The organism is Pseudomonas sp. MIL9, assembly GCF_016887925.1.
GTDB lineage: Bacteria > Pseudomonadota > Gammaproteobacteria > Pseudomonadales > Pseudomonadaceae > Aquipseudomonas > Aquipseudomonas mohnii.
Genome location: NZ_JAFEHE010000003.1, coordinates 166,461 through 222,697 on the forward strand (window position 1 = coordinate 166,461; position 56,237 = coordinate 222,697).

The following is a 56,237-nucleotide window of genomic DNA, read 5'->3' on the forward strand; positions in this document are numbered from 1 at the left end:
AAGGGGATAGCCACTGGTCGATCATTTTCGGGTACGACCCAAACTCATCGATCAAGTCGTCGGGTGTTCGCCCGTTTTCCAGAATACAAATCCGCAATGGCTGCTGAGACATATTTCACCTCATGAATCGTGGGGCTGCACATGACGAAGGTGATTCAAGCAGCGCCGTGAAGGCGCTGGTTCACGAAGTCGTCGTTGTGCCGGTCGTAGCGTTCACAGTCCTGATAGAACCGCTTTGGCCCAAGGCATTGCAATGTCACCGGGAAGTTGTCCTGCGCTGGCGTCATGCACCCCTCGTTCCCCCACCTGTTCGGCTCCCAGCCGAGTCAATGTCTGTGCAACGATCTCGCTGCCGCGATTGAAGGTTTCGTAGAAGCTGTCACCCAGGCCAAACAGCGCGAACTTGAGACCGCAGAGGTTGGGTTGTTCACGGTCCAGCGCTTCGAAGAAAGGCTGAGCGGAATGCGGAAGTTCGCCGTCGCCATAGGTCGAGCACACGATGAAATAAAACACGTCTGGCGACAGATCGGTGACTGAGAATTTAGACATGTCGGTGCTTTCGATGCTCACGTCTGCGCTGAGTGCGTCGACGATGTCGTCGGCGACCATTTCAGCGTTGCCGGTTTCTGTGCCGTAGAGGACTTGAATGTTCATTTATTGTTTTCTCCTGCTTGATGGGACTGGGCTGCGCCCAACATGGCAACCTTGTTGCGGAATTTTCGGCGCGCGCGGCCATAAGGGGCATTTTTGAGTTCGGCCGTATCGATGCGCTTCCAGTCTTCGTAGCAAACAGTCGTGCTTTTGATCGCCTCTGCTATCGCCGGGTAACCTGGTTTCCCAAGACCCAGGGCGCCCGACTTAACGGCCTGTACGATGTTGTCGGCCACGTGTTTGGCATCCGCTCGATTGTCCGGGATCGTGCCCGTGGGGCCTCGGCGGAACCAGCCGGTGCAATACAGGCCGTCATCCAGAAAGCCGTTAGACAAATCGGAGTCCGGGCGTGATAAATCCGTGCGGCAGAGATCGAGTTCCGGGCGCTCTTCAAATCCAATCGCAGTGATGATGCTTGTCGCGGGAATGCTTTGCTGGTGCTCAGGGTTTTGCGTGCCTTTAAGCACCAGGCCTGCAACATGGTCGACACCGGCCACGCGAACGGGCGCCCAGCCAAAATGGAATGTCACCGATTTTTTGCTGGTGTACGGTTCGGCTTCTGATCTGGCCAGCGCGAGCAGTGTTTCTATCTTGGCCCTGGCAAGCCCGAGCAGGGCCTCAATTTTGGCCTTGGCAAGCGGATCCTCAATCGATTCAAGATCGAGCTCGTCGTTAAACTCGAATTGCACATTGGCAAGTTTGGCGAGTTCTTTGATCATCACCGTGTCGAATTTTGCCAATGCAGCTGGCGATCGACCTACGACATCGATGTGTTCTATCGGGCTGCTCGCCAGATGTGTCAGTGCTTCGTGGGACAAGTCAGAGCCATGAAACTCTTCGCCCTTTTTGACCAGCAGCCGCAGCACGTCAATGGCAACGTTGCCATTGCCCACGATGATTGGGCGAGTGCCAAAGCGTGGCAAAAACGCTTCTTCGTCCGGGTGGTCGTTCAGGAAGCGAGTGACCTGTCCGGCGCCGTAGATGTGATTCAACGCATCCCCCGGTACGCCCAGTTTCCGATCGCCATACAGGCCCGTCGCAACCACCACGATGTCGTAAGCGGCGCGCAGATCTGCCAGTGGTAGTTCGGTGCCAACATGAACGTTACCCAGAAACCGGATTTTCTCGCGTTCAAACATTCTTTCGAATTGCCGGGTCACTGCCTTCGTGCCCGGGTGGTCGGGCGCAACACCGTAGCGGACCAAACCGTATGGAACGGGCAGTCGTTCAAGCAGCGTGATTTCTGCGTCCGGCCATTCACGTCGAAGTGCTTGAGCCATGAAGCAGCCCGAGGGGCCCGACCCGATTATCGCAATGGTTGGAGTGCTCATGATCAGACCTCTGGATCGAACGCCATGGGCATCGCAATAGGGCCCGTGTTTCCGCTGTCCGGCAGCCACTGCACTTCGCCATTGAAGCGAGGGTTTTTGATGCGTTGTGCAAGAAGCGCCAAGGCTTCTGTCATGTCGCCGCGAGCGATGAAGTGACCGATGCAGTGGTGAGCGCCGGCACCAAAACCGAAGTGCGCCTGGCGTTTGGCCGTGATATCGAACCCGGGATTTTCGAAGACGGTCGGATCGGTGCCGGCCGCCTGACTGAACAGGTGAACCGTCGTGCCCTTTTTGATCTCCAGCCCTTGATAGTTGAAATCCTCCAGCGCTTCTCGGGTCACCCATGTCACGGTCGGGCGCACGCGCATGACTTCTTCGACAGCAGCCCTTGCCAGCTCAGGATCTTCACCCAGCAGTTTCCACTGGTCCGGGTGCTGGACGAACATGTCCATGGCCAAGGCGATCTGGTTACGCGTGGTGTCGATGCCGCCGAAAATGGCGAGAACGATCATGTCGTACAGTTCTTGATCGCTCAGCGCGGTTTTGTCTTCTTCGTTGGCTTTAACCAGCATGCTGAGAAAGTCATCGCCCAGGCCGTTCTTCTTCAGGGCTTCAACCGCCATGGCGGCATAACCGAACAGTTTGTCGGTCGCGGCGTTGATCTTTGCTTCGTCCTGCTTGAACGTCACGCCCAGCGCCAGCCCCATGTCCACCGCCAACTGAGCCAGCCCTCGCCACTCACTGCGCGGTAAGCCGAGGAGGGCGCAGATGACTTGAGTGGCGTATGGCTCAGAAAAATCGGCGACGAATTCACAGGTGCCTTTCTTCGAGAATCCATCAATGATTTCGTTGGCCATGTCCTGAAATACAGGTGTGAGCTTGCGTACGAGCTTCGGTGCAAAAGCGGGGTTCGCAAGGCGGCGAAGGCGGGAGTGATCGGCGCCTTCGCGACTCAGCAGCATCCGAATCCACCAGTCGGCAAAACTCCCTGTCGCCTTATTGTGCGCAGGCCATGCGTAGCTCCCCTGGCGAAGACGCTGGTCCCGAATCAGCGCGTTGACTTCGTCGTAGCGAAGCACTGCGATGCCATAAGGCGTCCGTGCAAACCAGCTTTTTTCTCGCGCATCAATCACTTCCTTCGAGCGCATTGAAAAGGAAGGGTTGGCCACATCCAGGTAGGGCGCAGCTTCGAGCGTAGTAGGGAGACTGGAAGACATTTGGACACCTTCGATCGTTATTAGAAGAAGCGAGCCGCTCGCGATTCGCACGGGTCAACTGCGACGGTTGACGGGCGGTGCGGGCCATTACCTGCGTGGGCCTGGTATCTCGCCGGAGTCGCATTACGAATTCAATTTAAAATATGGTTTCATATCTTTCAAGAGGAATTTTTGTTTTTTGGGGCGCTATTGGGCCCGTTTTTGCCATTGCATGGCATGAATCGCATAAGAAATTGGCTATTTAGAGAGGAAAACCAGCTGGAGAGGACGTGAAAAAGCTGCTTGGCATCTAATTTACTTTAAGATATGGTTTCATAAGTATTAAGATTCGATCAGGATTTGCTCATGAAGTCGCCGCGCGCCATTGCAATTGTTCATTCCGATACTGATGTCCCTGGCAGCCTGCCCGAGCTCTTCAGCGAGCAGGGTCTGGATCTGGAAATCGTATCCATCAGCCAGGCCCTGCCAGCGCCTGAAGCGCTCGACATCGTTGTTGTGATGGGCAGCCCTGAATCGGCCTATGACCATCGATTGCCCTGGTTGGATGCCGAGCTCAAATGGCTGAAGTCTGTTCAGGAGCGAGGCGTGCCGACGCTTGGCATTTGCTTTGGCAGCCAGTTGCTTGCCCGCGCGCTGGGCGGTCAGGTCTATCGAAACTCCACCGCAGAGATCGGTTGGACTGAAGTTCAAACACTTCAGGCGCAGTGGGCGCACAAGGGCCCCTGGCTCAATTTCCACTTTGACGCCTTCACGCCGCCCCCCGGCTCAACCTTGTTGGCGAAAACCGATCTGGCTCCCCAGGCCTACCGCAAAGGCAAGTCCATGGGGGTGCAGTTCCATCCGGAAATTGACGCACAGATGTTCGATACCTGGACGGACTACTGGCGCAATACCGAGGAAGGGCAGCGCTTTCTAGCCACCGCCGGAGATCTGCCAGAGCGCATGCGCGCGGAAATTCAGGTGAAGGAGGCCGGTAATCGAGCCAACTGTCGCCTGCTGCTTCAGGATTTTTTAGCCGCTATCTGAAACACCCATTCAACCCTGACCCAGCCTGCGAATTCAGCGAGCTCGACCTGGGCCATCAATCGTGAAACCTGAGGACAACCATGCAACCGTTAACTTTGAGCGATTGGGAAACCAAATCTGCACAGCTGAAGATTGAAGGGCGCGCGTTCGTGAATGGCGCGTATGTGAGCGCTGCGGCAGAAGCTGTTTTTGAGTGCGTCAGTCCGGTCGACGGGCGCTTTCTCGCCCACGTTGCCAGCTGCGATGCCGCCGATGCGGATCACGCAGTAAAAGTCGCCCGCGGCACATTTGACTCCGGTGTCTGGTCTCGTCTGTCGCCCGTTTCCAGGAAGCAGGCGATGCTCCGTTTTGCTGATCTGTTGGATCAGAACGCCGAGGAGCTGGCGCTCCTGGAAACACTCGACATGGGCAAGCCCATCTCGGATGCACTGAATGTCGATCTACCTTGCTCAGCGGATGCCATCCGTTGGAGTGGTGAGGCGATTGACAAGATTTATGACGAAGTCGCGGCGACCCCCCACGACCAGTTAGGCCTGGTCACTCGCGAGCCGATCGGCGTTGTCGCCGCGATCGTGCCGTGGAACTTCCCGTTGATGATGGCGTGCTGGAAGTTGGGCCCTGCACTTGCAGCGGGCAACTCGGTGATTCTCAAACCATCGGAGAAGTCGCCTCTCACCGCCATTCGGATTGCCCAACTGGCAATCGATGCCGGCATTCCTGCGGGCGTCCTGAACGTACTGCCGGGCTATGGCCACACCGTAGGCAAGGCGCTCGCCCTGCATATGGACGTCGACACCATCGTCTTCACCGGCTCGACCAGGGTCGCCAAGCAACTCTTGATCTACTCCGGCGAATCCAACATGAAGCGCGTATGGCTGGAGGCTGGCGGCAAGAGTCCCAACATCGTTTTCGCCGACGCTGCCGATCTTCAAACCGCAGCGGAATCCGCAGCGGGTGCGATCGCCTTCAATCAGGGAGAGGTTTGTACCGCCGGTTCCCGTCTTCTCGTCGAGCGTTCGATAAAAGACACATTCCTTCCGATGGTCATCGAAGCACTGAAAGGTTGGACGCCCGGCAATCCGCTTGATCCTGAAACAAACGTGGGAGCCCTGGTCGACACGCAGCAGATGAACAACGTGTTGTCCTACATCGAGGCCGGTCACAAGGACGGTGCCAAATTGGTCATCGGTGGCGAGCGCGTGCTTCAGGAAACGGGTGGGACCTATGTACAGCCCACCATTTTCGATGGTGTCAGCAACGCGATGAGAATCGCCCGGGAAGAAATCTTCGGGCCGGTTCTGTCGGTCATCACGTTCGATTCGGTCGAGGAAGCGATCTCGATCGCGAACGACTCCCCATACGGTTTGGCCGCTGCGATCTGGACCGCGGATATTTCCAAGGCACACCTCACGGCCAAAGCCCTGCGGGCGGGCAGTGTATGGATCAATCAATACGATGGCGGCGACATGACCGCCCCCTTTGGTGGGTTCAAACAGTCGGGCAACGGTCGCGACAAATCGCTCCACGCGTTTGACAAGTACACCGAACTGAAAGCCACCTGGATCAAGCTGTAATGGGGCGCGAGATGTCCGTTCAAAACACGCTGCTTTTCCGTCAGCAAGCCTGATTGGGATTGAAGCGGCGGCTCTCCGGCAGAGAGCCGCCCGGCACATTGATTGATGCACGGCCCCCTGGGCCGATGCTCAGTCGCAGCAAGGCCTGAACATCATCGGCGAATGCTTCGACGAGCTGGCATAACGCTCTCTTCCAGACTGTGGGCTCATACCATGAACAAGACAAACCTCACGCTTGAACAGAAAGACGTTAAATACCACATGCATCCTTACACGGATGCCCGCCTTCATGAGTCGGCTGGCCCATTGATCATCGAGCGTGGCGAAGGTGTTCACGTCTTCGATAATCAAGGCAAGCCGTACATCGAGGCAATGTCGGGGTTGTGGAGTGTCGCGCTGGGCTTCAGCAATCAGCGTTTGATAGAGGCTGCAGAAAAGCAGCTGCGAACACTGCCGTTCTATCACTTGTTCACCAGCAAGGCGCATGCGCCGAGTATCGAGCTGGCAGAAAAGCTGATTGAACTATCGCCAGTGCCAATGAGTAAGGTGTTTTTCACCAACTCCGGCTCTGAAGCCAATGACACGGTTGTGAAGCTCCTGTGGTACCGCAATAACGCTTTGGGCAAACCGGCCAAAAAGAAATTCATCAGTCGGATGAATGCATACCATGGCATCACCGCCGTCAGCGCAAGCCTTACCGGGATACCTGCGAATCAGCGAGGTTTTGACGTGCCTCTTCCCGGTTTTCTCCATGTCAGCTGTCCTCACTTCTACCGGTTCGCAAAGCCGGGTGAAACCGAGGAGCAATTTGCGGATCGTCTGGCCCAGGAGCTGGATGACCTGATTCAAAAGGAGGGCCCGGAAACCATCGCGGCCTTCTACGGGGAACCGTTGATGGGAGCGGGTGGTGTGATTGTGCCGCCTGAAACCTATTGGGAAAAAATCCAGAAAGTGTGCCGCAAGCACGACATCCTCATTGTGGCTGATGAGGTGATCTGCGGTTTTGGTCGTACCGGCAACCTGTTCGGAAGTGAGACGTTCGGGATCCAACCAGACGTTATGGTGTTGTCCAAGCAACTGTCTTCGTCCTACCAGCCGATTGCAGCCATTTTGATCAACGACCTGGTGTATCAAGGCATCGCTGATCAGAGCCACGCACTGGGCACCCTGGGTCACGGCTTCACCGGAGGCGGACACCCCGTCGCAACGGCGGTCGCGCTCGAAAACCTGAAGATCATTCAGGAAGACCATCTGGTCGAGCATGCTGCCACTATGGGAGAAGTGCTTCGCCGTGGGCTTCGGCGCTTTATCGGACATCCGCTGGTGGGGGAAGTCCGTGGTGTGGGGCTTATAGCGGCAGTCGAGCTGGTCGCCGACAGGGATACCAAAGCACCGTTTGAGACTGTGGGTCGGCTGGGTCGCTACTTGGCGTCACGTGCGCAGGATCTCGGGATGATCGTTCGCAGCATGGGCGACTCGATCGCTTTTTGCCCTCCGCTCATTTCAACCGAGAAGGACATCCAGGCCATTCTGGATTGCTTTGAGCAATCTCTCGAAGATACCTGGCAGTGGTTTGAGCGCAGTCGAGGCCAATAAATAACGCGGCTCACTACACCGGCTGTAGCTGCTCACAAAAGGGGGGGATCGGCCGACAGGATGCGGCGCTGATTCACAGTCCTGTTGCAAGCCTTGTTCGAACGCCATCACCGCCTTCATTGTTGTGATCGCAAATATCCGAGAAACCGGCATTCATAGGCTCCTTTGCTATCGTGCTTTAAATTGTGTGATCAAAAAGAGACGAGAGATGACGATTCCCATGTGGAAAGGTCAAGTCGCGCTGGTCAGCGGTGCGGGCAGTGACAGTGGTATTGGTCTGGCGATCGCTCGACGTTTGGGCCGCGAAGGCGTGCGTGTCTTGATCACTGCCAGCAGTGCGCGGATCCAGCAACGTGTCGCCGAGTTGCAGGCTGAGGGTATAGACGCTCGGGCGATGACAGCCGACCTGACTGACGAATTGCAGGTCAAGGCGCTTGCCGATTGGGCTCATGAGCAGTTCGGCCATATCGACATTTTGGTCAATAACGCCGGTATGGCTATGGTCGGCAGCCCGGAACCCTTCGTCGAAGTGGCGGACATGGATTTGGCGACCTGGAATCTGTCTCTGGCGCGCAACCTGACCAGCGCTTTTCTGCTGACTCGTGCGGTTTTGCCAGGGATGAAGACGCGCGGTTACGGACGCATCGTCCATATCAGCTCAACGACCGGTACACGCGGCAGCAACCGAGGTGAGTCGGCTTACAGTGCGGCCAAAGCAGCGATGCTGGGGATGAATATGGGCCTGGCGCTGGAAGTCGGTAAACGGGGCATCACCGTCAACAGCGTTGCACCAGGCTGGATTGATACGGGGGCCTTGACCGAGGAAGAAAGCCGCGCCGGTACCTACACTCCGATCGGCCGCGCCGGTCGTCCAGAAGAGGTTGCCGCTGCAGTGGCGTTTCTGGCGTCTCCGGAAGCCAGCTATATCACCGGTGAAGTGCTGGTGGTGGATGGCGGTAATTGTCTGATCGAAAACAAGGCACCCTGACGCTAGCCTCGAACTGCTGTCTTGAAGTGGGCCTGCCATTTAGCGAAAAAATCAAGCGTAAAGATACTTGCAGGCCCATCTGCTGGCGACGTCGAGCTGGGGTCTCGTCAGCGAGCCTGTAGCTGAGCCAGCGCCGCATCCACCAGGGCCAGCAGTTCGTCAATGCCTTGGGTGGCGCGTTGAAAGTAGGTCTTGGCGGCAATCACGGGGTGTTCCTGGTCGAGCAACTCCTCTTTTGTGCAGCGTAGAAAATCTTCCACCACTTGCTCGCGATGCTGTAGGCGGAACACGTCAGCCTGCGGGTGATCGGTGGCGTAGCGTTGCAGAGTGGCGAAGGCCGTGCCGGCCAGCAGCTCGATCTTCTGGTAGAGAAAACGCAGCCTCACGCGCTGCTCGGCGCTGCTCTGAGCGGCCGCCGCGATACCGGTGCCCAAGGCACGCGCCTGGCCCGCCCATTCTGCCGCCTGGACGACCTCGCGCCAGATGCAGGGCAGGTAGCCCAGCTCGGCACGACCCTCGGTCAGATCGATTTCGCTCGCCACATCCTCCATCAGAAAGATGCTGTTGCGAATGATCAGGTGATGCTGCGACAGATTGTTTGCCCGGTCACTATTGCGCCCTTCGCGCATGCGCGACCAGTGATCGATCAAGCTGTTCCAGGCGTCCCGGTGCGTGCTGTCGAACTCTTGGGCCGCACGGATATGCTGGTCGAGCCCCTGGCGTGTGGTGGCAAGATCGTGACTCAGGCTGGCATCGCCACACAGCACGCCATTGCTCAGGCCGCGATGGCGCTGAAACCCTGATATCAGCGCACGCAACAAGGTCAACTGGCGAATGTTGAGCTGGATATGTTGGCGCTTTTGCCGCTGCAGGCGCCGGTGCAAGCCATAGAACATCAGGGTGGCCAGGGCGATGGCCGCGGTGAGCAAGAGCGGTAGTCCGTGCAATACATTCATGCTGGTTACCCCGTCAGATGAGCCAGATGGTGGGCGATGGATCGCGCCTGATCGGCGGCCTGCAGATTGTCGGCATTGCCTTGGCGGACGCGGTCGGCCAATTCGGCGATTTCCGCAACGGCCTTGCCCTGTTGTTCGGTACTGACCGCCACTTGGTCGACCTGTCCGGTCAATTGCAGGGTGCGCTGTTGCACCTGATTGAGTAGCGTGCACACCGCCTCGGAACTGGCGGCGCTGCGATGCGCCAGATTGGTCAAGTCGGACACTTGTACCGTGGCATCCTTGATGTGCTGTTGCACCGATTCGATGTTGCGACTGATTTCTGCCGCCGACTCCTGGCTGTGTAAGGCCAAGCGGCGAACTTCATCGGCCACCACGGCGAAGCCACGGCCGCTTTCACCTGCGCGGGCAGCTTCGATGGCGGCATTCAGGGCGAGCAGGTTGGTTTGCGAAGCAATCCCGCGGATGGTGCCGGACATTTCATTGATGGTGCGCGAGTTGGTGTTCAGCTGCAGGATCAGTTCGTTGGTGGTGATGGCTTGCTGCGCCATCTCGGACACCTGCCGCACCAAGTTGGTGAGCTGGTCGATCCCGTCGGCCAACTGTTCGCCGGCCACGACGCTGGTCTGACGCGATTCATCGGCCAGCGCCGCCACCTGCAAAATGCTCACATTCAGTTGTTCTACCGCCGCTGCGGCGACAGTGGCCGATTCGCTTTGCCCTTCGGCGTTACTGGTCGCCAGCGCCGCGCTTTGTTCGAGTTCGTGAGAGGAGTGGGATATTTCATCCAGACGCAGCTGCAATAGTTGCTGCTGGCGTTGTTCGTGGTTTAGCCGCTGCTGAAAGCTTCGTTTGATCGGCTGCAGCAACCACTCGGCAGCGCTGAGTGGCGCGTGGGCGTCATGCAAGGCGGAGTTTTCACAGTAGCGTTGCAACTGCCCGATCTCCTGCAACAGCAGCCACAGGCTGGCAATGGCCAGGTAGGCCAGTACCGCCCACAGCGGCCCTGTTGGTAGCGTCGCAGCGGCCAGGGCCCCGCCCGTCAGGCTAATCGCTAACAATGTGTGGATCATGCCGGCGATGCCCAGTTCGCGCAGCAGCAAGAACGCAGGGTAGGTGAGCCACTTCATGTGTCTGAATCTCCAATGCGGTAGCCAAAAAAAAACGCCTGAAGCCTCTGCAAAATATCTGCAGCGGGTTCAGGCGCCTTTGCCTCGCAGGAGCGAATCCTGCCGATGTGATTTTTCAGATAGCAAGAGTGATGCCACAGGCTCTCGGCAATTTTCAAAGTCGTTGAGCCACTTCGTGTTGCGCGCAGCGTTTATAGCGATGGGTTGCGCGACGCAGCAATTGCGTAGTTGATTTTCAGGCTTTGCTCTGCACCACGATATTCAGCATTGGGTACTGCTTAGGCCTCTCATCACCGAGCGTGTCTGGACGTCCAGAGGCTACCCATCTACGCGCTGAGCCACTCTTCAACCTTGTCACGGCTCGGGATGCCCCCTGAGTGAACAACCTTTCCATCAATCACGACACTCGGGGTGGACATGACCCCGTAGCTGACGATCTGTTGCATGTCTTCGATTTTTTCCAGCTTTACGGGGACGCCTTTCGCACTCGCCACCTGTTCGATGATGGCTACTGTCGATTTACATTTTGCACAACCGGTGCCCAGGACCTTGATGTCTTTCATAAAAACCTCGGTAGGTGGATTACAACGCGAAGTTGAAGACGTAACCAACGATGAGAATGCCAACGGCGACAACTCCAATGAAGGTGGCTATCAGGCGAACTTTCAACACCTTGCGCAAGATCACCATCTCAGGAAGGGATAGAGCGATGACACTCATCATAAAGGCCAGCACAGTACCCAGCGCTGCGCCCTTTGCGAGCAGTGCCTGCACAATGGGGATGATGCCTGCCGCATTGGTATACATGGGGATGCCGATAAGAACCGCGAGCGGAACTGACCACCAGGCTTCCTTGCCCATGAAGCTGGCCATGAAATCCTCAGGCACATACCCGTGAATGCCTGCGCCAATGGCAATACCCGCAAGGATGTAAGGCCATACTTTTCCGACGATTTCACGCACGCTGCTGAACCCGGCATTTATCCGCTCATACAGCGGCATACTCGTATCCCCGGCGGTTGCCTGGATCTTGGGCATATCACGGACCCAGTCTTCCAGATAGGCCTCCATTTTCAGACGCCCAATGACCCAGCCGGCAACAATCGCAATAAACAACCCCAGGCTGAGATACAGCAATGCAACTTTCCAGCCGAACAGGCCAAGCAGCAGTGTCAGCGCTACCTCATTCACCATGGGCGCAGAAATGAGGAAAGAGAACGTCACCCCCAGGGGCACTCCGGCTTGAACAAAACCTATAAACAGAGGAACGGCCGAGCACGAGCAAAACGGGGTAAACACACCGAGAGTGGCCGCCATGACATTGGCCGTGCCCTCGCTTCGACCCGCCAACATTGCGCGGGTGCGTTCAGGCGTGAAGTGGGAATTGATCATGCCCATCAGGAACACGATGCCGGTCAACAGCATCAGCACCTTGGGCGTGTCGTAGAAAAAAAACTGTAAGGCACCTCCCAAGTGGCTGTTGCGATCAACCGGAAGCGCTGCGACCAAAGCCTCTGAAACAGGTATCAGGGCTTCATACAATCCGAACCAGACAAGCGCTGCTACCGCTAAAAACAGGCGGGGATTGCGCTCCGGCCAGCGCACGATCATTTCATTCATGTCCTCTACTCCTGGGATGTAGGCGCACTAGGCCACGGACGGATCGCCAAGATAGGTTGCGATCTCATTGACTGTGCTGCGTGCTGTGCGTGTTACACCGATCAGTGTGGCGGAAGCCGAACCTGTCCACTCGCCATAGCCCACCAGCCATAGTCTTGGTTCCTGGATCGAGTGAGTGCCGTCGACCTCAACACGACCTTCAGTGTTGATCACCCCCAACGAGTCCAGGTGCTGAAGTGCGGGCCTGAACCCGGTACACCAGATCACCACATCCACTGCGGATTCAGATCCATCGGCCCACATCACACCATCGCGAGTGAAGCGTTCAAAGGGGCGCACGGATTTGAGGGCTTCACGCTCACGGGCTTCCAGAACTGGCGGCACCATGACAATGTCCCCCAAGCCGCCGACGGGCTGGTCAATGACACGCCCCTCCTGCTGGGCCTTCAAGCGCTGGGTGGCGCGCTCGAACAGTACCCGTCCATCCACGTCGTCAGGCAAAAACACCGGCTCGGCAGGGGTTACCCAAGTGGTCTCGGCGACCTTGGATACTTCTGCCAAAATCTGCGCTCCTGAATTGCCACCACCCACCACCAAAACCTTCTTGCCAGCAAAGGCTTGTGCATCAACATAGTTCGCGGAGTGCAATTGCCGACCGGCGAATAACTCGGCATCAGGGTAGTGAGGGATATACGGATGGCTCCAGGTGCCGGTGGCGCTGATGACAACCCTGGCATCCCAATACTTGTCGTCGGAACGTACTCGTAAGCCAATTTCAGTACGCTCCACAGCGGTGACCCGAACCGGACGCTCAACAGGAAACTGATAGCGCTGCTCATATTGGTTGAGGTAGTCGATTACATGATTTCGCGTTGGATACCCCTCCTGCGCAGGCGGCATCATCCAGCCAGGGATCGAACTCCAGGTGGACGGGGAGAATAAACGCAGCGAGTTCCAGCCATGCCGCCAGGCACCACCGGGCTCCTCCTCTGCGTCGAGGATGACGAACGAAAGTTGAGTTCGACGCAGGAAATACGCTACCACCAAGGCTGACTGACCCCCACCGATAATCACTACATCTCGTTGGTCGCTGGGCGAAGGAGTCATGGGGAAAACCTTGAGTCGATGTTGGGCGGTAGCCAGTATAGCGACCCCGGTTTGAACTCAACTGATCCAGCTCATAGGTTGGGCGCCTCCTGCGCGGTGCCGGCGCTTGCTGCCGGCAGTTGGAGCATGCACGTCAGAAGGGGGGGAAGTGTGGTCACATTCTGTGATGAGTCATTTTTATAAACATGGGGATAACCGTTCGATAAACACATTCTCTCAAATCCAGTGGCTTTGACTTCGCAGCCCGGTGTGGGCACAGTCTTTCGCTACATGAGGATGGATGCCTCGTTGAGGCCTAAGGAGAATGCCGTGTTTCCGATCGATATCTGGCTTGCCTATACTGCCGCCTGCTTGCTATTGGTGCTCGCACCAGGCCCGGACAATCTGCTGGCCGTAGGCCGAGGACTCAGTCAGGGCAGGATAGCCGCTATCGTATCGGGCATGGCATCTGGGGCGGGAATCCTCTTTCATGTGGCAACTGCTTCGCTAGGACTGACTTTGCTTATGCAAACGTCCGCAGTAGCCTTCTGGGTCGTCAAGCTTATCGGCGCCGGCTATTTACTTTGGCTCGGCATCAAAGTACTACGCTCTCGTAGCCTGATTAGCTTCCGACCCGCGACTCGACAATCTCTGCCGAGCATTTTTCTCACAGGATTACTGTTTTTATTGAGTCTCTCTGAGCTTAAGTACTTGGCTTTGCGTTGGGTGTGCGAAACAGAGGGTATTAAGTCAGGTGGTTCGATTTGCGATTCAGTCCGCTGATGTATAAGTGCGTCGTAGCCTGAATGGAATATGCAATATTCTTTGTGAGTTGTTTAAGTGTGAGGTGGTGGTTGATAAATGTGATCGATTTTAATAAATGCGAAATGGCTATTTGTTTGGTCGTGTAAAAATAGCATGGCCATTTCAACGATAGCGTCGGTCTGTTTTTTTTAAAACTTACCTCCGCTCAGAAGGTTTCTGGAGTGGATTCAGAAAGAGTTGGGGCAAGACTTCAATTACCGATCCGGATTTCATTACACGCCAGCTTCTCATCAGATGGATTGCACGGTGTTCATATCTCGCCGACGCTGTTGGAACGGTCGGAATCGAGTTCCACGCAGAAGGTTCAGGGTGTAGGCGCCGACGCCAAATTGACCCGGTTACCGAGATGTCACTGACCCGGTCTGTTCCTTGCTAACGATTTACCTGGCTGAATGTGTTTCGATTTGGAGGTGGGCCAGTCTTGCGTCGGCACTCGGTCAATTCGGCGTCGATATCAACAGCCTCATCACATTGGCGGGGCTGAATGCATACCCGCATAATGGCCGCATTCAACTACACATTAGCGGGGATGACGATGACGGCGGAGCCGGAACTCAGCCAAGTAAAAAGGCGGCGTCAGTTCATAACCTATGCTCGGCTGGCCGCCGTCACTGTGATGATAATCGGCTTGGTTGTGCTGGTTGGCTGGCAGCTTGATGTGCCTTCGCTAAAGGCAGTGCTGCCTGGCTGGACTGCAATGGTGGTCAATACCGCCTGCACGTTCGCTGTCCTCGGTGTGGGACTGTGGTGCGCTACGTTTAGAGTGTCCCTGGCCGGAAACTGGATCAGACGGCTTGGCGCTGTCGTGACGATACTGGTTGGAGGACTGACCCTCGTTGAATATGTCATGTCGGTTGATCTCGCTATTGATTTGCTCCTTCCTTTCGAGCTTCAGCGCACTCAACCTGTTCTTTTTCCGGGGCGAATGGCGCCGGCGACAGCGCTGTGTTTTCTGCTTTCCGGCTTTGGCCTGCTGCTTGAGGGCAGGCCATTGCTGCCGCAAATATTCGCTTCATCAGCGCTATTTATTAGCCTGATGGCGTTTGTGGGTTATTTGTTCGATGTCAGCGCGCTTTACTCGGTGGGCCTCTACAGCTCCATGGCCATCCATACGGCTATTGCGCTGATCCTGTTCAATACCGGACTGCTGGTTATCCAGGAGCGTTCCGAATTCGTCGAGTTACTGATAAGCGACACAGCGGGTGGTGAGGTTGCCAGAAGCTTGCTCGCCAGTATCCCGGTGGTCATTCTCGGCATCGGAGGTGCTCTGCTGGTCGGTGAAAGGTTGGGCTACTACGACAAGCGGTTCAGCCTGGCCTTGATGGCGACGCTGAGCATAGCCATGCTCGTTGCGGTAATCCTGCGAACTGCGAGGCATCTTTGTCAGCTCGATAAGTCGAGAGGGAATGCTCAGGCGGAACTGGCTGCGCTGAATGCATCCCTTGAGTTGCGGGTGTTCGAACGAACTCGTGCCCTCGAAGCGGTGAACAGCAAACTAACGGACGAAATATCGCAGCGACAAAAGGTCGAAGATGATGTGCGCCGACTGTCACTGACGGATGAACTGACCGGTTTGCACAATCGCCGCAGCTTTTTTCTTTTGGCTGACCAGTTAATGCGCTCTGCTCGCCGTAATGATCAATCCTGCCTGCTGTTTTTTGTTGATCTCGACGGCCTGAAAAAACTGAATGATATCCACGGTCATGAGGCGGGCGACCTGGCGATCATAGCGGCTGCGCAGGTGCTCAAGTCAGCATTTAGAGTGAGTGACATTGTCGCCAGGATCGGCGGTGATGAGTTTGTAGTTCTGGCTGTCGACGCGGGGGAGTCCTCGGATGCCCTCTCTGCTCGCGTGCAAGCACTGGTCGATGAATTCAACGGTAGTGAACGCTGTCGTTATCCTATCGGCTTAAGTATCGGTGCTGTTCGTTGTTCGCCAAATGAGCTGAAGCCTCTGGGTGAGTTGCTTGCGTCTGCTGATGCCGCGATGTACGCCAATAAGCAGCGTCGTCGTCAGCAAGCTCTGCATTGTGTCGGGTGCGCGATACATGTACCGCCCAGGCACGTAGGCCGCCCACTTGAATCACCCTCGGTCTCGTAGGTGCTTTCGCGTACGTGGCGGTCCGAGGCTTGGTTCCGGCCTATCCCGCAAGCAGGATGCTGAGGACACAATCCAGCGCCAGAATGAGCTGGGGCAATGGTTCGGTTTCGGTTGAGTTGGTAGGGGAAAGCCGGGAGTGATGGAGGGGGGGATCGAGGAGGGCTTGAAGGTTCGAAAGCGGAGAGAAAGTCGGCTGGAAGGCCCGGAAATACTGGAGGGAGGTGGAGCGGGTAGAGGGAATCGAACCCTCAACTAAAGCTTGGGAAGCTTTCGTTTTGCCACTAAACTATACCCGCATTACTCGCGTTCACCGTGCACTCAAGCGGGTTGTTCAATAAGAACCCTCGTTATCAGCTTGTTAAGCTGGAGTAATGCCATTATGCGACACCCGCTCAGAGCGGTGACTTTGTACCAGATACGGCTGGGGATTTGAAGTTTTTCTTTACGTGGGGCGGGTTTAACGCAGTTGAAGCGCTTGGCGGTCTATCGCGGGCAAGCCTCGCACGTGCAGGAATGCGTTTAACGCTGCGGGGCGAAACTTGCTCGCGATGACTCTGTTTCAGATTGCCAATGCATGGTGGTCCTGGACGTAGTGGTAACGCGGTCGGCTTTCGTGCTGTGCCGGTTTCAGGAACCCAAGCAGTGCGTTGCGGCTGTCCCGGCAGGCGGCTTTGTGCTCCATGTCGAGAAAGTGGCCGGTGGCTTCAAGCGTCGTGAAGGTGGCGTGTTGCACGTGGTCGGCGAACAACCGGGCGCCTTCGGCGGCGGTGTATTCGTCCCATTCGCCGTTCATGAACAGCACCGGTACGTTGATTCGCTGCGCAGCCTTGAAAAAGCACTGGCGATCACTGTGCAGCAGGTCGCTGATGTGGAAATGCATCTGCCCGTATTCATGGTCGGCCAGGCTGCTGACGTGCCGGTAGTTGAAGCGCTTGAACAGCGTCGGCAAGTGTTTGCCGATGGTGCTGTTCACCAGGTTGCCGACCCGGTCGCCATCGCGGCAGCCGAGGTAATCCACACCGCGCTCGAGGTAGTCGAGCATGTGCGCGTTGATCTCCGGCGAGAACGAGCTGATCACGGCTTTTTCGATGCGCCGTGGCTGGTGGGCGAGTGCGACCAGTGTCGCGGCGCCACCCCAGGAAAACGACAGCACGTGTTCGGCGGCGAAGTGGTCGATCAGCTCCAGGAGGATCTGCCCCTCGACTTCCTTGGTCAGCAATTTCTCATGCAGGTTGTGGGCCTTTGACTTGCCCGCGTAGGGCTGGTCGTAGCAGACCACATTGAACTGTGGGTGCAGGTTTTTCACGGTTTGAGCAAACGACGCAGTCGTGGCCATCGAGCCGTTGACCAGAATAATGGTCTTCTCTGCGGCGTCTGCGCGATAGAACTCCGTGTAAACCCGATACTGACCCTGTATATCCAGCACAGCGATTTCTGGCCTCATGTCATAAGACTCCTGGCAAGCGGGTATGCGCGCAAAAGAGATTGCACGAGCTTTGTGACAGGTAGGCATACGCCTGGAATTTGAGAGGCCCATGTCGATCCGGTACGGCAGGTCGACGGGTATTATTATTGGCGGGCAGTTTGCCGGGGAGGCGGAACCTGAAGGTTCTCTACCGGCAAAAAGTTTCTTGGATGCATCTTGTGACTCGTCAGTCACATTTCGGCTGACGACCTGATTCAAGCAGGGGAGACGCGATCACGCAAGTGCCGTTGGTAAATTGTTCGACAACTTCTGCTCAGCGGTAGGCGGCTTAGATCATTTCGATCTCGTCAAAGCTCAGCGGACGGTATTCGCCCGGTTTCAGCGCCTCATCGAGCACCAGAGGCCCCATGCGTTCGCGATGCAGGCGCAGCACTTTGTTGTCGAAGTGTCCGAACATGCGCTTGACCTGGTGATAACGGCCCTCAACGATGCTCAGTCGCGCGGATTTGGGCCCCAGCAGCTCTAGCCCGGCGGGTTGGGTCGTGAGGTCTTCGAAGGCGAAGTACAGGCCTTCGCTGAATTTGAGCGCGTACTCGGGGCCGATTTCCTGTTCGGTTTCGACGTAATAGACCTTTGGCAGTTTGGTTTGCGGTTGGGTCAGGCGCCGCGACCAACTGCCGTCGTTGGTGATGATCATCAGGCCGGTGGTGTTGAAATCCAGTCGACCGGCGATGTGCAGCTCATCCTTGTCCGGCTCATGGATCAGGTCGAGCACCGTCGGATGCTGCGGGTCACGGGTGGCGCTGACGCAACCGGCGGGCTTGTGCAGCATGAAGTGGCGAACCGGTTTGCCGGCCTGCAGCACTTGCTCGTCGACCTCGACGCGGCTGAACTCACGGACGTCGGCATGCGGGTCGCGGGTGATTTTTCCGTCAATCCTCACGCGTTTTTCCACCAGCAACAGGCGCACCTGCTGACGGTTGAAGCAGGGCAGGTTGCTGAGGAAGCGGTCGACGCGCATGGCTAAGGATCGGCGAAAAAGGGGCCGCGCATCTTACTCGATTGGCCGGGGCGCCGCTTGCAACTGCGCCTCGACGGCGGCGCAGCGCGGGCACAGGCAGGACGCATTGCGCAGCTCGGGCGGCAATGCCTGGAGTATCGCCGGGTCGATGCTGACGCCATAGCACCAGCATGCCCGGTCAGCGGTTCGCGGATCCGCCAGGGTGCAGTCATTGGGCGCACCGCAGGCCGGGCAGAGGTCTGGCTGATTCATGAGTCGTTAGCCATAGACGGATTGAGGCATTTCCACGCACGTACGGTTGCGGCCGGATTGTTTGGCCCGATACATCGCATGATCGGCCCGCGACAGCAAGGTGTGCAAGGTGTCGTCGACCCGCAGGGTGGTCAGGCCGATGCTGACCGTCACATGCAGGCTACTGCCGTTGTAGGCATAGCGCTGGTGTGCCACATGCTGGCGGATTTTCTCGGCGATCATCAGACCGGACTCACCGTCGGTGTCCTTGAGCAGCACGATAAACTCTTCGCCGCCCCAGCGGCAGACGATGTCGGATTGGCGCAGGCAGCTCTCCAGGTCCCGTGCGAAGCCGATCAGCACCTGGTCACCGGCCAGGTGGCCGTAGGTGTCGTTCAACACCTTGAAGTGGTCCAGGTCCAGCAGCAACGCGGTCAGCGGTTTGGGTTCGCGCTGGGCTTCCTGCATCGCTTGTGCGGCCAGCAGGTCGAAGCCGCGACGGTTGGGCAATTCGGTCAGGCTGTCGAGGGTGGCCTGGGCCTGGATCTTGTCCTGATAGCGTTTGATTGCCCGGTTGAGCAGTGCGAGCACGATCAGCGTGACGATCAGGCAGATCAGCAGGTTGAGGTAGAGCGAGCGACGGATGTCACTGAGGTCGCTGTCTTCGAGTTTGTCGACGAACAAATACCAGTTCAGCTCCGGGATGAACCGCACATTGAGAAAATGCCCCTGGCCCGCGCCGGAGTACTCGTAGCTGCCGCTGTGGGGTTTGGGCAACTGGCTGACCAGGTCTTTCATGCTGTCGATTTCGCTCAGCGATTGTCCGACCTGGGCGCCTTGCGGGCCACCCTCGGCACCGGTCAGTACCACGCGTCCGAAGGTGTCGACGAAATACACGCTGCGCTGGTAGTGCTGCTGGTACTTGTCGATCAGCTTGATCACCGCATCGACGGTCAGGCCGACACCGGCCGCACCGATGAACCGGTTGTTGTAGTCATAGACCTTGTAGTTGATGAAGACGGTCAGGTTGTCCTTGTTGGCCATGTCGGGATCGACGTTGATCTCGTAGGGATCCTTCATGTCGCGCACGCGAAAGTACCAGGCATCGCGGGGCTCGGTCACCTTGACCTGTTTCAGTACGCCCTTGGCGTGGTAGTAGGTCAGGCTGGCGTCGGAGACGAAAAACGCCGTGTAGGCGCCGTAATGGGTCATGACCTCGTTGAGGTAGCGGGTCATCGGGACGGGGTCGCGTTCGCCGTTGACCACCCAGTCGCGCATGAAGGTGTCGCGGGACATCATCGAGGAAATCAGGATCGGTCGGACCAGGTCTTTCTGGATTTCCGAGTAGACCGTGTCCGAAGTCAGCGGCAACTCAGTGTTGACGATGCTGTCGCGGATCGACGTGCGCGACGCGTGGTAACTGAGAAACGAAGTGGCCAGGAAGCCGGCGCCCAGCAACGCGATCAGCGTGAGAATCAACGAGCGTTGAGAATACAGCGGCGAGCGAAGCGGCATGACACATTCCGTTGGCAGTAATCCGATGGCAGCATTCTAATGGCACTGCCGGGAAATAACTGCTCCATGTGTGCCACGAATGGTCATAAATCTTGCCTGGACCTCGTGGGAGCAAGCTCGCTCCCACAGGATCACTGTCAGACGAGGCTTTTCAGATAGGCTCGCCATCCGCCGAAACGAGTGATATCCACCGCACCCTCCAACCCATAGGCCTCGCAGATGAATCCGCTCTCCCAGCGACCATCCGCCAGTTGTACTTTGCCCAGGCCCAGCGGCGCCGGAATGCCAGTCAGGAACGAGCCCAATTCACTGCTCGGCAATTCCCACACTTCTACGGCAATCGCCACGCCGCCCTCGCTTACCCGAACCATGCCTGGACGAAACGGCGGGCCGCCGGCCAGTGCATACAGTTGATAATCAGGCGAACTCTGGGTGGTATCGACCAGCCGGGCCCCACGGCGCTTCAATTGCCAGTTCAGTGCCAGGCCATCGAGGTGCGCGCCGCAGACCACCAGCCGCGCGCGGTCGTTCCGCGCCACCGTCGTCGGTGCCGGCTCGGTTGAACCTTGCTGGCGCTGCAGGCCAGCCGCCACGCTCAACAGGTACTGGTCGGTGAACGCCCGCCCGAACAGCGTCACGCCCCACGGCAGGCCATTGCCCATGAAACCGCTGGGCACGGCGACGGCGGCGTAATCGAGCAGGTTCATGAAGTTGGTGTAGTAACCGAGTTCCGAGTTGCGCAGCACCGGTTCGGCTTCAAGCTCCGCCAGCGTGACGGGGCGGCCGATGGTCGGTGTGAGCACGCAATCAAGACCCTCGAGTGCCTTGTCACACAGGGCTTTGAGCGCTTGCAGTCGATACTGGGCGCGGAAGGTTTGCACCCCGCTGACCGCCGGGGCCTTGGCCAGCACAGCGCGGATCACTGGCAGCACGGCCTCGGGATTTTGCTCCATCAGTTCGCCGGCCACGCTGTAGCGCTCGGCCACCCACGGGCCTTCGTAAAGCAGGCGCGCGGCTTCGAGGAAGGGCGACAGATCCAGCTCCACGGCTTCACCGCCCAGGGCCTTGAGTTGCTCGACGGCTTCGGCGAACAACAGCGGCCCTTCAGTGCAGCCGAAGAATTCCAGGTCCTGGGATCGCGGCACACCGAAACGCAATGGACGCAGCGCGCCGAAGGCCGAGCCGTCATTCCACAACGGGTTACTGCGGCTGTACTCGTCCCGTGGGTCGAGGTGCGCAGTGAGCGCCAGCAACTGGCTGGCTTCCCGCGCGGTGGCGGTGAAGGTGGTCACGCAATCGAGGGTGCGGCAGGCGGGTACCACGCCAGCGGTAGAGATCAGTCCCTTGGTCGCTTTGAGCCCCACCAGATTATTCAATGCCGCCGGCACGCGCCCCGATCCCGCCGTGTCGGTGCCCAAGGCAAAACTCGCCACTCCGAGCGCCACGGCCAGCGACGAACCGGCGCTGGAGCCACCCGACGGATACTCCGGCAACACGCTGTTCGGGCATGCGCCGTAAGGCGAACGACTGCCATTGAGGCCGGTGGCGAACTGGTCAAGGTTGGTCTTGCCCAGCGGCACCGCGCCCAGCGCCAGCAGTTGCTCGACGATGGTCGCCGAGCGCTGCGGCACATAGGCGAAAGCCGGGCAGGCCGCCGTGGTCGCAATGCCCGCCAGATCGATGTTGTCCTTGATCGCGAACGGCACGCCGTACAGCGGCAGGCTGTCGATATCGCGACCGTCGAGGGCGGCGAGGTAAGGTTCCAGTTCTTCGACACTGAGCAAGTGGATGAACAGGTGATAGTCCGGGTTCAGCGCCGCGGCTTTGTCTCGCAGGCTCAGCAGCAGTTGCCGGGGCGTGGTGCTGCCGTCGCGGTAGGCGTTGCGCAGGGCGTCGAGTTGCAGATCGATGTTCATGACGTTCGTCCTTTTCAAATGGGTTCAGTCGAGTTCCAGCACCACGACGCGTTGTCCGGCACGCACCGCCGAACCCGGCTGCACGCGAATCTCCCGCACCACGCCAGCCATGGGCGCGAGCAGCGGAATTTCCATCTTCATCGACTCCAGAATCACCAGCACATCACCGGCCTCGACCCGCGTGCCGGTGTCCACCTGGACCTGCCAGAGGTTGCCGGCGATGTGGCTGTCGACGCTCTGCTGACCGCTGGCCAGCGGTGCGTCTTCGGTGGTTTGCGCGACCAGCTCTTCGCTGTCGAAATGCGCCTGGCCACTGGCGATCCAGCGTTCGCGCTCGGCGTTGAAAGCGCCCTGTTGTTGGCGGCGAAACGCGGCGATGGTTTCGGCTTCCCGGGCCAGAAACGCCTGGTAGTCGGCGAGGTTCAACTGACTGTGTTCGATGTTCAGGTCGAAACGCCCAAGGGGGAAATCCCGGCGGATGCGCAGCAGTTCATCGGCGCTCACCGGGTAGAAGCGGATCTGGTCGAAGAACCGCAGCAGCCAGGGCTTGCCGTCGAACGCGGCGACTTCGCGATAGCGATTCCACATTTGCAGCGTGCGTCCGACGAACTGATACCCGCCGGGGCCTTCCATGCCGTACACGCACATATAGGCGCCACCGATGCCCACCGAGTTCTCGGCGGTCCAGGTACGGGCCGGGTTGTACTTGGTGGTCACCAGGCGATGGCGCGGATCGAGCGGGGTGGCGACCGGTGCGCCGAGGTACACATCGCCCAGGCCCATCACCAGATAGCTGGCATCGAACACCGTGCGCTGCACTTCATCGAGGTTCGGCAGGTCGTTGATGCGCCGGATGAACTCCAGATTGCTTGGGCACCAGGGCGCGTCCTTGCGCACGGTGGTCATGTATTTCTCGATCGCCAACTGACACGCCGGGTCGTCCCAGGACAGGGGCAGATGGACGATGCGCGACGGCACTTGCAGGTCCTTGGCCGCGCACACGGCGTCCCATTCGCCGGCGACGATGCCGAGCAGATCGGCCAGCGGCAGTTGTTCGGGCTGGTAGTGCACTTGCAGCGAGCGGATGCCCGGTGTCAGGTCGATCACGCCGTGCAGGCGTTTGCTTTCCAGTGCCTGCATCAGGGCGTGGGCGCGGAAACGCAGGACCAGGTCCAGTTCCGGCGCGCCGATTTCCAGCAGCAGGTGAGTATCACCGGATAGGCGCGCCACCAACCGCGTATCGTCCTGCCCAATGTCCAAAACCACAGGCGACACAACCGCCTGTGGGAGCTGGCTTGCCAGCGATGGGTCCCTCTCAGGCAATATTGATGTATCTGAAACACCGCTATCGCGAGCAGGCTCGCTCCCACAGGTGGCCCATTTCAAGGCGAGGTTGCGGGCGGTCTTCAGATCGACCGGGACGAACTGCACCTTGTCCCCGGCCTTGAGCTGCCCCAACTGCCAGAGATCCGCCTCGATCACCGTCACCGGGCAGACAAACCCGCCCAGGCTCGGGCCGTCCGGACCGAGGATCACCGGCATGTCGCCGGTGAAATCCACGGCGCCGATGGCATACGGATTGTCATGAATGTTCGAGGGATGCAGGCCGGCTTCACCGCCGTCGGCACGCACCCACTCGGGTTTGGGCCCGATCAGGCGCACGCCGGTTCGGCTGGAGTTGAAATGCACTTCCCACTGCGTCGCGAAGAAGGTGCCGATGTAGTTTTCGGTAAAGTATTCCGGGGCGCCATGGGGACCGTAGATCACCCGGATCTGCCGCACGGCAGGCAGCCCGCTGACTTGAGTTTCAGGCAGTTGCGCACCGACGCTGCGGTCATTCAACGCCAGTACATGCAACACATCACCCGCCCGCAAGGCACGACCGCCGTGACCACCAAACTGGCCGAGGGTGAAGGTGCTTTTGCTGCCCAGGTAATCCGGAACCTGCAAGCCGCCACGCAGGCACAGATAGCTGCGTGCGCCGGTCCCGGCGATGGTACCCAGGCTCAAGGTTGCGCCTGCAGGAACCAGGAGCGCCGTATTCATCGGCACCGATTCACCGTTCAGCGTCAGGGGAATCACTGCCCCGGTCACCGCCACCACCGCGTCGCAATTGAAGCGCAGCAAGGGTCCGCTCATGGTGATTTCCAGCGCCGCAGCGCCTTCCTCGTTACCCAGCAACAGGTTGCCCAGGCGCAAGGCACGACTGTCCATCGGCCCCGACGGCGGTACGCCGACTGCCCAATAGCCGAGGCGCCCCGGATAGTCCTGAACGCTGGTCTGGGTGCCGGCGCTCAGCACTTCGAAGGTGTTGGCCTGATACACCAGGCCTTCCAGGCAGCGGGTCCACGGCTGGCCGCTGGCGAAGGGCGCATCGAGCAGGATCTGCCGCAGGTAATCGCGGTTGGTTTCCACGCCGTAGAGCAGGCTGTCGCCCAAGGCCTGATGCAGATCGGCGCGGGCCTGTTCGCGTGTCGGTGCCCAGCTGATGACCTTGGCGATCATCGGGTCGAAGTACGGCGGGATCTCGCAACCGGCCTCGACCCAGGTGTCGATACGCAGTTGGATGCCGTTGGCGGCGGGAAAATTCACAGCCGTCAGCAAGCCTGGACTGGGTTGAAAATCCCGGCCCGGATCTTCCGCATACAAGCGCGCCTGAATCGCATGACCTTCCGGCCGCAGCCCTTGACGCAAGGCTTGCAGCGGCGGCAAATCTCCGGCCGCCAGTTGCACCATCCAGCGCACCAGATCCACCCCCCACACCTGTTCGGTGACGCCGTGCTCCACCTGCAGGCGGGTGTTCACTTCAAGGAAATAGAAGCGCTGGGCATCGCTGTCGAACACAAACTCGACGGTGCCGGCGCTGCGGTAATTCACTGCTTTGGCCAGTTTGATCGCCGCTGCGCAGAGTTCATCGGCCATGCCCTCGGGCAGGTTTGGCGCCGGGGTTTCTTCGAGGACTTTCTGGTTGCGCCGTTGCACCGAACAATCGCGTACGCCGAGGGCGATGACCTCGCCACGGCCATCGCCGAACACCTGCACCTCCAGGTGCCGGGCGCGCTGAATGTACTTCTCGATGAACACGCCAGCGTCGCTGAAGTTGTTCTGGCCAAGGCGCTTCACGGCCTCGAAGGATTCGCTCAACTCGGCCGCGCTGCGGCACACGCGCATGCCGATACCGCCACCGCCGGCGGTGCTTTTGAGCATGACCGGATAGCCGACTTGCTCGCCGGCGATCAGGGCCGCGTCGAGGCTGTCGAGCAACTCGGTACCTTCGAGCATCGGCACGCCGTGTTGCTTGGCCAGGGCACGGGCGGTGTGCTTGAGACCGAACACGCGCAGTTGTTCTGGCGTCGGGCCGATAAAAGCGATGCCGGCGATTTCGCAGGCTTCGGCGAACGCGGCGTTTTCCGACAGAAATCCGTAGCCGGGATGAATCGCCGTGGCGCCAGTGGCCTTGGCGATGGCGAGGATTTTGTCGACCGCCAGATAGGTGCCGGAGGCCGCGCCTTCACCGAGGCTGTGGGCTTCATCGGCGTGCAGGATGTGCAGGCTGGCGGCATCGGCTTCGGAGTAAACGGCAACGCCCTGGACTTGCAGGTCGCGCAAGGTACGCAGGATGCGGCAGGCAATGGCGCCACGGTTGGCAATCAGGACTTTTTCGAACATGGCATAACCCCTGAAGGGGATGCGGGCCGTCCCGCAGTTTTTCGATGAGCGCCGGGGTCGTCCCCGACGGAAAAATCTTTTTTCTTCAACGCTGACCCCTGTAGGAGCGAGCATGCTCGCGATGGACGTGAACGATGACGCGTAGCACCAGATGCCCAGCGGTGGCCTCTGGTTTTTCGCGAGCAGGCTCGCTCCTACAGTGGCTGGTGGTGTTCTTTAGGTTTGGTGCACTGCCCCGAACGGGCCTGGCACAGGGCAAACAACCAGCGGCGCAAAGGGCTGAGTTTCAGTTCCATACCAGCAGCTCCGCAGGTGTCGGGTTATAGGCGTTGCACGGGTTGTTCAGTTGCGGGCAGTTGGAGATCAGCACGATCACGTCCATCTCGGCGCGCAGGTCGACGTATTTGCCCGGCGCGGAAATTCCGTCCTCGAAGGTCAGGCCGCCGTCAGCGGTGACCGGCACGTTCATGAAGAAGTTGATGTTCGGCCCGATGTCGCCCTTGCCCAGGCGCCCGTCGTGCACGCAGGCACGCAGGTAGTTGTCGCGGCAGCTGTGCATGTAGCGTTTTTCCAGGGCGTAACGCACGGTGTTGCTCTCTTGGGCGCAGGCGCCGCCGAGGGTGTCGTGACGGCCGCAGGTGTCGGCGACGATGGTCAGCATCGGCTTGCCGAGGTTGGAATACAGCACGCTGCCGGTGCTCAGGTAGACGCTGTTCTGCCGACGCAGGGTGCGTTGCACGTCGTAGCGTTCTTTCGGGTTGGCGACGCTGTAGAACAGGGTGTCGACGGCCTGGTTGCCTTCCAGGTCAAGGATGCGCAGGGTCTGGCCAGCCTTGACCTCCATCAGCCAGGGTTCGCCGGCGGGGATGGTGGCGCGGTAGATCGCGTTTTCTGGCTGCCGGTTTGTGGTAGCGGCGGTGGCGATAGCGAGTGACATGGCAGCGATCCTCAGGCGAACAGACGGTCGGTGTTGATGAAGCCGCGCTCGTTTTCCGGGCGCGAGGTGCGGCAGTGTTCGGCGACGCTGGCGTCGGCGTTCATCCAGCTGAGCTTCAGCGGTTTCGGCGCATAGTCCGGCGATGGGTCCATCGGGTGTTGCAGGGCGGTCAGCACCACCAGGGTGTCCATCGGCGCGTACAACTCGATGTAATCGCCGGCCTTCGAGTGGCCTTCGACGAAGTGGAAGCGCCCGGCATCGTCGACGTTCACCCGGCTGAACAGATTGAGGGTCATCAGCAGGTCCGACAGGCCCAGCCCCCACTTGCCCAGTTCCACCAAAAGGTTGTCGGTGCCGTTGCGGAAGAAGCCGTTGCGCAGTTCCTGATAGCGGCCGGCACCATATTTTTCCGCGACTTCTTCAGCGCACAGTACGCCGCCGAGGCTGTCGCTCCAGCCGCAGGTGTCGGCGGTGATGGCGGCCAGTACGCGGCCCATGTCCGAGTACAGGCAATGGCCAGCGGTGAGCTTGGCGGTGTGCTGGCATTTGAGGCTGTCGGGCAGGTTCAGGCGTTCGGTTTTTTCATTGGCGTTGAGCAGTGTCAGGCTGACGTTGGCACCGCCGCGCAGGTCGGTCAGGCGCAGCAGTTGGCCGCGTTTCAATACGAAGGAGCGATGGCCGCCGCCGGGAAGCATTTCTTCGGCGAAGGGCGGGAACAGTTGAGTCGAATCAGTCATTTTCAGAATTCCTCTAAGCGAGACGAAGCGTGCCTGCCAGGGGCATCGGCAGGGCGTCGACGGCGGCGCGTTGGGCGCGGCGGTCGCTGTTCAAAGGGATGTCGTAGGTGATGCGTGCGCCATAGGCACCGGGGGCATGCGGGTCGACGCGGACCTTGTCGAACACCAGCAGGCGCGTGCCGAGGCTGAAGCCTTCGGACAGGTCATGGGTGACCATGAACACCGTCAGTCGGGTTTCGCGCCACAGCTCCAGCAACAAGGCGTGCATGTCTTTGCGGATGCCCGGATCGAGGGCGCCGAAGGGTTCATCGAGCAGCAACACGCGCGGCTTCATGATCAGCGCCTGGGCAATGGCCAAGCGTTGCTGCATGCCACCGGAGAGTTGCGCCGGGTACTTGTCCAGCGAGTGCCCGAGACCGACTTTGTGCAGCAGCACCGAAGCCTGTTCGCGGGCCTCACGCTTGGCGCTGCCGAACAGGCGCCCGAGCAACGGCGAGCGCGGCAGTTCGAGGCCGAGGGCGACGTTGTCCAGTACGCTCAGGTGCGGGAACACCGAGTAGCGTTGAAACACCACGCCACGGCTGGCGTCCGGTTCACCGGCCAGGGGCTGGCCGTCGAGCAGGATTTCGCCGCGACTGGCGCGCTCCTGGCCCAGCAACAGGCGCAGGAAGGTCGACTTGCCGCAACCGGACGCGCCGACCAGGGTGCAGAACTCACCCTCATTGATGTTCAGGTTCAGGCCTTCGAGTACCACTTGATCGGCGTATTGCTGCCAGACGTTTTTCACCGTGATGAAGCTCATTTGGCGGCCCCCTCATACCAGGGAAACGCGCGACGGGTCAGGTATTTGAGCCCCCAATCCATCAGCCAGGCGAGCAGGGTGATCCACACCACGTAGGGCAGAATCACATCCATGGCCAGGTAGCGGCGCACCAGGAAGATCCGGTAACCGAGGCCGTCGGTGGAGGCGATGGCTTCGGCGGCAATCAGGAACAGCCACGCCGAACCGAGCATCAGGCGCAGCGAGATCAACAGGCGCGGCAGCAATTGCGGCAGCACCACTCGCAGCATCAGGGTCCAGGTCGAGGCGCCGAGGGTCTGGGCCTTGATCAGCAACTCCACGGGAATGTCCCGGGCGCGCTGCTCCAGGTCTCGGGCCAGGGCAGGGGTGATGCCGATCACGATCAGCATCACCTTCGACAATTCTCCCAGGCCGAAGACGATGAACAGGATCGGCAGGATCGCCAGCGGCGGCACCATCGACAGCACCGTCAGCAGTGGCGACAGCGGTGCGCCGAACAGCGGCAGGGTGCCAGCGGCCATGCCCAGGCACAGCCCGGCCAGCGCGCTGATGCCCAGGCCGATGGCCAGGCGACGCAGGCTGGAAGCGGTGTCCTGCCAAAGTACGAACTCACCGGTGCGGCTGTCGGCGACGAAGGCCAGGCGTTTGACCGCGTCGGTCATCTGCACGGCGCTGGGCAGCAACTTGTCGTTGGGGTTGTCCGTCAGCCGTTCGGCCGAGCCCATGAAATAGGCGAACAGCACCAGGGCGAACGGCAGGATCACCAACAGCAGGCGGCTCGGGCTGTCCGGGTGACGATTGATCAGGCGCATGGCCAAGTCCTCCTCTTACAGCTTGGCGTCGGCGGCCATCTGCACGTAACTCGGATCGAAGCGCAGCTTGAGGTTGCCTTTGTCGCCGCTGGTCACGCCGTTGGCGAAGGCCATGCCGACCGCGCTGGTGTCCTTGGCGCCTTCACCCAGCAAGCCGTGCTCGAACGAGAACTCGGCGACCCTGCGCATGGTTTCCGGCAATTGCTTGCTGGTGCTGAACGCCAGGGCCTCTTGAGGCGTGGCGAACAACTTGGTGGTGTCCAGCTGAGCCTGGAAACCGGCCAGGTCAGTGCCCGAGGCTTTGGCCATGTGTTCCAGCGCGCTTTTGCTCGCGGCGTTTTTCGCGTTCATCAGTTCGACGACTTCGAACCAGGCGCCGGTCAGGGCTTTGCCCAGGGCCGGGTTGTCTTTGAGGGTCTGGGAGTTGACCACCATCATGTCCATGATTTCGCCGGGGATCTGGCTGGAGTTGAACACTTCGGTCACCGCAGGCTTGGCCTTGATGTCCGAGAGCATCGGGTTCCAGGTGGTCACGGCGTTGACCTGATCGGTGTTGAAAGCTGCCGAGATATCGGCGTCGGAGGTGTTGACCACTTTCAGGTCTTTCTCGGTGAGGTCCACCGAATCCAGGGCACGGGCCAGCAGGTAGTGCGACACCGACAGTTCGACGAGGTTGACGTCCATGCCCTTGAGGTCGGCGACTTTCTTGCCTTCGCCCTTGAGCACGATGCCGTCATTGCCGTTGGAGAAGTCGCTGACGATCAGCGCCGTGCTGTCGACGCCACCGGCGGCGGGGATGGTCAGCGCATCCATGTTGGTCATGGTGCAACCATCGAACTGGCCGGCGGTGTACTGGTTGATCGATTCGACATAGTCGTTGAGCTGGACCACATCGATCTTGATGCCGTACTTCTTCGCCCATTTTTCGACGATGCCTTGGCTGCCGGCGTATTCCCAGGGCATCCAGCCGGCATAAATGGTCCAGCAGACGCTGAAGTGGTCTTTCTGCGCGGCTTGGGAAGAGAGGCTCACGAGGGCGGCGAAGGCAGCGGCGAGCAAGGCGGGTAAACGAAGCTGGGACATGGTGGTTCTCCAGTTGGTCAAGGACGGACAGGAAGGCAGCGGCACCGCGAACGGTGGCTTGTCTCCCGGGCTTTTGTCCCGCCGTGTAACCTCAACTGGAGGTCGCCAACTCTCGGACCAGCCACTCGCGATTGCGAGCCGGAACCCTAGTCAGCCATTGCAAATTGTGGTGCCGCGAACCTGTAGTGACTCCTGCACGCTGTTGTTAAAGCGAGAGCCGTGCCAAGTCGCTTGAAGCGCTCTGGAATGCGGGTCAGGCGCCAGGTGCCTGGGCCGGCAGGGGGGAGGGCTGCCTTGTGATGGTGCGTGCGCGCACCGCAATGGGACGTGCCGGCCATTGATCCGAAGGCCGGCGGGGCACTGCACACGGTCATGGATTGCGAGTCAAAACAGGTGTCAGTCGGTTTGTCCCGACGGCGGGTCTTTCAGGAGGCCGTCATGTTTCGTCGAATGCTGCTGGGTGTTGCGCTCGGTCTGGGGCTTTGCAGCTGCTATTACTACGCCGGCCCCTACGATGGGTATTCCGCGCCTTATTACTATCCTGGCTACGCGCCTTATTCCTACTATTACGGCCCCGGTTACTACTACGGTGGCCCACGTTTCTATGGGGGCTATCGCTACTACTATTGGGGCGGTCACGGCTCGCGTTATTACCGCGGTGGATACCACGGTGGCCACCATTAATCAGCGGTTGAATGGATGAAAAAACTTTCACCGACGAGATGTTTCAAGTTGTTACTGGATCGCACCAGATCCGGAATTTGATGTCAGATGTTTCGACAGTCACCGAATCATCGACTGTCGCCTGCCAGCGTCGCTGGTGTGGCTCACTCGCGGTCCAGGAGGCCGCCATGCTCTGTCAAAAAAAGCTGCGCCGAATTCTTCTGATGGTTGTATTGGGATCGTCCCTTGGTGCGTGCGTGCCTTATTACGATGGAGGAGCCAGCTACTACAGTTCCGAGGTCTACACCTCGCCAGCGCCGTCCTATTACGCCGGCGGCAGTTCCTATTATTCCAATGGCGGCGGTTACTATTCGCCCCCGGCACGGTATTACGCACCGCCTGCGCGGTACTACCAGCCAACCCCGCGCTATTACTCGCAACCGCGGATCTATCAACCGGCTCCGCGTTACTACCAGCCGTCGCGGGCCGACTACCGGGCGTATCAGAATCGCGGCTGGGACGGCCGTAACCGCGGCAATTGGGACAATGACCACCGTGGTGGCGGACGTGACCACAATCACGACGACCGAGGCGACCATAACGGTCGGGGCAATCACGACGGCCGGGGTGATCACCGCTAATCCGGCTTAAGCAAAGTTCCCTGTAGGAGCGAGCCTGCTTGCGATGCTGTTTCAGTCACCGCTGTGTCGACTGACACAGCATCGATCGCAAGCTCGCCCCACAGTTTTGTTCAATACTCCGACAGGTCCGCCAGTGGATGGCGACCCTCCCAAACCTTGTGGAAATGCGCCTCCACCACGGCCTCCGGCACGTTGTTGATATCGGGCCAGTGCCAGTGGGGTTTTTGATCCTTGTCGATCAACCGTGCACGCACGCCTTCGCTGAACTCCGGATGACGACAGCAATTGAGGCTCAGGGTGTATTCCATCTGGAAGACTTGCGCCAGCGACATATGCCGCGCGCGGATGATCTGTTCCCACACCAGGTGCGCGGTCAGCGGTGAACCTTCGCTCAGGGTTCGCGCGGCGCGGCTGAGCAGCAGGTCCGGGTGATCGCGCAGCGCGCTGATGGCCTTCCAGGCGCACCCCACATCACTGACATCCAGCCATTCATCGATGCGCTCACGCCGCGGCAACCATTGGGCCTCAGGCATGTGCGCAACGGCTTCCTGCTGCAAGGCCTTGAGCAGACTGTTGAGCTGCCTCGGGGTCTGTTCCTGCCAGTTCAACTGCAACAGGCCTTCGATCAGGGCTTCTTGCTGCTCATCGAGCAGGAAACGGTCGGCCAGGTCCAGATCGATCGCATCACGCGCGTTCATGTGAGCGCCGGTCAGGCCAAGGAACAAGCCGAGCTTGCCGGGCAGGCGTGACAGGAACCAACTGGCCCCGACGTCGGGGTACAGGCCGATGCTGATCTCCGGCATCGCCAGGCGACTGCTTGGCGTGACAATACGGATGCTCGCCCCTTGCAGCAGGCCCATGCCGCCGCCCAGCACATAGCCATGGCCCCAGCAGATCAAGGGTTTGGGGTAAGTGTGCAGTTTGAAATCCAGGCGATATTCCGCGGCGAAGAACTGCGCGGCCAGGGGCGGTACTTCGCCGGGATGGGCGCGACAGGCCTCGACCAGGCTGCGCACTTCGCCGCCGGCGCAAAAAGCCTTGGCGCCGTTGCCGCGCAACAATACGCAGACGATTTGCGGCTCGTTGGCCCAGGCGTCCAGTTGAGCGCGCAAGGCCTTGATCATCGGCAATGACAGGGCGTTCAGCGACTTTTCGGCATCCAGGCTGGCGATACCGATACGGGCGCCGTCGGTGCCGGTGAGTTCTTCGAAGTGCAGATTCATCGTGACCTCGATCGGGAATTTGAGGGTTAAGTATGATCGTTGTGTAGGAAAGTGCCGGATCTGCGTCAGATCAATTGACAAGCGTGGTGGGCCTTCTTAGGGTTCGCCCCATTGTTTTTGCCGGATATGACCATGACTGCTGACGACCGTATCAAACTCGAACCGAGCTGGAAGGAGGCACTGCGTGCCGAATTCGACCAGCCCTACATGGCGGAGTTGCGAAAATTCCTGCAAGAGGAGCGTGCGGCCGGCAAGGAAATCTATCCACCGGGCCCGATGATTTTCAACGCGCTCAACTCGACGCCGCTGGACAAGGTCAAGGTCGTCATCCTCGGCCAGGACCCGTACCACGGTCCGGGCCAGGCGCACGGTTTGTGCTTTTCGGTGCAACCGGGTATCCCGGCGCCGCCGTCGCTGGTGAACATCTATAAAGAGTTGAAGCGTGACCTGAACATCGACATCCCCAACCACGGCTATCTGCAGAGCTGGGCCGATCAGGGCGTGTTGATGCTCAACACCACCATGACGGTCGAGCGCGCCACTGCCAATGCGCACAAGGACAAGGGCTGGCAGTTTTTCACCGACCGGATCATTGAAGTCGTCAGCCAGCAGCAGCCGCATCTGGTGTTCATGCTGTGGGGCGCCCATGCCCAGAGTAAGCAGAAGCTGATCGATGCGACCAAGCATTTGGTCCTGACGTCGGTACACCCGTCACCGTTGTCGGCTTATCGTGGCTTCCTCGGGTGCGGGCACTTCAGTCGGACCAACAAGTTTCTCGAGCAAAATGGCGAAACGCCGATCGAGTGGCGATTGCCGCCGGTTTGATGGTTTGACCGGGCTGGCCCCTTCGCGAGCAGGCTCGCTCCCACAGGTTTTGTGAACACCGCAAATCCACTGTGGGAGCGAGCCTGCTCGCGAAGGGCGCGACTCGGTCTAACTGTCTGAATCGGGATTTCGGTTCCAGTACTTGAACAACGGCTCTGCCAGAAACAGCACAAACAGCAGTCGCATCACCTGCATCGCCGTCACCAGCGGCACCGACAGTTGCAGGGTTTCCGCCGTCAGGCTCATCTCGGCAATCCCGCCGGGCATCATGCCCAGGGTCAGTGAACGCAGATCCAGACGGGTCAGCGCACTCAAGCCCAATGCCGCCGCCGTGGCGATCAGCATGGTCAGCACCGTGCCGATCAGGGTGCGGCCCATGAACGATGGCGCGCGTCGGAAAAACTCCCGATTGAAATGACAACCGAGGCCGCTGCCGATCAGCCACTGGCCGATCTGGCTACCGCCATTGGGCAAGCCGATGTGCAGGTCCCAACCAATGCTCACTGCCGCGCTCACCAGCAACGGGCCGAACAGCCACGGGTTGGGTTGACGCAAACGCTCCCAGATCCACGCCGCCAACGCGCCTGCCGGGAACAGCAGGGCCAGCCAGCGCCAGTCCACGGCGGTGGCATGCGAGGCGGGTGCGCCGTCGCCCAACAAATACTTGAACGCCGCCGGCACGCAAAGCACGACGACCAGTACCCGCAGGCTTTGTCCGGCGGCAACGCGACTGAGTACCGCGCCATTGCGGGCGCCGAGGTTGACCATCTCCCCGGAGCCACCGGGCATGCTGGAGAAGAAGGCGGTGGCGCGATCCTCACCGGTGCGCCGCATCAACCAGACCCCGACCACTGCGGACAGGCTGGTGACCAATGCGCCAAAGAAGATCAGACCGAAATGACTGAGCACCTGCTCCATCACCACCGGGGTGAAGTGCAGGCCGATGCCAATGCCGACGATCCACTGGCCGCACTTGCGGCCGCCAGGGATTTCCGTCAATTGCCAGGGGCTCAGGCAGCGTACCAGGATGATCGCCAGCAACGAGCCGACCATCCATGGCAGCGGCCAGCCGACCTGGCTGGCGAGGTAACCGCCCAGCAGGCCGACCAGCGGTGTACCCCACCCGTTTTTGAGGGGCAACCGATCAGACATCGGCGATGGCGCGTTGCGCGGCCGATCGTTTGCGCCAGATACGGATGATCGGCATCAACAGCATGATTGCCGTCAGGACCCAGCAACCGAAGGTGATTGGGCTCGACCAGAGGATCTCCAGCGCTCCGTTGGAAATCGACAGGGCGCGACGCAGGTTCTGCTCCATCAAGCCACCGAGGATGAAGCCCAGCAGCAGGGGCGACAACGGGAAATCCAGCTTGCGCAGGATGTAGCCGAAGATGCCGATGCCGATCATCAGGAACAGGTCGAAGGTGGTCGCGTGCACCGCGTAGACGCCGATCCCGGTAATGATGGCGATCACCGGTACCAGTGCCCAGTTCGGCACGGCGAGGATGCGCGTGAAAATGCGGATCATCGGGATGTTGAGGATGACCAGCATGACGTTGGCGATGAACAACGAGGCAATCAGGCCCCAGACGATGTCGGGTTGCTGCTGGAACAACAGCGGCCCCGGCGTGATGTTGTACAGCGAGAGTGCGCCGATCATCACCGCCGTGGTGCCCGAGCCAGGCACCCCCAGGGTCAGCATCGGCACCAGTGCGCCACAGGCTGCGCCGCCAATGGCGGTTTCCGGTGCGGCCAGGCCGCGCATATCGCCCTGGCCGAACGTGCCCTTGGCGCCCGCGATGCGTTTCTCGGTCATGTAGGCCACGGCACTGGCCAGGGTCGCACCGGCACCGGGCAACACGCCCATGATGAAACCGAGTACGCCGCAACGAATGTTCACCACGAACACTGAAGCGGCTTCCTTGACGTTGAACATCATCCGCCCGGTGGCTTTCACCGCTTCCTGGCCGTGATGGGTCTTTTCCAGCATCAGGAGAATTTCACTGATGGAGAACAGGCCCAGCACCAGCACGACGAACTGAATGCCGTCGGTCAGGTGGATGTTATCGCCGGTGAAACGGTACACGCCGCTGTTGGCGTCGATGCCGACGGTCGACAGGAACAGGCCGATCAGCGCCGCGATGAAGGTCTTGAGTGGACGGTCACCGGCCATGCCGCCGAGACAGACAATGGCGAACACCATCAGCACGAAATATTCCGCCGGTCCGAAGGCAATCGCCCATTTCGCCAGCAGCGGGGCGAACAGCACCATGCCGCAGGTGGCGATGAAGGCACCGATGAACGAGCTCCACGCCGACAACGACAAAGCCACGCCGGCCAGGCCTTTGCGGGCCATCGGATAGCCATCGAGGGTGGTCATCACGGTGGAGGCTTCGCCAGGGATGTTCAGCAGGATCGAGCTGATCCGGCCGCCGTATTCGCAGCCCAGGTACACCGCCGCCAACAGGATCAGTGCCGACTCCGGTGGCAGGCCGAGGGCGAATGCGATCGGGATCAGCAGCGCCACGCCGTTGATCGGCCCCAGGCCTGGCAACAGGCCCACGACTGTGCCGATCAGGGTGCCGCAGAGCGCGGTCACCAGGTTGTACGGGCTCAGCGCAACGCCGAAACCCTGACCCAAATAGCCAAGAGTATCCATATCAGTTCTCCAGAACGTCGAGCACGCCAAGCGGCAGCGGCACGTCCATCAACTTGTCGAACAGCAGGTAGAGGCCGACGGCCATCAGGCTGAGGATCACGACACTGGGCAACCAGCGGCCACCATACAGGCGCGCCATCGGCACGCCGGTGAGGATGCTGGCGACGATGAAACCGAGGGGTTCGAAGGTGCCGGCGAAGACCAGTAACAGCACCACGCAGATGCCGATCTTGTTCAGGGTTGCGCGGTCCAGCGGCGGTTCGTCAGCGCTGTGCTTGATCGGTGCCGGGCGAAAAACCATGTACAGCAGCGCCGCGCCCATCAGGCCAAGCATCAGCAGTGGAAAGGCCCGAGGCCCCACCGGTTCGTAGGAAAAAGCCGCTTGATACGGCCAGGCCATCAGCGCCAGGCCAATACAGGCCAGCAACAGCACCGATGCAAAAATGCGTTGTAAGAGCATGGGGAACTCCTGGGCCACGACCCCCGCAAACGGGCGCCGCAGCCGCTAGCTAGACAGAGGCGATCACTGAATCAGGCCGAACTCTTTGGCCAGCACCTTGTAGTCCGCCACTTGCTTCTTCACGTAGGTGTCGAGCTCCGGGCCGGTCATGGCGAACGGGAACAGTTCCCGCTGATCGCGCAGCTTGGCGAAGTCCTCGGAAGCCAGCAGCTTGTCAAAGGCCGCTTTCCACCAGGCGTAATCTTCATCGCTGACTTTCGGCCCGAGGTAGAAACCGCGAACCACCGGCCAGACGATGTCGTAGCCTTGTTCCCTGGCGGTCGGGATGTCTTTCATTTCCGGCTCGTCGAGACGCTTGTCGGCAAACACCGCCAGCAAGCGCATATCGCCGCTCTGGATGTGCGGCATGGAGTCGGAAATGTCGGTGCTGCCGACCTGGATGTGGCCGCCGAGCAGGGCGGTAGCGATTTCACCGCCACCTTCGAGGGCCACGTAACGCAGGTCACGCGGATTGATGCCGGCGGCCTTGGCGATCAGCGCGGTTTGCATCCAGTCCTGGCTGCCGACGGTGCCGCCGGAACCGATCACCACTTTGCTCGGATCTTTCTTCAACGCCTGCACCAGATCGTCCAGGGTCTTGTAGGGCGAATCGCTTTTCACCGCGATGGCGCCATAGCTGGTGCCAACGGCAGCGAGCCAGCGCACGTTGGTTTCATCGAAACGACCGAACTTGCCTTGCGCCAGGTTCAACAGCGAACCGCTGGACCAGGCCACCAGGGTGCCGGCATCGGCCGGACGCTGGGCGACCACCGCGTTGTACGCGACCGCGCCGACGCCGCCGGGCATGTAGGTCACGCGCATGGGTTTGGTCAGCAGCTTTTCGTTGACCAGCGCGCTTTGCGCCAGTTTGCAGGTCAGGTCGAAACCGCCACCGGGCGAGGCCGGGGCGATGCATTCGGGGCGTTTGGGCTCGGCGAGCGCCTGGCCGGTGAACAGCAGGACGCTGGCGGCGAGGGCAATTTTACGCATTGACAGGTTCATTCAAGTCTCCTTGGGAGTTGTTGTTATGGACTTACTGAATTACCAAAGGGCAACGCTATAGCTCACCAGCAGACGCACTTCATCGGCATCGCGAGCGGAGTAGTTGGAACGGTAGGTGGCATTGCGCAGACGGACAGCGACATCCTTGAGTGCGCCGCTTTGTACAACATATTTAATCTCGCTGTTGCGCTCCCACTCTTTGCCTTCATCACCGTTCTTGAGCTTGATGTTGTCGCCGCTCACGTAACGGCTCATGAAGCTGAGGCCCGGGATGCCGAGGGTGACGAAGTCGAAGTCATAACGCGCCTGCCAGGAGCGCTCTTCGGCGCCGGCAAAGTCGTTGATCTGCACGAAGTTCACCAGGTACGGGTCGGCGCCATCCACATAGGGGAACGCGCTGTCGCCGGACATGTGCTGGTAGCCGGCGCTGAATTTGTGCCCGCTCAAGGCGTAGCTCACCAGGCCGTTGAGGGACTTGTTGTCGATCTTGCCGCCACGGGCCTGGCCCTGGTCATCACTGATGGCGAACCGCAGGTCAGTGCCAAAGGTGCCTGGGCCGAAGGGCTGTGAGGCGATCAAGCCGAGAAAGTGCTGGTTGTAGACTTCACCCAATTGCGCGAAGTGATAACTGCCGGTGATCTTGTCGGTGAACTTGTAGTCCAGGCCGCCAAAGTCAAAGTGGTCGCCCGCCACCGTTCCGGCGAAGCGGCTGTTCTTGTTGTTGAGGGCAATGTCCTCGAAGTCGGTGCTGTCGCGGTCCTTGGCCTTGTCCAGGCGCCCGCCGGTGAAGGTCAGGTTCTTGATCTCTTTGGAGGTCAGCATGCCGCCTTCAAAGGTCTGCGGCAGGATGCGCCCGTCGTTGGGCTTGAGGGTCGGCAGTTCCGGAATCAGGGTGCCAATTTTCAGCTCGCTGGCAGAGATTTTCACTTTGCCGGTCAGGCCGAGCTTGGAGTATTCGTCGACAGCGCGCCCATTGTCGGTCGGCAACAGGCCGGTCCCCGTACGGTCGGGGCTTGAGTCGAGCTTGACCCCCATCATGCCCAGCGCATCGACACCGAACCCTACGGTGCCATCGGTGTAGCCCGATTTCAGATTGAGCATGAAACCCTGGGCCCACTCGTCACGCTTGGACTGTTGGGCACTGGTGCCGTCACGAAAATCGCGGTTGAAGTACATGTTGCGGGTTTCGAACGTGGCCGAGCTGTCGTCGATGAAGGCGGCCTGGCTCAACGGTGAAAAACCGGCCAGGGCGGCAGCGCTGGCAAGCGCAGTGTGGCTGAGACGGGAGAAGCGGGCAGGCGCAATAGCCTGGGTCTGCAAGGACTGCATGGATGAATGACTCCGTTTATTGTTCTTATTGGTCGAAAACGCTTCAGGGCGTTTTTCGTATCGCTGTGTGGCGGCAGCGACGGCAGTCGAAACTGTCCGTGGCTTGACTGTAACGGGCTAACCTTTCGTTAACCTTTCAGCTGACTTTCACGGTTTACGGGCTTCACAGCGGCGGTTGCGGCTGTAAACTCCGCGCCAAAGAATGGCGTCGACCATCCCTGAATGAGGTGAAAATCCATGCGTGTCCTGCTCGTCGAAGACCATCTGCAGCTCGCCGAGAGTGTCGCCCAGGCGCTCAAGAGCACCGGGTTGACCGTGGATGTGCTGCACGACGGCGTGGCCGCCGACCTGGCGCTGGGCAGCGAGGAATACGCCATGGCGATCCTCGATGTCGGCCTGCCGCGCATGGATGGTTTCGAGGTGTTGGCGCGTTTGCGCGCACGGGGCAAGAACCTGCCGGTGTTGATGCTGACCGCGCGCAGCGACGTCAAGGATCGGGTCCATGGGCTGAATCTGGGGGCCGACGACTACCTGGCCAAACCTTTTGAGCTCACCGAACTCGAAGCCCGGGTCAAAGCCTTGCTTCGCCGCAGTGTGCTGGGCGGTGAACGCATCCAGCGTTGCGGGGTGCTGGCCTATGACCTGGAAACCCGGCGCTTCACCCTCGGCGAAGAACTGCTGACCCTGACCTCCCGTGAACAAGCCGTGCTCGAAGCCTTGATCGCCCGTCCCGGCCGGGTGATGAGCAAGGAGCAATTGGCCTCCCAGGTATTTGGCCTCGACGAGGAAGCCAGCCCCGACGCCATCGAAATCTACATACATCGCTTGCGCAAGAAGCTCGACGGTCAGCCGGTTGCCATCGTGACCTTTCGTGGCCTCGGTTATTTGCTGGAAAGCCGCGATGCATAAGCCCAGCAGCCTGCGCTGGCGGTTGCTGTGGAACCTGGCGCTGTTGTTGGTGGTGTTGATGCTGGCCAGTGGTTTGAGTGCCTACTGGAATGGTCGCGAAGCGGCCGACACCGCGTATGACCGGACATTGCTCGCTTCGGCCCGGACCATCGCGGCGGGCGTGACCCAGCGCGACGGCACGCTGAGCGCCGACGTGCCTTACGTGGCGCTCGATACGTTCGCTTATGACAGTGCCGGGCGGATTTTTTATCTGGTCAACGATATCAATCAGAAGCTGATTTCCGGTTACGAAAACCTTCCGCCACCCCCACCGGGGACACCCCGCACCGATGACTATCCGGCGTTGGCGCGTTTTTACAACGCGACCTATCGAGGGCAGAACGTGCGCGTGGTGAGTTTGCTCAAACCGGTCAGCGAACCGAACATGAATGGCATGGCGGAAATTCGCGTGGCGGAAACCGACGAGGCGCGCGTCAGCATGGCTCGCAGCCTGGCGACTGACACGTTGCTGCGTCTGGGTATGCTGGCCATTGGTGCGCTGATGGTGGTGTGGTTTGCGGTCAGTGCCGCACTGCGCCCGCTGGAGCGCTTGCGCTCGGCGGTGGAGGAACGCCAGCCGGATGACCTGCGGCCATTGCCGTTGGTGGAAGTGCAGCATGAGTTGTGGCCGCTGGTGCGTGCGCTCAATCACTTCACCGAACGCCTGCGCGGGCAGTTCGAGCGCCAGGCGCAATTCATCGCCGATGCCGCCCACGAACTGCGCACCCCCTTGGCGGCGCTCAAGGCGCGGCTGGAACTGGGCCTGCGTTCAAGCGAACCGCAAACCTGGCGCAGTACGCTGGAAACCGCCGCCCAGGGCACTGATCGCTTGACCCATCTGGCCAATCAATTGCTCTCCCTGGCGCGGGTCGAAAATGGCGCCCGGGCGATTGCCGAGGGCGGCGCGCAGCTGCTCGATCTCAGTCAACTGGCGCGTGACCTGGGCATGGCCATGGCGCCACTGGCCCACAAGCGCGGCGTGGCGCTGGCGCTGGAAGCGGACGAGCCGGTGTGGATGCGGGGTGAGCCTACCTTGCTCAACGAACTGTTGAGCAACCTGGTGGATAACGCGTTGGCCCATACGCCACCGGGCGGCAACGTGATTTTGCGAGTCTCGGCACCGGCGGTGCTGGAGGTTGAGGACGATGGACCGGGCATTCCGCTGGATGAGCGTGATCGCGTGTTCGAACGGTTTTACCGACGTAACCAGCAGGTGGCCGGGTCCGGGTTGGGCCTGGCGATTGTCGGCGAGATCTGCCGCGCGCACCTGGCGCAGATCAGCCTGCATGATGGCGAGCACGCGGGGTTGAAAGTGCGGGTGAGTTTTATTGCCGGGGAGTGAGTAGAACATTTGAGCGAGGGAGCCAGCTCCCTCGCCACAGGAATTGCATTGATGCTTAATAAAACATCGAGCGTGATTCTTCCAGATCGGCGCACAGGGCCTTGTTGTCGTAATCGATCCCAAGCTTGTTGAAGGCTGGCACGCTGAAGGGGTCGATGCAGGCAAACGGGTGGTCGGTGTCTTTGCAGCAGTACAGGCTGGCCACCTGCACCAGATCAACATAATCGATCTGGTCAGACTGTCGCTTGAAGTTCAGGTACAGCCTCGGCACCTGCACCAGCATGTCCGGAAACTCCCAGACCCTGAGCAATTTGTCGCCGAGCAGCGGATGGATATGGTCGATCACATGGTTGAGACTGACCGGGTCGGACAACAGATCATAGTGATCTTCGGCGTAAGTCAGGATCGGCAGGACGCCGATTTGATGCACCAGCCCGCCAAGGGCTGCCTGATCGGGCTTGAGCTGGGTGTAGTGGCGACACAACGCATAGCTGACACCGGCGATTTCCAGGCTCTTGCGCCAGACTTCACGCATTTTCTGTTCCACCACCTCGGAGCGGGCATGGAAGATCTGTTCCATCACCAGGCCGATGGCCAGGTTACTGCTGTAGTTGATGCCCAGGCGAGTGACGGCCGTGTGCAACTCGGTAACTTCCTGGGTCGCGCGCAGCAGCGGGCTATTGACCACTTTGATCAGGCGCGCCGACAGCGCGGTATCGCGGCCAATGACCTTGCTCAGGGCGCTGATACTGACTTCAGGGTCCTCTGCCGCCTTGCGAATCTGCAGTGCCACTTCCGGAAGTGTTGGCAGAACCAGGTCATCGTTATCGATGGCCTCAACCAAATCCCTTTGGACCTTTTCCGCCAGCTCACTCATTTCTGTTCTCTTGGTGTCGCAAAAAAGTACTGCGGTTAACGCTGGATTTCGCGGTCGCGGTCCAGTTGATAAGGCAGATCGAGCAAGTGCAAGGCAGGGCCGTCGAGCGCGCCGACGTGAATGTCGCCGGACTCCGCCGCTTCGGCTTGCAGCACCGCCAGCAGTTCAATCTGTTGTTCGCCATGGGCGGCCAGTACCACTTCGCCGATTGAACTGCCATGGCTCGGGGAAAACAGCTGGGTGCCGGGTTCAGGCAGTTCGCGGGTGTCCAGTTGCAGGCGATACAGGCGGCGCTTGAGTTTGCCCAGGTACTGCATCCGCGCGACGATTTCCTGGCCGGTGTAGCAACCTTTCTTGAAGCTCACGCCTCCAACAGCCTGCAGGTTGAGCATCTGCGGGATAAACAGCTCGCGGGTGCCCGGCATCACCTGGCCGATCCCTGCGCGGATCTGGCCCAGCAGCCATTGATTCAGATCGCCTTCGGCGAGCAGGGCGGACAGCTTGCCCTTGACCGCGTCGGCTTGATCGGCGCTGACCCAGAGTTCGGCGCGATCGGGTGAAACACGAATGGCGATCAGCCCGTCATTGCGCACCACCCGGTCGGTTTCCGACGGCAGTTCAAGGCCGAGGCTGACGAGCGCGGCATCGCCATGATCAATGCCGAAGCGGACCCAGGCAGCGCTTTCGTCGGTCAGTTTGGACTTGGAAAATACGGCGTATTTTTTCAGGTCGGCCAGTTGCGGTTCCAGCAATTCGCTGGCCATGGCCATGAGCACGCCGTCACCTTCGAGCAGAATGCGGAAACTCGACTGCATCCGGCCCTTCTGCGTGCAACGCGCGCCGAGGCTGGCCTGGGTATCGCTCAGGTAATTGAGGTTGCAGGTCAATTGGCCTTGCAGGAACTTGCCGGCGTCCGCGCCGCGGACCGCCAGAACACCTTCATGAGACAGCGTGCAGAAAAAAGCAGAATCGGCCATGGGTCATCGCAGGGTAAAGAATCTGGCGGACATGATAAGGGGGCGCTGTTGAAATGGGTAGTTCACAAAGGATCGTCGGTGCCCGACCAAAGCCGACTGTTCTACGGGGCGCGGGGCTGTATACTTGCGGCCTATTTGAGGAGCGCTCCATGGTCGAAGATGTTGAACTGAATCGCCTCTACTGGCACAGCCGCCGCGGCATGCTTGAGCTTGACGTGTTGCTGGTGCCGTTTGTCAAAGAGGTTTATCCGCACCTCAACGAGGTTGATCGCGCCTGCTACGTCAGGTTGCTCGAATGCGAAGATCAGGACATGTTCGGCTGGTTCATGGAACGCGCCGAATCGGAAGACCCGGAGCTTCAACGCATGGTCCGCATGATTCTGGACCGTGTTCAGCCCAAGTAACGGTTTCGAATGCCGCTGGCATGCCTCACGGCAGTTGCTGGCGGCGTATCTGTTGGCCCAGCTGTTCGCGCTGGGTTCGCTTTATCTTCTCTCTATTCCACTTTGGGCCAGTCTGTTCGGCGCCTTTTGCTGCCTGCTGCACGCCGTTTGGGCATTGCCACGCCAGATTCTGCTGACCCACGCGCAGGCCTTTCGCGGCTTGCGTCGCGATGCCGATGGCTGGCAGTTGTGGAGCCGGGCGGCGGGATGGCAAGCGGTGCAGCTTCGTCCGGACAGCATCGCGCTGCCTTTGGTGGTGTTGCTGCGGGTTCGTCTGCAGGGTGAGCGTCGCATCCGGTCTGTTTGCGTGCCCCGGGATTCGCAGGCGGCGGATCTGCACCGACGCCTGCGGGTTCGACTCAAGTTCAGCCGGCGTAGGTGGACGGCACCAGAATAGTGTCCAGCGCGACCGGCAGCATCTTCGGATAGTCCAGCGTGTAATGCAGGCCACGACTTTCCTTGCGTTCCATGGCTGAGCGAATCATCAACTCGGCCACCTGGGCCAGGTTGCGCAATTCGATCAAGTCCCGGCTGACCTTGTAGTTGCTGTAGAACTCGTCGATTTCATCCAGCAGCAGACGCACCCGGTGCTGGGCCCGTTGCAGGCGCTTGTTGGTGCGCACGATACCCACGTAATCCCACATGAATCGCCGTAGTTCATCCCAGTTGTGCGCAATGATCACGTCCTCATCGGAGTCGGTCACCTGGCTCGCGTCCCAGACCGGCAGGTCGGCGGGGGCCGAAACGTTCGGCAATTGCTCCAGGATGTCCGCCGCCGCTGAGCGCGCATACACGAAGCACTCCAGCAGCGAGTTACTGGCCATGCGGTTGGCACCATGCAGGCCGGTAAAGCTGGTCTCGCCAATCGCATACAGCCCTGGCACGTCGGTGCGACCTTGCTGGTCGACCATCACGCCGCCACAGGTGTAGTGCGCCGCGGGAACCACCGGAATGGGTTGCTTGGTGATGTCGATGGAAAACTCGAGGCAGCGCTCGTACACGGTCGGGAAGTGCGTCTTGATGAAATCTTCGGACTTGTGGCTGATGTCCAGATAGACACAATCGATGCCAAGCCTTTTCATTTCATGGTCGATCGCCCGGGCGACAATGTCCCGTGGCGCCAGTTCGGCCCGTGGATCGAAGCGCTGCATGAAACGCTCGCCATTGGGCAGTTTCAGGTGTGCACCTTCGCCGCGCAGGGCTTCGGTGATCAGGAAACTCTTGGCTTGCGGGTGATACAGGCACGTTGGGTGGAACTGGTTGAACTCCAGGTTCGCCACCCGGCAGCCGGAACGCCAGGCCATGGCGATGCCGTCACCGCAGGCGCCGTCGGGGTTGCTGGTATAGAGATAGACTTTGGCCGCGCCGCCGGAGGCAAGAATCACGAAGCGTGCGCCGTAGGTGTCGACTTCGCCGGTGCCGCGATTGAGCACGTAGGCGCCCAGGCAGCGATCGCCTTCGAGGCCCAGGCGTTTTTCGGTGATCAGATCGACGGCTACCCGCTGTTCGAGCAACTCGATGTTCGGCCGTTGCTTGGCCTGGGCGAGCAGCGTCCTGAAAATCGCAGCGCCCGTGGCATCGGCGGCATGGATGATGCGCCGGTGGCTGTGACCGCCTTCGCGAGTCAGGTGAAACTCGAATCCGCCATCTTCAGTGCCTGATTGCTCATCGCGGGTAAATGGCACGCCCTGATCGATCAGCCATTGAATCGCTTCCTTACTGTGTTCGACGGTAAAGCGCACGGCGTCCTCATGGCACAGGCCGCCGCCAGCATTAAGGGTGTCATCGACGTGGGACTCGACGGTGTCGGTGTCGTCGAGTACCGCGGCAACACCGCCTTGCGCCCAGAAGGTCGAGCCATTGGCGAGGTCGCCTTTGCTCAGTACGGCGATGCGCAAATGACCGGGCAAGGTCAGCGCAAGGCTCAAGCCGGCAGCGCCGCTGCCAATTACCAGAACATCGTGTTGAAACTGTTGGCTCATTTCAGGATTCCGCTCAAAGCGACCCGGGTCGGGGTAGGCGCCAGACATCTGGACAGGCGAGTCAGGCAGCCGCGCAGCCCACTAGTATATAGAGAGGGGGAGCGGCACAATACCCGTGCCTATATGGCATTGTGAAACTACCGTGACAGAAAAGACTTGACGCTTCGTCGGATGTTTTTTCAGTCGATTCGGCGACAAGTGAACTGTATCGCGGATTTAACAGTCTTTTTCCATTCACAGTCGCACAATGTCGGTTCGGCACGGCTATAAATATTTGGAACTTTTGCCAAAGGCCCAAGATCAATAGACGGTTGCCTGAATCAAGGGACAGTGTCGGCTTCAGCGCAGGATCAGCAGTTGGATCCTTGCCAGCGAATCCGATGACAAGATTATTTGCGCAGCCGGGTCATCTCGCGCTGCGCTTTTCGTGCGTGCCGAATCAGTGCCCGCAGGAAACTTGCCTGGAGGGGGAGAACTTTTGCGAAAAGCCCGAGTCTATGTTTGCAAGTCCGGTCGTTTAGTTATGCAAGCCTCCTTCGAGCTTATCGAGGAGTGTTCATGCTAACCCAGGAAGAGGATCAGCAACTGGTCGAGCGCGTTCAGCGTGGCGACAAGCGTGCTTTCGATCTGCTAGTGCTGAAGTACCAGCACAAAATTCTCGGGTTGATCGTGCGTTTTGTGCACGACACCCATGAAGCCCAGGACGTGGCACAGGAAGCCTTTATCAAGGCGTACCGTGCACTTGGAAATTTTCGCGGGGACAGTGCGTTTTACACGTGGCTTTACCGCATCGCCATCAACACGGCGAAAAACTATCTGGTTTCACGCGGCCGTCGGCCGCCGGATAGCGATGTCAGTTCCGAGGATGCAGAGTTCTACGATGGCGATCATGGCCTCAAGGATCTCGAGTCGCCAGAACGAGCTTTGCTGCGGGATGAGATCGAAGGCACCGTCCATCGAACCATTCAGCAACTGCCAGAAGATTTGCGTACGGCTTTAACTTTACGTGAATTCGATGGTCTGAGTTACGAGGACATTGCGAGCGTTATGCAATGCCCGGTCGGTACCGTGCGCTCCCGGATTTTCCGCGCCCGGGAGGCCATCGATAAAGCCCTGCAGCCATTGTTGCAGGAAAACTGAAGACAGCGGCGACAGCCAAGAGAGGAACGCCATGAGTCGTGAAGCCCTGCAGGAATCGCTGTCCGCAGTGATGGATAACGAAGCGGACGAGTTGGAATTGCGTCGGGTACTGAATGCCTGTGACGATGTTGAAACCCGTGAAACCTGGGCTCGTTATCAAATCGCTCGGGCAGTGATGCACAAGGATCTGCTGCTTCCACGCCTGGATATCGCTGCGGCCGTATCCGCCGCTCTGGCTGATGAAGCCGTGCCGGCTAAAGCCTCCCGCGGACCATGGCGCAGCCTGGGTCGTCTGGCTGTAGCGGCTTCGGTAACCCTTGCCGTACTGGCGGGTGTTCGTCTGTACAATCAGGACGAGATCGCAGGCGTCGAGCTGGCTCAGCAATCCAGTCAGCAGAACCTGATTGCTCCTCAAGTTAAAGGCCCAGCCGTTTTGGCAGGCTACAATGAGAGTTCGGAAGCTACTGGTCCCATGGCCAATGGCGTATTGCAAGGTCAACCAGGCTGGCACGATCAGCGTCTGCCGGGCTACTTGCGTCAACATGCTCAACAGGCTGCAATGAAAGGTACCGAGAGCGCTCTGCCTTACGCTCGTGCAGCAAGCCTGGAAAACCGTTAAGGAGGATCATGCGCGCCATACCTCTACTTACGCTTCTGCTGGGTGGCTGGTTCGTTGTTCCAGCCCACGCCGATGAAGCCCAGGACTGGTTGACCCGTCTTGGTCAGGCCGAGCAGCAGCACAGCTTTCAGGGTACTTTTGTCTACGAGCGTAACGGTAGTTTTTCTACCCATAAGATCTGGCACCGCGTCCAGGAGGGCAAGGTCCACGAACGCCTGCTCCAGCAGGATGGCTCCGCGCAGGAAGTTGTCCGCATTGACGGGCATACTCAATGCGTCAGCGGCATCCTGATAGCCGGGCTGGGGGATTCCCCGAACTCTCCCGCTCGAGCCCTCGATCCTCAAAAGCTCAAGAATTGGTATGACCTTGCTGTCATCGGCAAGTCGCGCGTGGCCGGTCGACCGGCGGTGATCGTTTCACTGACGCCTCGTGATCAACACCGCTATGGTTTTGAACTGCATCTGGATAAAGAAACCGGCCTGCCTCTCAAGTCATTGCTACTGAATGACAAAGGACAGTTGCTGGAACGATTCCAGTTTACGCAACTGGATACCGCCGATGTCCCTTCTGACGCCGAGTTGCAGCCAGGCGCAGATTGCAAGGTGGTCAACCTCGAGAGTGACAAGGCTTCCTCTGTGAAGGCGGCTCAAACCTGGCATTCGGACTGGTTGCCACCCGGTTTCGAGTTGATCAGCAGCTCGGCCCGCAAGGATCCGGAAACCAAGAACCAGATCAACAGCTTGATGTATGACGATGGTCTGGCGCGTTTTTCGGTGTTCCTGGAGCCGTTGAACGGCGCGACAGTCACTGACACCCGTACGCAGCTGGGACCCACCGTTGCCGTTTCCCGAAGCCTGACCACCCCGCAAGGCGGAATGATGGTCACGGTCGTCGGCGAAATTCCGGTCGGCACTGCTGAGCGCATTGCGCTTTCCATGCGCAGTGACGCCGCTGCAACCAAGCAGTGAGCTGAGCTCGAAATGTTTCGTGAACATTTCAATTTGCAAAATCCAGTGAATTTTTTTTAAGTCAGAGCCCTCGGCTCTGGCCTTGTTTGTTGTTCCCGGAACAAAAATACCGGCGTATCTTTCTCGGTGTTCCTTGATCCATATCGCTTAACCATGCTCGTCGTAACGGGAGCCGTATGTCGATACCACGCTTGAAGTCTTACCTCTCCATTTTTGCCACCGTGCTGGTGCTCGGTCAGGCGGTCGCTGCTCAAGCGGTCGAATTGCCTGATTTCACGCAGCTGGTCGAACAGGCATCGCCTGCGGTGGTCAACATCAGTACCACGCAAAAACTGCCGGACCGCAAAGTGTCGATCCAGGATATGCCTGACCTGGAAGGCTTGCCGCCGGCGCTTCGCGAGTTCTTCGAGCGGGGCATGCCGCAGCAGCCTCGTTCACCGCGGGGCGATCGTCAGCGTGAAGCCCAATCCCTGGGTTCGGGTTTCATCATTTCGCCTGATGGCTACATCCTCACCAACAATCATGTGATCGCCGATGCCGACGAAATTCTCGTGCGTCTGTCCGACCGCAGTGAAATGAAAGCCAAACTGGTCGGTACCGACCCGCGTTCCGACGTGGCGCTGCTGAAAATCGAAGGCAAGGATCTGCCGGTCTTGAAACTGGGCAAGTCCCAGGATTTGAAGGCTGGCCAGTGGGTCGTGGCAATCGGTTCGCCATTCGGCTTTGACCATACCGTGACCCAAGGTATCGTCAGCGCCGTCGGTCGTAGCCTGCCAAACGAAAACTACGTGCCGTTCATCCAGACCGACGTGCCGATCAACCCGGGCAACTCCGGTGGTCCGCTGTTCAACCTCAACGGTGAAGTGGTCGGGATCAACTCGCAGATCTATACCCGTTCCGGCGGCTTCATGGGCGTTTCGTTCGCAATCCCTATCGATGTGGCCATGGACGTTTCCAATCAGCTGAAAAGCGGCGGCAAAGTGAGCCGCGGCTGGTTGGGTGTCGTGATTCAGGAAGTGAACAAGGATCTGGCCGAGTCGTTCGGTCTGGAGAAACCGGCCGGTGCGCTGGTTGCTCAGATCCAGGACGATGGCCCGGCTGCCAAGGGTGGTCTGCAAGTCGGTGACGTTATCCTGAGCATGAACGGTCAACCGATCGTCATGTCTGCCGATCTGCCGCACCTTGTGGGCGCATTGAAAGCTGGCTCCAAGGCTAAGCTGGAGGTGATTCGCGACGGTAAGCGCCAGAACGTCGAGCTGACTGTCGGCGCCATTCCTGAGGAAGGCAAAGAGCTGGACAGCCTGCCCAAATCGAGCATTGAGCGCAGCAGTAATCGCCTGGGTGTTTCCGTGGTTGAGCTGACGGATGAGCAGAAAAAAACCTTCGACCTCAAAGGCGGCGTGGTGATCAAGGAAGTCCAGGAGGGTCCTGCTTCGATGATTGGCTTGCAGCCAGGAGACGTCATTACTCACCTGAACAATCAGGCCATCGAATCGACCAAGCAATTCACCGAGATCGCGAAGTCGTTGCCGAAAAACCGTTCGGTGTCGATGCGGGTTCTGCGTCAAGGTCGCGCCAGCTTCATCACCTTCAAACTGGCTGAATAATCCGGTTGTAAACTGAATGAAAAACCGCCTCGAAAGAGGCGGTTTTTTTGTGTCTGAAATTTATCGGACACTCAGCCCATCATGTCCTTGATCATGCGTTCCTGCTCCATCAGCTCACGCTGGCGCGCATCGATGCGTGACGACAGCGGGAAGTTGCTGCCAGCCTTGCGCTTGGCAAAATCCAGTTGCTGGATGGCCTGTTTATAGTCGCCTACAAGCGCGAAATACTCGGCGCGTGCCTGATGCAGACCGATGATGTTGCCTGACAGACCGCGCGTCTCGGCAACCTGATACCACACGTCCGGATCATCCGGTCGCGACTTGAGCAGGCCTTCGAGTGCCTTTTCGGCGTCGGCGGCACGGTTCTGTTTCAGCAACAGGTCGACGCGCACCTGATTCAGCGGGTAATTGCCTGGGTACTGCGTCAGCATGCGGTCAACTCGGGATTGAGCGTCCGGCAGGCGGTTGTTGGTGATGTCCAGATCGACCTGAGCGAGGTTATAGATGAGCTCGTTCGGCGACTTCGCCAGCAGTGGCTTGAGATTTTCCCGTGCTTCGTTCAATTGGCCGCCCTTGATCTGGGCGATGGCCAGGCCGTAGCGAGCGACATCGCTTTTCGGATTTTCATCCAGCTCGGCGCGGAAACGCTTGGCACCCAAGCCCGGGGTTTCTTCATAGAACAACTGGACCCGTGCGCGAATCAGTTGATAGCGCAGGCTGTCTTCGATACCGCCCTTCGGTGCCTGTTCGGCACGGTTGCGGGTGTCGGCGATCCGCGATTCGGTGACCGGGTGAGTCAGCAGGAATTCCGGTGGCTTGGCGTCATAACGATACTGACGCCCCAAGCGCTCGAACATGGTCGGCATCGAGCGCGGGTCGTAGCCGGCTTTTTCCAGATTGAGGATGCCGATACGGTCGGCTTCCTGCTCGTTCTGGCGCGAAAACCGGCGCTGTTCCTGAATCGCTGCCGCCTGCGTACCCGCAATGGCCGCGATACCGGCGTCGCCGGCACCGGCCGCAGCAATCACGATACCTGCCAGCAGGGCGGCCATCATGGGGACTTGCATGCGCTGTTGGGCTTCGACGCCACGGGCAAAGTGACGTTGTGACAAGTGAGCCAATTCGTGAGCCAGTACCGAGGCGTATTCACCTTCGGTCTGGGCGTTGAGGAACAGGCCGCCGTTCACCCCGACAATCCCCCCCGGGGCGGCGAAGGCGTTGAGCTGGGGGCTGTTGATCAGGATGAACTCCAGGCGCCGGTCATTGACCTGGCTGGTCTCGACCAGTCGGTAAACGCTGGATTCCACGTAGTCTTTGAGCTGCGGGTCGTTGAGCTGCGACACCTGGCTGCGCAACAGTGCCAGCCATGCACGGCCCAACTGGTATTCCTGCTGCGGCGAGACAATGGCAGAGCTGGCGTCGCCGAGTGACGGCAGGTCGTCGGCGAAGCCTGGCGAGGCAAGCAGGCAAGCAAGCGTCAGCAGGGTAGGGCGCAAAAAAGTCATGCACAAAGCCTTAGTCGACAAAGACCTTACTGTAGCCGGACACCAGCGCCGCGACCAGATATTCTAGGCAGCTCGACCATCTGACCAGGAGTGATGCAATGACCGACGCTGTAGCCCATGACGTTGAACTGGACGCCAGTGGCTTGAATTGCCCGTTGCCGTTGCTCAAGGCCAAGATGGAACTCAACCGGATGGCCAGTGGCGCAGTGCTCAAGGTGATTGCCACCGATGCGGGTTCACAGCGCGACTTCCGCACCTTTGCCCGATTGGCCGGTCATACGTTGCTTCGCGAAGAGGATGAAGCGGGCGTTTACCAGTACTGGTTGAAAAAAGCCTGAAACCTGCTGTGTTTGTTCTTAAGGATTACTAATGTTCAAGGTGTTGCGCGACTGGATTCAGCGCTATTTCTCTGATGAAGAAGCCGTGGTTCTGGCCGTCCTGCTGTTCCTGGCGTTCACCGCCGTGCTCACGCTGGGCGGCATGCTTGCGCCGGTGCTGGCCGGGATGGTGCTGGCCTACTTGATGCAGGGCCTGGTGGTGACCCTCGAACGCCTTCGTATACCTGGTGGGGTTGCGGTGGGTTTGGTCTTTGCGTTGTTCATGGGAGTGCTGCTGGTGTTCATCGTGGTTGTGGTGCCGTTGCTCTGGCATCAGTTGATCACGCTGTTCAACGAGTTGCCCGGAATGCTCGCCAAGTGGCAGTCACTGTTGTTGCTGCTACCGGAACGCTATCCGCATCTGGTATCTGACGAACAGGTGCTGCAGGCGATTGAGGTGGCGCGGGGCGAGATTGGCAAGTTCGGCCAGTGGGCGCTGACGTTCTCGCTGTCGAGCCTGCCGCTGCTGGTCAATATCATGATCTATCTGGTGTTGGTGCCGATTCTGGTGTTTTTCTTTCTCAAGGACCGGGAAATGATTGGTTTGTGGGTGCGCGGTTACTTGCCTCGTGAGCGTGCGTTGATCACCCGTGTCGCCCACGAGATGAACCGGCAAATCGCCAACTACATTCGCGGCAAGGTCATCGAAATCGTCATCTGCGGTGGCGCGACCTACATCGGTTTCGTCGTGCTGGGGCTCAATTACGCGGCGCTGCTGGCGCTGTTGGTGGGTGTTTCGGTGGTGGTGCCCTATGTCGGGGCCGTGGTGGTCACCGTGCCGGTGCTGCTGATTGCGTTGTTCCAGTGGGGCTGGAGCGATCAGTTCATCTATTTGATGGCGGTCTACGGCATCATCCAGGTCCTGGATGGAAACGTGCTGGTGCCGTTGTTGTTTTCGGAGGCGGTCAACCTGCACCCGGTGGCGATCATTTGCGCGGTGCTGTTGTTTGGTGGCCTGTGGGGCTTCTGGGGGGTGTTCTTTGCGATTCCCCTGGCGACCCTGTTCAAGGCTGTGCTGGATGCCTGGCCGCGCAAGGAACCTGTGGTGGCGCCTCTGCTTTAATGGCCGAATTTTCTGTTGGCGCCAAGGCGCTTCCGCTGGTTTAACAGTGAAAGCGCCGGCGCCGGCGTCAAACAATCAAGCCTTGTTCAGCGCCTGGGCAGCGGCCAAAACCGCATCAACATGCCCCGGTACCTTCACGCCACGCCATTCCTGGCGCAACACACCGTTCTTGTCGATCAGGAACGTGCTGCGATCCACGCCCATGTATTCCTTGCCGTAGAGTTTTTTCAGCTTGATCACGTCGAACTGCTGGCAAAGCGCTTCTTCCTTGTCGCTGATCAGCTCGAAGGTGAATGCCTGTTTGGCCTTGAAGTTCTCATGGGATTTGAGGCTGTCACGGGATACGCCGAAGACCTCGGTGTTCGCCGCTTTAAAGGCGTCCAGTTGATCGCGAAAGCCCTGGCCCTGGGTGGTGCAGCCTGGCGTGCTGTCCTTCGGGTAGAAGTAGATCACCACCTGCTTGCCTTTGAGGGCTGCGAGGCTGACGGTCTGTCCGCCGGTGGCGGGTGCTTCGAAGTCGGCAACCGGTTGGTCGATGGCAACGGCCATGAGAGCTTCCTTACATTGGGTTTTGTGGGCGCCACGGTTCGATCAGGGCATCCAGGTTCAGCGCGTCGGCGAAGTCCAGGAATTGATCGCGCAACCAACTGATCTGCACGCCGGCCGGCAAGGTCACGGTAAACGTGGCGTTGAGCATGGTGCCGCCGGTCTGCGGAGCCTGATAGGTGTCGCAAGTCAGGTTTTCCAGCTCGACGTTGTGGTCCATGAAGAACTGGCACAACTCGTTGACGATGTCCGAGCGGTAGGCCGAGCTGACGTATGCAACGTAGGGCAGGGCCTGTGGACGATTCTCCAGGGCTGCGCTGCGCACTACATTGACGGTGAACGCGTGCCGTTTCGCCAGCACGGGCAGGCTGCCTTCCAGGCGTGCCAGGGCGTCCCAGCTGCCGGAGACTTCGAGGATCAGCGCACTGCACTCGCCGTGGCGTGTCAGGCGTGAAGTAACCACGGCGCAGCGATTTTCATGGCTGGCGCGGCACAGGACGTTAGTCAGCTCCATGGGGTTGGCGCCAAGGGCACTGATGACAAGGAATTGTTCGCGAACTGTGGGGGTGGACATGCAGCATTCCTAAAGCGATGAGCGGTCAATACTTCTGTCGGCTTGTTTTAGCAGGGCGAGCCAGCGGATGCGAATTCAGAAAGCCCGAGGCACAGGTTGCAACGTGCTCCACAATGGCAAGAGCGAGGGGCCGCAACGCTGGATTGGGGCTTGTGATGCCGAAAATGGAGGCTTAAACCCGACGTACGAGCTTGTCAGTATCGATCAAAGTCTGAAGGGTAGCGAAAAGCGACGCTCAGGGGAATGGCAGCAGCGCAGTACTTCGCTTGTACAAGCATCTTGGCGCCAGTACCATTACCGCTCTCTTTTTCCGGCAGGAGCGGTTGCATGATTGCGGGCAGTATGGTGGCACTGGTCACACCCATGGATGCACAGGGTCGTCTCGACTGGGACAGTCTGAGCAAACTGGTGGACTTTCACCTGCAAAACGGCACCCACGCCATCGTGGCGGTCGGTACAACAGGTGAGTCGGCCACTCTTGATGTGAGCGAACACATCGAAGTCATCCGTCGCGTAGTGAAGCAGGTCAATGGCCGCATTCCGGTGATCGCCGGTACCGGCGCCAACTCGACCCGTGAAGCCATCGAGCTGACCACCAACGCGAAGACCGCCGGCGCCGATGCCTGCCTGCTGGTCACTCCGTACTACAACAAGCCGACCCAGGAAGGCTTGTACCAGCACTTCAAGGCGATCGCCGAAGCCGTCGATATCCCGCAGATCCTCTATAACGTGCCCGGACGTACCGCTTGCGACATGCAGGCTGAAACCGTGATCCGTCTGTCGACCGTCAAGAACATCATCGGCATCAAGGAAGCCACCGGCGACCTCAAGCGTGCCAAAGCCATCATCGACGGTGTCAGCAGCGATTTCCTGGTGCTCTCCGGTGACGATGCCACCGCAGTCGAGCTGATCCTGCTGGGCGGCAAGGGCAATATTTCGGTCACTGCCAACGTTGCACCGCGCGAAATGGCCGACCTGTGCATCGCCGCGCTGAATGGCGAGGCTGACAAGGCGCGCGCCATCCATGAAAAGCTGATGCCGCTCAATAAAACCCTGTTTATCGAATCCAACCCTATCCCTGTGAAATGGGCGCTGCATGAGATGGGCCTGATGCCGGAAGGCATCCGTCTGCCGCTCACCTGGCTCAGCGCCGAATGTCACGAACCGCTGCGGCAGGCCATGCGCCAGTCCGGCGTTCTGGTTTAATTGAGGAAGCATTACGCATGAAGCGATTGGCCGGACTTTCCGCACTTGCCTTGATCATCTCCAGCACCAGTGGCTGTGGATGGATCTGGGGCCCGGAAGGTTATTTCCGTGACCGTGGTAGCGATTACCTGCAAGCGCAACAGACTGCACCGATGCAACTGCCGCCGGATATCAGCACCTCCAAGCGTCTGGATCCGCTGTTGCCGATCCCGCGTAACGTAGCGGACGACACCGCCAAGGGCGAATACATCGTGCCTCGGCCGCAGCCGTTGTCGGCCATTGCCGATGCCAGCGCCTACTCCCTGCAGAAGAGCGGTGACTCGCACTGGATCCTGGCACAGAATCCGCCGGCCGAAGCCTGGCCAGTGGCCGTGCAGTTCTTCCAGGACAACGGTTTCCGTCTGGACGAGCAGCGCCCGCAGACCGGCGAGTTCACCACGACCTGGCAACACTCTGACGAACTGTCCGCCGCCATGGCCAAGCGCCTGAGCGCAGCCGGTGTCGGCACCGACAGCGAAATCCGTGCCCGTGTGCGTATCGAACCGGGCGTGCAACGCAACACCAGTGAAGTCTACGTGGTCACCGCCGAGCGTCCTGCCGGCAGCACCGCCGACGTCGCCTTCACCAACCGTTCGGTCAATACTGGCCTGGACGCGGCACTGGTCGACGACATGCTCGCGAGCATGAGCCGCATCTCGGAGAAGGGCGGTTCGGTCTCCATGCTGGCCTCCCGTGACTTCGACACGCCAAGCCGTGTCAGCCTGAGCGTTGATGGCAGCGGCAACCCTGTCCTGAACGTCGGTTCGGACCTGGACCGTGCCTGGTCGAGCGTCGGTCGTGCGTTGGAACAGGGCGAATGGCGCGTTGAAGACATCAACCGCAGCCTGGGCCTGTACTACATCAACCTGGCGGAAAAAGCCGAGAAGAAGGACGACAAGCCAGGTTTCTTCAGTGGTCTGTTCGGCAGCAAGC

At 59.6% G+C, this 56,237-nt stretch carries 52 protein-coding genes, 1 tRNA gene, 1 pseudogene and 1 riboswitch (2 of these 55 cut by a window edge); of the genes and pseudogenes, 21 read left to right on the forward strand and 33 right to left on the reverse strand.

Features of this window, described 5'->3' with window-relative positions; translation table 11 throughout:
- The 4 genes from JQF37_RS04045 to JQF37_RS04060 all read right to left on the reverse strand — a co-directional run.
- A protein-coding gene (locus JQF37_RS04045) for a type 1 glutamine amidotransferase (protein ID WP_130211079.1) crosses the window boundary here: on the reverse strand, positions 1-112 show its 5' portion. It extends 608 nt beyond the left edge of the window; only the first 112 of its 720 coding nucleotides appear in the window; it begins with the start codon at positions 110-112; the stop codon falls past the left edge of the window.
- 101 nt (positions 113-213) lie between these two features.
- Entirely contained in the window at positions 214-654 is a 441-nt protein-coding gene (locus JQF37_RS04050; protein WP_130211078.1) for a flavodoxin domain-containing protein, read from the reverse strand.
- A complete protein-coding gene (locus JQF37_RS04055; protein ID WP_130211077.1) occupies positions 651-1,982 on the reverse strand; it encodes an FAD-dependent oxidoreductase in 1,332 nt (443 codons plus the stop codon). Before JQF37_RS04055 ends, JQF37_RS04050 begins: the two co-directional genes overlap by 4 nt.
- 2 nt (positions 1,983-1,984) lie before the next feature.
- The gene (locus JQF37_RS04060) at positions 1,985-3,151 is read right to left on the reverse strand and encodes a cytochrome P450 (RefSeq protein ID WP_239142506.1); all 1,167 of its coding nucleotides are present in this window, start codon (positions 3,149-3,151) and stop codon (positions 1,985-1,987) included.
- Positions 3,152-3,544: 393 nt separating this feature from the next.
- Between JQF37_RS04060 and JQF37_RS04065 the strand changes: the two genes are divergently transcribed.
- The 4 genes from JQF37_RS04065 (at position 3,545) to JQF37_RS04080 (ending at position 8,383) form a co-directional block, all read left to right on the forward strand.
- The gene (locus tag JQF37_RS04065) at positions 3,545-4,225 is read left to right on the forward strand and encodes a type 1 glutamine amidotransferase (RefSeq protein WP_130211075.1); all 681 of its coding nucleotides are present in this window, start codon (positions 3,545-3,547) and stop codon (positions 4,223-4,225) included.
- Between the two features lie 80 nt (positions 4,226-4,305).
- Positions 4,306-5,799, forward strand: coding sequence for an aldehyde dehydrogenase (locus JQF37_RS04070; protein WP_130211074.1), 1,494 nt, complete (start codon positions 4,306-4,308; stop codon positions 5,797-5,799).
- Between the two features lie 213 nt (positions 5,800-6,012).
- A complete protein-coding gene (locus tag JQF37_RS04075; RefSeq protein ID WP_130211073.1) occupies positions 6,013-7,395 on the forward strand; it encodes an aspartate aminotransferase family protein in 1,383 nt (460 codons plus the stop codon).
- A 208-nt stretch (positions 7,396-7,603) separates the two neighbouring features.
- Positions 7,604-8,383 carry an SDR family NAD(P)-dependent oxidoreductase gene (locus tag JQF37_RS04080; protein ID WP_204149543.1) on the forward strand — a complete coding sequence of 260 codons (780 nt, stop codon included), beginning with the start codon at positions 7,604-7,606 and terminating at the stop codon, positions 8,381-8,383.
- A 107-nt stretch (positions 8,384-8,490) separates the two neighbouring features.
- Here the strand turns inward: JQF37_RS04080 and JQF37_RS04085 are convergent, their stop codons facing one another.
- From JQF37_RS04085 to JQF37_RS04105, 5 genes are all read right to left on the reverse strand, one after another.
- A complete protein-coding gene (locus JQF37_RS04085) occupies positions 8,491-9,339 on the reverse strand; it encodes a nitrate- and nitrite sensing domain-containing protein (protein WP_130208664.1) in 849 nt (282 codons plus the stop codon).
- A 5-nt stretch (positions 9,340-9,344) separates the two neighbouring features.
- Positions 9,345-10,469 carry a methyl-accepting chemotaxis protein gene (locus JQF37_RS04090; RefSeq protein ID WP_130208662.1) on the reverse strand — a complete coding sequence of 375 codons (1,125 nt, stop codon included), beginning with the start codon at positions 10,467-10,469 and terminating at the stop codon, positions 9,345-9,347.
- Between the two features lie 326 nt (positions 10,470-10,795).
- Positions 10,796-11,032 (reverse strand): thioredoxin family protein, encoded by a 237-nt coding sequence (locus JQF37_RS04095; protein ID WP_047526614.1) that lies wholly within the window; start codon positions 11,030-11,032, stop codon positions 10,796-10,798.
- Between the two features lie 19 nt (positions 11,033-11,051).
- A complete protein-coding gene (locus JQF37_RS04100) occupies positions 11,052-12,089 on the reverse strand; it encodes a permease (RefSeq protein WP_130208660.1) in 1,038 nt (345 codons plus the stop codon).
- A 27-nt stretch (positions 12,090-12,116) separates the two neighbouring features.
- Entirely contained in the window at positions 12,117-13,196 is a 1,080-nt protein-coding gene (locus tag JQF37_RS04105) for an ArsO family NAD(P)H-dependent flavin-containing monooxygenase (RefSeq protein WP_130208658.1), read from the reverse strand.
- Positions 13,197-13,472: 276 nt separating this feature from the next.
- On the opposite strand from JQF37_RS04105, the pseudogene JQF37_RS04110 reads away from it, so the two are divergent.
- A pseudogene (locus JQF37_RS04110) lies at positions 13,473-13,856 on the forward strand (LysE family translocator); the annotation flags it as partial.
- A gap of 628 nt (positions 13,857-14,484) precedes the next feature.
- The gene (locus tag JQF37_RS04115; protein ID WP_130208656.1) at positions 14,485-16,101 is read left to right on the forward strand and encodes a GGDEF domain-containing protein; all 1,617 of its coding nucleotides are present in this window, start codon (positions 14,485-14,487) and stop codon (positions 16,099-16,101) included.
- A 222-nt stretch (positions 16,102-16,323) separates the two neighbouring features.
- Here the strand turns inward: JQF37_RS04115 and JQF37_RS04120 are convergent.
- From JQF37_RS04120 to JQF37_RS04175, 12 genes are all read right to left on the reverse strand, one after another.
- Positions 16,324-16,397: transfer RNA gene (locus JQF37_RS04120), tRNA-Gly, on the reverse strand.
- 263 nt (positions 16,398-16,660) lie between these two features.
- Complete coding sequence (locus tag JQF37_RS04125; RefSeq protein WP_130208654.1) at positions 16,661-17,545, reverse strand: alpha/beta hydrolase; 885 nt, start codon at positions 17,543-17,545, stop codon at positions 16,661-16,663.
- 310 nt (positions 17,546-17,855) lie between these two features.
- A complete protein-coding gene (locus JQF37_RS04130) occupies positions 17,856-18,548 on the reverse strand; it encodes a pseudouridine synthase (RefSeq protein ID WP_130208652.1) in 693 nt (230 codons plus the stop codon).
- A 33-nt stretch (positions 18,549-18,581) separates the two neighbouring features.
- Entirely contained in the window at positions 18,582-18,800 is a 219-nt protein-coding gene (locus tag JQF37_RS04135; RefSeq protein ID WP_130208650.1) for a cysteine-rich CWC family protein, read from the reverse strand.
- Positions 18,801-18,806: 6 nt separating this feature from the next.
- Positions 18,807-20,294, reverse strand: coding sequence for a sensor domain-containing diguanylate cyclase (locus JQF37_RS04140; protein ID WP_130208648.1), 1,488 nt, complete (start codon positions 20,292-20,294; stop codon positions 18,807-18,809).
- Between the two features lie 137 nt (positions 20,295-20,431).
- Entirely contained in the window at positions 20,432-22,210 is a 1,779-nt protein-coding gene (atzF, locus tag JQF37_RS04145; protein WP_130208646.1) for an allophanate hydrolase, read from the reverse strand.
- A 24-nt stretch (positions 22,211-22,234) separates the two neighbouring features.
- Positions 22,235-25,879, reverse strand: a complete 3,645-nt coding sequence (gene uca / locus JQF37_RS04150) for an urea carboxylase (protein WP_130208644.1) — start codon at positions 25,877-25,879, stop codon at positions 22,235-22,237.
- A 286-nt stretch (positions 25,880-26,165) separates the two neighbouring features.
- Positions 26,166-26,816: an urea amidolyase associated protein UAAP2 gene (locus JQF37_RS04155; protein ID WP_130208642.1), complete on the reverse strand. Its 651-nt coding sequence runs from the start codon at positions 26,814-26,816 to the stop codon at positions 26,166-26,168.
- Positions 26,817-26,827: 11 nt separating this feature from the next.
- The gene (locus JQF37_RS04160) at positions 26,828-27,553 is read right to left on the reverse strand and encodes an urea amidolyase associated protein UAAP1 (RefSeq protein WP_130208640.1); all 726 of its coding nucleotides are present in this window, start codon (positions 27,551-27,553) and stop codon (positions 26,828-26,830) included.
- Between the two features lie 13 nt (positions 27,554-27,566).
- Positions 27,567-28,355 carry an ABC transporter ATP-binding protein gene (locus JQF37_RS04165; protein WP_130208638.1) on the reverse strand — a complete coding sequence of 263 codons (789 nt, stop codon included), beginning with the start codon at positions 28,353-28,355 and terminating at the stop codon, positions 27,567-27,569.
- Positions 28,352-29,167, reverse strand: coding sequence for an ABC transporter permease (locus tag JQF37_RS04170; protein ID WP_130208636.1), 816 nt, complete (start codon positions 29,165-29,167; stop codon positions 28,352-28,354). The genes JQF37_RS04165 and JQF37_RS04170 overlap by 4 nt, the downstream gene beginning before the upstream one ends.
- 15 nt (positions 29,168-29,182) lie before the next feature.
- Positions 29,183-30,250: a putative urea ABC transporter substrate-binding protein gene (locus tag JQF37_RS04175; protein WP_130208634.1), complete on the reverse strand. Its 1,068-nt coding sequence runs from the start codon at positions 30,248-30,250 to the stop codon at positions 29,183-29,185.
- Between the two features lie 60 nt (positions 30,251-30,310).
- Positions 30,311-30,411, reverse strand: a riboswitch (guanidine-I (ykkC/yxkD leader).
- Between the two features lie 277 nt (positions 30,412-30,688).
- Between JQF37_RS04175 and JQF37_RS04180 the strand changes: the two genes are divergently transcribed.
- Together JQF37_RS04180 and JQF37_RS04185 are read left to right on the forward strand one after the other, a co-directional pair.
- Positions 30,689-30,934: a hypothetical protein gene (locus JQF37_RS04180; RefSeq protein ID WP_130208632.1), complete on the forward strand. Its 246-nt coding sequence runs from the start codon at positions 30,689-30,691 to the stop codon at positions 30,932-30,934.
- A gap of 167 nt (positions 30,935-31,101) precedes the next feature.
- Entirely contained in the window at positions 31,102-31,554 is a 453-nt protein-coding gene (locus JQF37_RS04185; protein WP_130208630.1) for a hypothetical protein, read from the forward strand.
- Between the two features lie 110 nt (positions 31,555-31,664).
- On the opposite strand, the gene JQF37_RS04190 is transcribed toward JQF37_RS04185, so the two are convergent.
- Positions 31,665-32,777: an enoyl-CoA hydratase/isomerase family protein gene (locus JQF37_RS04190; protein WP_130208628.1), complete on the reverse strand. Its 1,113-nt coding sequence runs from the start codon at positions 32,775-32,777 to the stop codon at positions 31,665-31,667.
- Positions 32,778-32,909: 132 nt separating this feature from the next.
- Between JQF37_RS04190 and ung the strand changes: the two genes are divergently transcribed.
- Positions 32,910-33,602 carry a uracil-DNA glycosylase gene (gene ung, locus JQF37_RS04195; protein ID WP_130208626.1) on the forward strand — a complete coding sequence of 231 codons (693 nt, stop codon included), beginning with the start codon at positions 32,910-32,912 and terminating at the stop codon, positions 33,600-33,602.
- A gap of 108 nt (positions 33,603-33,710) precedes the next feature.
- On the opposite strand, the gene JQF37_RS04200 is transcribed toward ung, so the two are convergent.
- The 5 genes from JQF37_RS04200 to JQF37_RS04220 form a co-directional block, all read right to left on the reverse strand.
- Positions 33,711-34,754: an AbrB family transcriptional regulator gene (locus JQF37_RS04200; protein ID WP_130208624.1), complete on the reverse strand. Its 1,044-nt coding sequence runs from the start codon at positions 34,752-34,754 to the stop codon at positions 33,711-33,713.
- A complete protein-coding gene (locus tag JQF37_RS04205; protein WP_130208622.1) occupies positions 34,747-36,261 on the reverse strand; it encodes a tripartite tricarboxylate transporter permease in 1,515 nt (504 codons plus the stop codon). The genes JQF37_RS04200 and JQF37_RS04205 overlap by 8 nt, the downstream gene beginning before the upstream one ends.
- Position 36,262: 1 nt before the next feature.
- Complete coding sequence (locus tag JQF37_RS04210) at positions 36,263-36,721, reverse strand: tripartite tricarboxylate transporter TctB family protein (RefSeq protein WP_130208620.1); 459 nt, start codon at positions 36,719-36,721, stop codon at positions 36,263-36,265.
- Positions 36,722-36,784: 63 nt separating this feature from the next.
- A complete protein-coding gene (locus tag JQF37_RS04215; RefSeq protein ID WP_103405172.1) occupies positions 36,785-37,762 on the reverse strand; it encodes a tripartite tricarboxylate transporter substrate binding protein in 978 nt (325 codons plus the stop codon).
- Positions 37,763-37,801: 39 nt separating this feature from the next.
- Positions 37,802-39,091 (reverse strand): OprD family porin, encoded by a 1,290-nt coding sequence (locus JQF37_RS04220; protein ID WP_130208618.1) that lies wholly within the window; start codon positions 39,089-39,091, stop codon positions 37,802-37,804.
- A gap of 237 nt (positions 39,092-39,328) precedes the next feature.
- Here JQF37_RS04220 and JQF37_RS04225 point away from each other — a divergent pair, with 237 nt between their 5' ends.
- Complete coding sequence (locus JQF37_RS04225; protein ID WP_130208616.1) at positions 39,329-40,000, forward strand: response regulator; 672 nt, start codon at positions 39,329-39,331, stop codon at positions 39,998-40,000.
- Positions 39,993-41,381: a sensor histidine kinase gene (locus JQF37_RS04230; protein WP_047526754.1), complete on the forward strand. Its 1,389-nt coding sequence runs from the start codon at positions 39,993-39,995 to the stop codon at positions 41,379-41,381. The genes JQF37_RS04225 and JQF37_RS04230 overlap by 8 nt, the downstream gene beginning before the upstream one ends.
- A 55-nt stretch (positions 41,382-41,436) precedes the next feature.
- Here JQF37_RS04230 and JQF37_RS04235 read toward each other — a convergent pair whose 3' ends face one another.
- Both JQF37_RS04235 and JQF37_RS04240 read right to left on the reverse strand, forming a co-directional pair.
- Positions 41,437-42,258 carry an HDOD domain-containing protein gene (locus JQF37_RS04235; RefSeq protein WP_130208614.1) on the reverse strand — a complete coding sequence of 274 codons (822 nt, stop codon included), beginning with the start codon at positions 42,256-42,258 and terminating at the stop codon, positions 41,437-41,439.
- Between the two features lie 35 nt (positions 42,259-42,293).
- A complete protein-coding gene (locus tag JQF37_RS04240; protein ID WP_130208612.1) occupies positions 42,294-43,235 on the reverse strand; it encodes a folate-binding protein YgfZ in 942 nt (313 codons plus the stop codon).
- A gap of 149 nt (positions 43,236-43,384) precedes the next feature.
- Here JQF37_RS04240 and JQF37_RS04245 point away from each other — a divergent pair, with 149 nt between their 5' ends.
- Both JQF37_RS04245 and JQF37_RS04250 read left to right on the forward strand, forming a co-directional pair.
- Positions 43,385-43,639, forward strand: coding sequence for a succinate dehydrogenase assembly factor 2 (locus tag JQF37_RS04245; protein ID WP_007898624.1), 255 nt, complete (start codon positions 43,385-43,387; stop codon positions 43,637-43,639).
- The gene (locus JQF37_RS04250; protein ID WP_130208610.1) at positions 43,623-44,075 is read left to right on the forward strand and encodes a protein YgfX; all 453 of its coding nucleotides are present in this window, start codon (positions 43,623-43,625) and stop codon (positions 44,073-44,075) included. Before JQF37_RS04245 ends, JQF37_RS04250 begins: the two co-directional genes overlap by 17 nt.
- Here the strand turns inward: JQF37_RS04250 and nadB are convergent.
- Positions 44,044-45,660 (reverse strand): L-aspartate oxidase, encoded by a 1,617-nt coding sequence (nadB, locus tag JQF37_RS04255; RefSeq protein WP_130208608.1) that lies wholly within the window; start codon positions 45,658-45,660, stop codon positions 44,044-44,046. The genes JQF37_RS04250 and nadB overlap by 32 nt on opposite strands.
- Before the next feature lie 558 nt (positions 45,661-46,218).
- On the opposite strand from nadB, the gene rpoE reads away from it, so the two are divergent.
- From rpoE to JQF37_RS04275, 4 genes are all read left to right on the forward strand, one after another.
- Positions 46,219-46,800 (forward strand): RNA polymerase sigma factor RpoE, encoded by a 582-nt coding sequence (rpoE, locus tag JQF37_RS04260; RefSeq protein WP_003172477.1) that lies wholly within the window; start codon positions 46,219-46,221, stop codon positions 46,798-46,800.
- Between the two features lie 31 nt (positions 46,801-46,831).
- A complete protein-coding gene (locus tag JQF37_RS04265) occupies positions 46,832-47,419 on the forward strand; it encodes an RseA family anti-sigma factor (RefSeq protein WP_130208606.1) in 588 nt (195 codons plus the stop codon).
- Positions 47,420-47,427: 8 nt separating this feature from the next.
- Positions 47,428-48,387, forward strand: coding sequence for a MucB/RseB C-terminal domain-containing protein (locus tag JQF37_RS04270; protein ID WP_130208604.1), 960 nt, complete (start codon positions 47,428-47,430; stop codon positions 48,385-48,387).
- Between the two features lie 176 nt (positions 48,388-48,563).
- Positions 48,564-49,994, forward strand: a complete 1,431-nt coding sequence (locus tag JQF37_RS04275) for a DegQ family serine endoprotease (protein ID WP_130208602.1) — start codon at positions 48,564-48,566, stop codon at positions 49,992-49,994.
- A gap of 71 nt (positions 49,995-50,065) precedes the next feature.
- Here the strand turns inward: JQF37_RS04275 and JQF37_RS04280 are convergent, their stop codons facing one another.
- On the reverse strand, positions 50,066-51,499 hold the full coding sequence (locus tag JQF37_RS04280; RefSeq protein ID WP_047526783.1) for a M48 family metalloprotease: 1,434 nt from the start codon (positions 51,497-51,499) through the stop codon (positions 50,066-50,068).
- Between the two features lie 98 nt (positions 51,500-51,597).
- On the opposite strand from JQF37_RS04280, the gene JQF37_RS04285 reads away from it, so the two are divergent.
- On the forward strand, positions 51,598-51,837 hold the full coding sequence (locus JQF37_RS04285) for a sulfurtransferase TusA family protein (protein WP_090317445.1): 240 nt from the start codon (positions 51,598-51,600) through the stop codon (positions 51,835-51,837).
- 31 nt (positions 51,838-51,868) lie between these two features.
- Positions 51,869-52,939, forward strand: coding sequence for an AI-2E family transporter (locus tag JQF37_RS04290; protein WP_130208600.1), 1,071 nt, complete (start codon positions 51,869-51,871; stop codon positions 52,937-52,939).
- Positions 52,940-53,014: 75 nt separating this feature from the next.
- Here JQF37_RS04290 and JQF37_RS04295 read toward each other — a convergent pair whose 3' ends face one another.
- A complete protein-coding gene (locus tag JQF37_RS04295) occupies positions 53,015-53,488 on the reverse strand; it encodes a peroxiredoxin (protein ID WP_130208598.1) in 474 nt (157 codons plus the stop codon).
- A gap of 10 nt (positions 53,489-53,498) precedes the next feature.
- Positions 53,499-54,059 carry a glycine cleavage system protein R gene (locus JQF37_RS04300; protein WP_047526789.1) on the reverse strand — a complete coding sequence of 187 codons (561 nt, stop codon included), beginning with the start codon at positions 54,057-54,059 and terminating at the stop codon, positions 53,499-53,501.
- 327 nt (positions 54,060-54,386) lie between these two features.
- On the opposite strand from JQF37_RS04300, the gene dapA reads away from it, so the two are divergent.
- Both dapA and bamC read left to right on the forward strand, forming a co-directional pair.
- Positions 54,387-55,265 (forward strand): 4-hydroxy-tetrahydrodipicolinate synthase, encoded by an 879-nt coding sequence (gene dapA / locus JQF37_RS04305; RefSeq protein WP_130208596.1) that lies wholly within the window; start codon positions 54,387-54,389, stop codon positions 55,263-55,265.
- Between the two features lie 17 nt (positions 55,266-55,282).
- A protein-coding gene (gene bamC, locus JQF37_RS04310) for an outer membrane protein assembly factor BamC (RefSeq protein WP_130208594.1) crosses the window boundary here: on the forward strand, positions 55,283-56,237 show its 5' portion. 161 nt of this gene lie beyond the right edge of the window; 955 of the gene's 1,116 nt are visible here — the first part of the coding sequence; its start codon is at positions 55,283-55,285; the stop codon falls past the right edge of the window.

What these genes read in the sequence shown, in the direction of transcription:
- JQF37_RS04050 (WP_130211078.1), bottom strand. Translation starts at nt 654, where the DNA reads ATGAACATTCAAGTCCTCTACGGCACAGAAACCGGCAACGCTGAAATG.
- JQF37_RS04055 (WP_130211077.1), bottom strand. Translation starts at nt 1,982, where the DNA reads ATGAGCACTCCAACCATTGCGATAATCGGGTCGGGCCCCTCGGGCTGC.
- JQF37_RS04065 (WP_130211075.1), top strand. Translation starts at nt 3,545, where the DNA reads ATGAAGTCGCCGCGCGCCATTGCAATTGTTCATTCCGATACTGATGTC.
- JQF37_RS04070 (WP_130211074.1), top strand. Translation starts at nt 4,306, where the DNA reads ATGCAACCGTTAACTTTGAGCGATTGGGAAACCAAATCTGCACAGCTG.
- JQF37_RS04075 (WP_130211073.1), top strand. Translation starts at nt 6,013, where the DNA reads ATGAACAAGACAAACCTCACGCTTGAACAGAAAGACGTTAAATACCAC.
- JQF37_RS04080 (WP_204149543.1), top strand. Translation starts at nt 7,604, where the DNA reads ATGACGATTCCCATGTGGAAAGGTCAAGTCGCGCTGGTCAGCGGTGCG.
- JQF37_RS04085 (WP_130208664.1), bottom strand. Translation starts at nt 9,339, where the DNA reads ATGAATGTATTGCACGGACTACCGCTCTTGCTCACCGCGGCCATCGCC.
- JQF37_RS04090 (WP_130208662.1), bottom strand. Translation starts at nt 10,469, where the DNA reads ATGAAGTGGCTCACCTACCCTGCGTTCTTGCTGCTGCGCGAACTGGGC.
- JQF37_RS04095 (WP_047526614.1), bottom strand. Translation starts at nt 11,032, where the DNA reads ATGAAAGACATCAAGGTCCTGGGCACCGGTTGTGCAAAATGTAAATCG.
- JQF37_RS04100 (WP_130208660.1), bottom strand. Translation starts at nt 12,089, where the DNA reads ATGAATGAAATGATCGTGCGCTGGCCGGAGCGCAATCCCCGCCTGTTT.
- JQF37_RS04105 (WP_130208658.1), bottom strand. Translation starts at nt 13,196, where the DNA reads ATGACTCCTTCGCCCAGCGACCAACGAGATGTAGTGATTATCGGTGGG.
- JQF37_RS04115 (WP_130208656.1), top strand. Translation starts at nt 14,485, where the DNA reads ATGCATACCCGCATAATGGCCGCATTCAACTACACATTAGCGGGGATG.
- JQF37_RS04125 (WP_130208654.1), bottom strand. Translation starts at nt 17,545, where the DNA reads ATGAGGCCAGAAATCGCTGTGCTGGATATACAGGGTCAGTATCGGGTT.
- JQF37_RS04130 (WP_130208652.1), bottom strand. Translation starts at nt 18,548, where the DNA reads ATGCGCGTCGACCGCTTCCTCAGCAACCTGCCCTGCTTCAACCGTCAG.
- JQF37_RS04135 (WP_130208650.1), bottom strand. Translation starts at nt 18,800, where the DNA reads ATGAATCAGCCAGACCTCTGCCCGGCCTGCGGTGCGCCCAATGACTGC.
- JQF37_RS04140 (WP_130208648.1), bottom strand. Translation starts at nt 20,294, where the DNA reads ATGCCGCTTCGCTCGCCGCTGTATTCTCAACGCTCGTTGATTCTCACG.
- atzF (WP_130208646.1), bottom strand. Translation starts at nt 22,210, where the DNA reads ATGAACATCGATCTGCAACTCGACGCCCTGCGCAACGCCTACCGCGAC.
- uca (WP_130208644.1), bottom strand. Translation starts at nt 25,879, where the DNA reads ATGTTCGAAAAAGTCCTGATTGCCAACCGTGGCGCCATTGCCTGCCGC.
- JQF37_RS04155 (WP_130208642.1), bottom strand. Translation starts at nt 26,816, where the DNA reads ATGTCACTCGCTATCGCCACCGCCGCTACCACAAACCGGCAGCCAGAA.
- JQF37_RS04160 (WP_130208640.1), bottom strand. Translation starts at nt 27,553, where the DNA reads ATGACTGATTCGACTCAACTGTTCCCGCCCTTCGCCGAAGAAATGCTT.
- JQF37_RS04165 (WP_130208638.1), bottom strand. Translation starts at nt 28,355, where the DNA reads ATGAGCTTCATCACGGTGAAAAACGTCTGGCAGCAATACGCCGATCAA.
- JQF37_RS04170 (WP_130208636.1), bottom strand. Translation starts at nt 29,167, where the DNA reads ATGCGCCTGATCAATCGTCACCCGGACAGCCCGAGCCGCCTGCTGTTG.
- JQF37_RS04175 (WP_130208634.1), bottom strand. Translation starts at nt 30,250, where the DNA reads ATGTCCCAGCTTCGTTTACCCGCCTTGCTCGCCGCTGCCTTCGCCGCC.
- JQF37_RS04180 (WP_130208632.1), top strand. Translation starts at nt 30,689, where the DNA reads ATGTTTCGTCGAATGCTGCTGGGTGTTGCGCTCGGTCTGGGGCTTTGC.
- JQF37_RS04185 (WP_130208630.1), top strand. Translation starts at nt 31,102, where the DNA reads ATGCTCTGTCAAAAAAAGCTGCGCCGAATTCTTCTGATGGTTGTATTG.
- JQF37_RS04190 (WP_130208628.1), bottom strand. Translation starts at nt 32,777, where the DNA reads ATGAATCTGCACTTCGAAGAACTCACCGGCACCGACGGCGCCCGTATC.
- ung (WP_130208626.1), top strand. Translation starts at nt 32,910, where the DNA reads ATGACTGCTGACGACCGTATCAAACTCGAACCGAGCTGGAAGGAGGCA.
- JQF37_RS04200 (WP_130208624.1), bottom strand. Translation starts at nt 34,754, where the DNA reads ATGTCTGATCGGTTGCCCCTCAAAAACGGGTGGGGTACACCGCTGGTC.
- JQF37_RS04205 (WP_130208622.1), bottom strand. Translation starts at nt 36,261, where the DNA reads ATGGATACTCTTGGCTATTTGGGTCAGGGTTTCGGCGTTGCGCTGAGC.
- JQF37_RS04210 (WP_130208620.1), bottom strand. Translation starts at nt 36,721, where the DNA reads ATGCTCTTACAACGCATTTTTGCATCGGTGCTGTTGCTGGCCTGTATT.
- JQF37_RS04215 (WP_103405172.1), bottom strand. Translation starts at nt 37,762, where the DNA reads ATGAACCTGTCAATGCGTAAAATTGCCCTCGCCGCCAGCGTCCTGCTG.
- JQF37_RS04220 (WP_130208618.1), bottom strand. Translation starts at nt 39,091, where the DNA reads ATGCAGTCCTTGCAGACCCAGGCTATTGCGCCTGCCCGCTTCTCCCGT.
- JQF37_RS04225 (WP_130208616.1), top strand. Translation starts at nt 39,329, where the DNA reads ATGCGTGTCCTGCTCGTCGAAGACCATCTGCAGCTCGCCGAGAGTGTC.
- JQF37_RS04230 (WP_047526754.1), top strand. Translation starts at nt 39,993, where the DNA reads ATGCATAAGCCCAGCAGCCTGCGCTGGCGGTTGCTGTGGAACCTGGCG.
- JQF37_RS04235 (WP_130208614.1), bottom strand. Translation starts at nt 42,258, where the DNA reads ATGAGTGAGCTGGCGGAAAAGGTCCAAAGGGATTTGGTTGAGGCCATC.
- JQF37_RS04240 (WP_130208612.1), bottom strand. Translation starts at nt 43,235, where the DNA reads ATGGCCGATTCTGCTTTTTTCTGCACGCTGTCTCATGAAGGTGTTCTG.
- JQF37_RS04245 (WP_007898624.1), top strand. Translation starts at nt 43,385, where the DNA reads ATGGTCGAAGATGTTGAACTGAATCGCCTCTACTGGCACAGCCGCCGC.
- nadB (WP_130208608.1), bottom strand. Translation starts at nt 45,660, where the DNA reads ATGAGCCAACAGTTTCAACACGATGTTCTGGTAATTGGCAGCGGCGCT.
- rpoE (WP_003172477.1), top strand. Translation starts at nt 46,219, where the DNA reads ATGCTAACCCAGGAAGAGGATCAGCAACTGGTCGAGCGCGTTCAGCGT.
- JQF37_RS04265 (WP_130208606.1), top strand. Translation starts at nt 46,832, where the DNA reads ATGAGTCGTGAAGCCCTGCAGGAATCGCTGTCCGCAGTGATGGATAAC.
- JQF37_RS04270 (WP_130208604.1), top strand. Translation starts at nt 47,428, where the DNA reads ATGCGCGCCATACCTCTACTTACGCTTCTGCTGGGTGGCTGGTTCGTT.
- JQF37_RS04275 (WP_130208602.1), top strand. Translation starts at nt 48,564, where the DNA reads ATGTCGATACCACGCTTGAAGTCTTACCTCTCCATTTTTGCCACCGTG.
- JQF37_RS04280 (WP_047526783.1), bottom strand. Translation starts at nt 51,499, where the DNA reads ATGACTTTTTTGCGCCCTACCCTGCTGACGCTTGCTTGCCTGCTTGCC.
- JQF37_RS04285 (WP_090317445.1), top strand. Translation starts at nt 51,598, where the DNA reads ATGACCGACGCTGTAGCCCATGACGTTGAACTGGACGCCAGTGGCTTG.
- JQF37_RS04290 (WP_130208600.1), top strand. Translation starts at nt 51,869, where the DNA reads ATGTTCAAGGTGTTGCGCGACTGGATTCAGCGCTATTTCTCTGATGAA.
- JQF37_RS04295 (WP_130208598.1), bottom strand. Translation starts at nt 53,488, where the DNA reads ATGGCCGTTGCCATCGACCAACCGGTTGCCGACTTCGAAGCACCCGCC.
- JQF37_RS04300 (WP_047526789.1), bottom strand. Translation starts at nt 54,059, where the DNA reads ATGTCCACCCCCACAGTTCGCGAACAATTCCTTGTCATCAGTGCCCTT.
- dapA (WP_130208596.1), top strand. Translation starts at nt 54,387, where the DNA reads ATGATTGCGGGCAGTATGGTGGCACTGGTCACACCCATGGATGCACAG.